This is a genomic window from Bacillus sp. 105MF, assembly GCF_000374885.1.
GTDB classification, from domain to species: Bacteria; Bacillota; Bacilli; order Bacillales; family Bacillaceae_G; genus Bacillus_A; species Bacillus_A pseudomycoides.
The window spans coordinates 1-57,671 of sequence record NZ_KB895574.1; the positions used below are offsets into that span (position 1 = coordinate 1).

General features: G+C 35.8%; 64 protein-coding genes, 1 tRNA gene, 3 pseudogenes and 2 riboswitches (1 of these 70 running past the window's edge). Of the genes and pseudogenes, 15 read left to right on the forward strand and 53 right to left on the reverse strand.

Annotated features, from left to right (window positions below; genetic code table 11):
- A partial coding sequence (locus C564_RS34765; RefSeq protein WP_155896283.1) for an IS3 family transposase occupies positions 1-217 on the forward strand: 217 nt, incomplete at its 5' end.
- Positions 218-278: 61 nt separating this feature from the next.
- Here C564_RS34765 and C564_RS0114355 read toward each other — a convergent pair.
- From C564_RS0114355 to gcvT, 10 genes and pseudogenes are all read right to left on the reverse strand, one after another.
- The gene (locus C564_RS0114355; protein ID WP_016132008.1) at positions 279-488 is read right to left on the reverse strand and encodes a hypothetical protein; all 210 of its coding nucleotides are present in this window, start codon (positions 486-488) and stop codon (positions 279-281) included.
- A gap of 264 nt (positions 489-752) precedes the next feature.
- Positions 753-1,346: pseudogene (locus C564_RS33510) on the reverse strand (ABC-2 transporter permease).
- Between the two features lie 73 nt (positions 1,347-1,419).
- Complete coding sequence (locus C564_RS33515) at positions 1,420-1,572, reverse strand: hypothetical protein (protein ID WP_018765805.1); 153 nt, start codon at positions 1,570-1,572, stop codon at positions 1,420-1,422.
- Positions 1,573-1,631: 59 nt separating this feature from the next.
- Positions 1,632-2,503, reverse strand: a pseudogene (locus tag C564_RS0114370) (ABC transporter ATP-binding protein).
- A 5-nt stretch (positions 2,504-2,508) separates the two neighbouring features.
- Positions 2,509-2,883, reverse strand: coding sequence for a GntR family transcriptional regulator (locus C564_RS0114375; protein WP_018765807.1), 375 nt, complete (start codon positions 2,881-2,883; stop codon positions 2,509-2,511).
- A gap of 87 nt (positions 2,884-2,970) precedes the next feature.
- Positions 2,971-3,162 carry a hypothetical protein gene (locus C564_RS0114380; protein WP_016116299.1) on the reverse strand — a complete coding sequence of 64 codons (192 nt, stop codon included), beginning with the start codon at positions 3,160-3,162 and terminating at the stop codon, positions 2,971-2,973.
- Positions 3,163-3,232: 70 nt separating this feature from the next.
- A complete protein-coding gene (locus C564_RS0114385) occupies positions 3,233-3,457 on the reverse strand; it encodes a DUF3929 family protein (protein ID WP_026008568.1) in 225 nt (74 codons plus the stop codon).
- A gap of 266 nt (positions 3,458-3,723) precedes the next feature.
- Positions 3,724-5,199: an aminomethyl-transferring glycine dehydrogenase subunit 2 gene (gene gcvPB / locus C564_RS0114390; protein WP_018765808.1), complete on the reverse strand. Its 1,476-nt coding sequence runs from the start codon at positions 5,197-5,199 to the stop codon at positions 3,724-3,726.
- A complete protein-coding gene (gene gcvPA, locus C564_RS0114395; RefSeq protein ID WP_003200275.1) occupies positions 5,196-6,539 on the reverse strand; it encodes an aminomethyl-transferring glycine dehydrogenase subunit 1 in 1,344 nt (447 codons plus the stop codon). The genes gcvPB and gcvPA overlap by 4 nt, the downstream gene beginning before the upstream one ends.
- Positions 6,540-6,559: 20 nt before the next feature.
- Positions 6,560-7,660 (reverse strand): glycine cleavage system aminomethyltransferase GcvT, encoded by a 1,101-nt coding sequence (gcvT, locus tag C564_RS0114400; protein WP_016132013.1) that lies wholly within the window; start codon positions 7,658-7,660, stop codon positions 6,560-6,562.
- A gap of 350 nt (positions 7,661-8,010) precedes the next feature.
- Here gcvT and C564_RS0114405 point away from each other — a divergent pair, with 350 nt between their 5' ends.
- Positions 8,011-9,693: a DEAD/DEAH box helicase gene (locus C564_RS0114405; protein WP_018765809.1), complete on the forward strand. Its 1,683-nt coding sequence runs from the start codon at positions 8,011-8,013 to the stop codon at positions 9,691-9,693.
- Positions 9,680-10,474 carry a YqhG family protein gene (locus tag C564_RS0114410; RefSeq protein ID WP_018765810.1) on the forward strand — a complete coding sequence of 265 codons (795 nt, stop codon included), beginning with the start codon at positions 9,680-9,682 and terminating at the stop codon, positions 10,472-10,474. The genes C564_RS0114405 and C564_RS0114410 overlap by 14 nt, the downstream gene beginning before the upstream one ends.
- A gap of 32 nt (positions 10,475-10,506) precedes the next feature.
- Here the strand turns inward: C564_RS0114410 and C564_RS36775 are convergent, their stop codons facing one another.
- The 4 genes from C564_RS36775 to C564_RS0114430 all read right to left on the reverse strand — a co-directional run bounded on the left by C564_RS36775 (position 10,507) and on the right by C564_RS0114430 (position 12,242).
- Positions 10,507-10,653 carry a hypothetical protein gene (locus tag C564_RS36775; RefSeq protein WP_016116306.1) on the reverse strand — a complete coding sequence of 49 codons (147 nt, stop codon included), beginning with the start codon at positions 10,651-10,653 and terminating at the stop codon, positions 10,507-10,509.
- Positions 10,654-10,745: 92 nt separating this feature from the next.
- Positions 10,746-10,973, reverse strand: coding sequence for a hypothetical protein (locus tag C564_RS0114420; protein ID WP_003200265.1), 228 nt, complete (start codon positions 10,971-10,973; stop codon positions 10,746-10,748).
- 245 nt (positions 10,974-11,218) lie between these two features.
- Positions 11,219-11,671 (reverse strand): TlpA disulfide reductase family protein, encoded by a 453-nt coding sequence (locus C564_RS0114425; protein WP_003200263.1) that lies wholly within the window; start codon positions 11,669-11,671, stop codon positions 11,219-11,221.
- A gap of 28 nt (positions 11,672-11,699) precedes the next feature.
- On the reverse strand, positions 11,700-12,242 hold the full coding sequence (locus C564_RS0114430) for a peroxiredoxin (protein WP_016116309.1): 543 nt from the start codon (positions 12,240-12,242) through the stop codon (positions 11,700-11,702).
- A 197-nt stretch (positions 12,243-12,439) separates the two neighbouring features.
- On the opposite strand from C564_RS0114430, the gene C564_RS0114435 reads away from it, so the two are divergent.
- Positions 12,440-13,072, forward strand: a complete 633-nt coding sequence (locus C564_RS0114435) for a VC0807 family protein (protein WP_003200259.1) — start codon at positions 12,440-12,442, stop codon at positions 13,070-13,072.
- A gap of 164 nt (positions 13,073-13,236) precedes the next feature.
- Here the strand turns inward: C564_RS0114435 and C564_RS0114440 are convergent, their stop codons facing one another.
- The 9 genes and pseudogenes from C564_RS0114440 to comGA all read right to left on the reverse strand — a co-directional run bounded on the left by C564_RS0114440 (position 13,237) and on the right by comGA (position 18,066).
- Positions 13,237-13,437, reverse strand: a complete 201-nt coding sequence (locus tag C564_RS0114440) for a YqzE family protein (protein WP_016116311.1) — start codon at positions 13,435-13,437, stop codon at positions 13,237-13,239.
- Between the two features lie 35 nt (positions 13,438-13,472).
- Complete coding sequence (locus C564_RS0114445; RefSeq protein WP_018765811.1) at positions 13,473-13,970, reverse strand: shikimate kinase; 498 nt, start codon at positions 13,968-13,970, stop codon at positions 13,473-13,475.
- Positions 13,971-14,123: 153 nt separating this feature from the next.
- Complete coding sequence (gene comGG / locus C564_RS0114450; RefSeq protein ID WP_018765812.1) at positions 14,124-14,498, reverse strand: competence type IV pilus minor pilin ComGG; 375 nt, start codon at positions 14,496-14,498, stop codon at positions 14,124-14,126.
- Positions 14,495-15,046, reverse strand: a complete 552-nt coding sequence (gene comGF / locus C564_RS0114455) for a competence type IV pilus minor pilin ComGF (RefSeq protein ID WP_018765813.1) — start codon at positions 15,044-15,046, stop codon at positions 14,495-14,497. The genes comGG and comGF overlap by 4 nt, the downstream gene beginning before the upstream one ends.
- Positions 14,943-15,260 (reverse strand): type II secretion system protein, encoded by a 318-nt coding sequence (locus C564_RS37450; protein ID WP_231382322.1) that lies wholly within the window; start codon positions 15,258-15,260, stop codon positions 14,943-14,945. The genes comGF and C564_RS37450 overlap by 104 nt, the downstream gene beginning before the upstream one ends.
- Positions 15,241-15,684, reverse strand: a pseudogene (gene comGD, locus C564_RS0114460) (competence type IV pilus minor pilin ComGD); the annotation flags it as partial. The gene C564_RS37450 and the pseudogene comGD, both read right to left, overlap by 20 nt.
- Complete coding sequence (comGC, locus tag C564_RS0114465; RefSeq protein WP_018765815.1) at positions 15,681-15,983, reverse strand: competence type IV pilus major pilin ComGC; 303 nt, start codon at positions 15,981-15,983, stop codon at positions 15,681-15,683. The pseudogene comGD and the gene comGC, both read right to left, overlap by 4 nt.
- Positions 15,984-15,995: 12 nt before the next feature.
- Positions 15,996-17,036 carry a competence type IV pilus assembly protein ComGB gene (gene comGB / locus C564_RS0114470; protein WP_026008570.1) on the reverse strand — a complete coding sequence of 347 codons (1,041 nt, stop codon included), beginning with the start codon at positions 17,034-17,036 and terminating at the stop codon, positions 15,996-15,998.
- On the reverse strand, positions 17,023-18,066 hold the full coding sequence (comGA, locus tag C564_RS0114475) for a competence type IV pilus ATPase ComGA (protein ID WP_003208497.1): 1,044 nt from the start codon (positions 18,064-18,066) through the stop codon (positions 17,023-17,025). The genes comGB and comGA overlap by 14 nt, the downstream gene beginning before the upstream one ends.
- Before the next feature lie 205 nt (positions 18,067-18,271).
- On the opposite strand from comGA, the gene C564_RS0114480 reads away from it, so the two are divergent.
- The 3 genes from C564_RS0114480 (at position 18,272) to C564_RS0114490 (ending at position 20,852) form a co-directional block, all read left to right on the forward strand.
- Positions 18,272-18,967, forward strand: a complete 696-nt coding sequence (locus C564_RS0114480) for a helix-turn-helix transcriptional regulator (RefSeq protein ID WP_018765817.1) — start codon at positions 18,272-18,274, stop codon at positions 18,965-18,967.
- Between the two features lie 139 nt (positions 18,968-19,106).
- On the forward strand, positions 19,107-19,349 hold the full coding sequence (locus C564_RS0114485) for a DUF2626 domain-containing protein (RefSeq protein WP_006096019.1): 243 nt from the start codon (positions 19,107-19,109) through the stop codon (positions 19,347-19,349).
- Positions 19,350-19,436: 87 nt separating this feature from the next.
- Entirely contained in the window at positions 19,437-20,852 is a 1,416-nt protein-coding gene (locus tag C564_RS0114490; protein WP_003200409.1) for an L-cystine transporter, read from the forward strand.
- A gap of 59 nt (positions 20,853-20,911) precedes the next feature.
- Here the strand turns inward: C564_RS0114490 and C564_RS0114495 are convergent, their stop codons facing one another.
- The 4 genes from C564_RS0114495 to C564_RS0114510 form a co-directional block, all read right to left on the reverse strand.
- Entirely contained in the window at positions 20,912-21,406 is a 495-nt protein-coding gene (locus C564_RS0114495) for a hypothetical protein (protein ID WP_018765819.1), read from the reverse strand.
- A 5-nt stretch (positions 21,407-21,411) separates the two neighbouring features.
- Positions 21,412-22,053 carry an HD domain-containing protein gene (locus C564_RS0114500; protein WP_018765820.1) on the reverse strand — a complete coding sequence of 214 codons (642 nt, stop codon included), beginning with the start codon at positions 22,051-22,053 and terminating at the stop codon, positions 21,412-21,414.
- 21 nt (positions 22,054-22,074) lie between these two features.
- The gene (locus C564_RS0114505; RefSeq protein WP_018765821.1) at positions 22,075-22,899 is read right to left on the reverse strand and encodes a DUF4037 domain-containing protein; all 825 of its coding nucleotides are present in this window, start codon (positions 22,897-22,899) and stop codon (positions 22,075-22,077) included.
- Positions 22,900-23,177: 278 nt separating this feature from the next.
- Positions 23,178-23,393 carry a DUF3912 family protein gene (locus C564_RS0114510; protein ID WP_026008571.1) on the reverse strand — a complete coding sequence of 72 codons (216 nt, stop codon included), beginning with the start codon at positions 23,391-23,393 and terminating at the stop codon, positions 23,178-23,180.
- A 251-nt stretch (positions 23,394-23,644) separates the two neighbouring features.
- On the opposite strand from C564_RS0114510, the gene C564_RS0114515 reads away from it, so the two are divergent.
- The gene (locus C564_RS0114515) at positions 23,645-23,956 is read left to right on the forward strand and encodes a hypothetical protein (RefSeq protein ID WP_018765822.1); all 312 of its coding nucleotides are present in this window, start codon (positions 23,645-23,647) and stop codon (positions 23,954-23,956) included.
- 39 nt (positions 23,957-23,995) lie between these two features.
- On the opposite strand, the gene C564_RS0114520 is transcribed toward C564_RS0114515, so the two are convergent.
- The 7 genes from C564_RS0114520 to C564_RS0114550 all read right to left on the reverse strand — a co-directional run bounded on the left by C564_RS0114520 (position 23,996) and on the right by C564_RS0114550 (position 32,624).
- Positions 23,996-24,487, reverse strand: a complete 492-nt coding sequence (locus C564_RS0114520; RefSeq protein WP_018765823.1) for a hypothetical protein — start codon at positions 24,485-24,487, stop codon at positions 23,996-23,998.
- Between the two features lie 13 nt (positions 24,488-24,500).
- Positions 24,501-25,478, reverse strand: coding sequence for an HD domain-containing protein (locus tag C564_RS0114525; RefSeq protein ID WP_018765824.1), 978 nt, complete (start codon positions 25,476-25,478; stop codon positions 24,501-24,503).
- 3 nt (positions 25,479-25,481) lie between these two features.
- A complete protein-coding gene (locus C564_RS0114530) occupies positions 25,482-25,859 on the reverse strand; it encodes a nucleoside 2-deoxyribosyltransferase (protein ID WP_003200399.1) in 378 nt (125 codons plus the stop codon).
- Positions 25,860-25,963: 104 nt separating this feature from the next.
- Positions 25,964-26,236 (reverse strand): DUF3966 domain-containing protein, encoded by a 273-nt coding sequence (locus C564_RS0114535; RefSeq protein ID WP_026008572.1) that lies wholly within the window; start codon positions 26,234-26,236, stop codon positions 25,964-25,966.
- Positions 26,237-26,316: 80 nt separating this feature from the next.
- A complete protein-coding gene (locus tag C564_RS0114540; RefSeq protein WP_006096013.1) occupies positions 26,317-27,375 on the reverse strand; it encodes an undecaprenyldiphospho-muramoylpentapeptide beta-N-acetylglucosaminyltransferase in 1,059 nt (352 codons plus the stop codon).
- An 18-nt stretch (positions 27,376-27,393) separates the two neighbouring features.
- Positions 27,394-30,792, reverse strand: a complete 3,399-nt coding sequence (gene metH, locus C564_RS0114545; RefSeq protein ID WP_018765826.1) for a methionine synthase — start codon at positions 30,790-30,792, stop codon at positions 27,394-27,396.
- Positions 30,792-32,624, reverse strand: coding sequence for a bifunctional homocysteine S-methyltransferase/methylenetetrahydrofolate reductase (locus C564_RS0114550; RefSeq protein WP_006096011.1), 1,833 nt, complete (start codon positions 32,622-32,624; stop codon positions 30,792-30,794). The genes metH and C564_RS0114550 overlap by 1 nt, the downstream gene beginning before the upstream one ends.
- A 70-nt stretch (positions 32,625-32,694) precedes the next feature.
- Positions 32,695-32,805, reverse strand: a riboswitch (SAM riboswitch).
- Between the two features lie 202 nt (positions 32,806-33,007).
- A riboswitch (SAM riboswitch) is annotated at positions 33,008-33,120 on the forward strand.
- A gap of 70 nt (positions 33,121-33,190) precedes the next feature.
- Here C564_RS0114550 and C564_RS0114555 point away from each other — a divergent pair.
- Both C564_RS0114555 and metC read left to right on the forward strand, forming a co-directional pair.
- Entirely contained in the window at positions 33,191-34,303 is a 1,113-nt protein-coding gene (locus tag C564_RS0114555) for a methionine biosynthesis PLP-dependent protein (RefSeq protein ID WP_018765827.1), read from the forward strand.
- Entirely contained in the window at positions 34,300-35,463 is a 1,164-nt protein-coding gene (gene metC, locus C564_RS0114560; RefSeq protein ID WP_018765828.1) for a cystathionine beta-lyase, read from the forward strand. The genes C564_RS0114555 and metC overlap by 4 nt, the downstream gene beginning before the upstream one ends.
- Before the next feature lie 150 nt (positions 35,464-35,613).
- On the opposite strand, the gene C564_RS0114565 is transcribed toward metC, so the two are convergent.
- The gene (locus C564_RS0114565) at positions 35,614-36,123 is read right to left on the reverse strand and encodes a GNAT family N-acetyltransferase (RefSeq protein ID WP_018765829.1); all 510 of its coding nucleotides are present in this window, start codon (positions 36,121-36,123) and stop codon (positions 35,614-35,616) included.
- A 408-nt stretch (positions 36,124-36,531) separates the two neighbouring features.
- Between C564_RS0114565 and C564_RS0114570 the strand changes: the two genes are divergently transcribed.
- Positions 36,532-36,822 (forward strand): ArsR/SmtB family transcription factor, encoded by a 291-nt coding sequence (locus tag C564_RS0114570; protein WP_000894376.1) that lies wholly within the window; start codon positions 36,532-36,534, stop codon positions 36,820-36,822.
- 148 nt (positions 36,823-36,970) lie between these two features.
- Here the strand turns inward: C564_RS0114570 and C564_RS0114575 are convergent, their stop codons facing one another.
- On the reverse strand, positions 36,971-38,086 hold the full coding sequence (locus C564_RS0114575; protein WP_026008573.1) for a class I SAM-dependent methyltransferase: 1,116 nt from the start codon (positions 38,084-38,086) through the stop codon (positions 36,971-36,973).
- A gap of 8 nt (positions 38,087-38,094) precedes the next feature.
- Entirely contained in the window at positions 38,095-38,724 is a 630-nt protein-coding gene (locus C564_RS0114580; protein WP_003200375.1) for an MBL fold metallo-hydrolase, read from the reverse strand.
- Positions 38,725-38,893: 169 nt separating this feature from the next.
- Between C564_RS0114580 and C564_RS34775 the strand changes: the two genes are divergently transcribed.
- Positions 38,894-39,067, forward strand: a complete 174-nt coding sequence (locus C564_RS34775) for a DUF2759 domain-containing protein (RefSeq protein WP_003200373.1) — start codon at positions 38,894-38,896, stop codon at positions 39,065-39,067.
- A 135-nt stretch (positions 39,068-39,202) separates the two neighbouring features.
- Here C564_RS34775 and glcK read toward each other — a convergent pair whose 3' ends face one another.
- From glcK to C564_RS0114655, 14 genes are all read right to left on the reverse strand, one after another.
- Complete coding sequence (glcK, locus tag C564_RS0114590; protein WP_018765831.1) at positions 39,203-40,183, reverse strand: glucokinase; 981 nt, start codon at positions 40,181-40,183, stop codon at positions 39,203-39,205.
- 20 nt (positions 40,184-40,203) lie between these two features.
- Positions 40,204-40,404, reverse strand: coding sequence for a YqgQ family protein (locus C564_RS0114595; RefSeq protein WP_016116335.1), 201 nt, complete (start codon positions 40,402-40,404; stop codon positions 40,204-40,206).
- A 101-nt stretch (positions 40,405-40,505) separates the two neighbouring features.
- Entirely contained in the window at positions 40,506-41,084 is a 579-nt protein-coding gene (locus C564_RS0114600) for a 5-formyltetrahydrofolate cyclo-ligase (protein ID WP_003200367.1), read from the reverse strand.
- 166 nt (positions 41,085-41,250) lie between these two features.
- Positions 41,251-41,400, reverse strand: coding sequence for a 50S ribosomal protein L33 (gene rpmG / locus C564_RS0114605; RefSeq protein ID WP_001265618.1), 150 nt, complete (start codon positions 41,398-41,400; stop codon positions 41,251-41,253).
- Between the two features lie 70 nt (positions 41,401-41,470).
- On the reverse strand, positions 41,471-43,825 hold the full coding sequence (locus tag C564_RS0114610) for a sugar phosphate nucleotidyltransferase (RefSeq protein WP_018765832.1): 2,355 nt from the start codon (positions 43,823-43,825) through the stop codon (positions 41,471-41,473).
- A gap of 326 nt (positions 43,826-44,151) precedes the next feature.
- A complete protein-coding gene (phoU, locus tag C564_RS0114615; RefSeq protein ID WP_016116338.1) occupies positions 44,152-44,808 on the reverse strand; it encodes a phosphate signaling complex protein PhoU in 657 nt (218 codons plus the stop codon).
- A gap of 341 nt (positions 44,809-45,149) precedes the next feature.
- Positions 45,150-45,965, reverse strand: a complete 816-nt coding sequence (gene pstB / locus C564_RS0114620) for a phosphate ABC transporter ATP-binding protein (RefSeq protein ID WP_016116339.1) — start codon at positions 45,963-45,965, stop codon at positions 45,150-45,152.
- A 21-nt stretch (positions 45,966-45,986) separates the two neighbouring features.
- Positions 45,987-46,853, reverse strand: a complete 867-nt coding sequence (gene pstA / locus C564_RS0114625; protein ID WP_003208513.1) for a phosphate ABC transporter permease PstA — start codon at positions 46,851-46,853, stop codon at positions 45,987-45,989.
- 1 nt (position 46,854) lies between these two features.
- Complete coding sequence (pstC, locus tag C564_RS0114630; RefSeq protein WP_018765833.1) at positions 46,855-47,805, reverse strand: phosphate ABC transporter permease subunit PstC; 951 nt, start codon at positions 47,803-47,805, stop codon at positions 46,855-46,857.
- Positions 47,806-47,832: 27 nt separating this feature from the next.
- Positions 47,833-48,750 (reverse strand): PstS family phosphate ABC transporter substrate-binding protein, encoded by a 918-nt coding sequence (locus tag C564_RS0114635; protein ID WP_018765834.1) that lies wholly within the window; start codon positions 48,748-48,750, stop codon positions 47,833-47,835.
- Between the two features lie 316 nt (positions 48,751-49,066).
- The gene (locus C564_RS0114640) at positions 49,067-51,169 is read right to left on the reverse strand and encodes a peptidoglycan D,D-transpeptidase FtsI family protein (protein ID WP_018765835.1); all 2,103 of its coding nucleotides are present in this window, start codon (positions 51,167-51,169) and stop codon (positions 49,067-49,069) included.
- Between the two features lie 109 nt (positions 51,170-51,278).
- Positions 51,279-52,556 (reverse strand): MFS transporter, encoded by a 1,278-nt coding sequence (locus C564_RS0114645; RefSeq protein ID WP_018765836.1) that lies wholly within the window; start codon positions 52,554-52,556, stop codon positions 51,279-51,281.
- Between the two features lie 136 nt (positions 52,557-52,692).
- Positions 52,693-53,304: a superoxide dismutase [Mn] gene (sodA, locus tag C564_RS0114650; protein WP_018765837.1), complete on the reverse strand. Its 612-nt coding sequence runs from the start codon at positions 53,302-53,304 to the stop codon at positions 52,693-52,695.
- 224 nt (positions 53,305-53,528) lie between these two features.
- Positions 53,529-53,602: transfer RNA gene (locus C564_RS0114655), tRNA-Ile, on the reverse strand.
- Positions 53,603-54,255: 653 nt separating this feature from the next.
- Here C564_RS0114655 and C564_RS0114660 point away from each other — a divergent pair.
- The 3 genes from C564_RS0114660 to ispG all read left to right on the forward strand — a co-directional run bounded on the left by C564_RS0114660 (position 54,256) and on the right by ispG (position 56,698).
- On the forward strand, positions 54,256-55,023 hold the full coding sequence (locus C564_RS0114660) for a DUF1189 domain-containing protein (protein ID WP_003200348.1): 768 nt from the start codon (positions 54,256-54,258) through the stop codon (positions 55,021-55,023).
- 64 nt (positions 55,024-55,087) lie between these two features.
- The gene (locus C564_RS0114665) at positions 55,088-55,435 is read left to right on the forward strand and encodes a hypothetical protein (protein ID WP_018765838.1); all 348 of its coding nucleotides are present in this window, start codon (positions 55,088-55,090) and stop codon (positions 55,433-55,435) included.
- A 165-nt stretch (positions 55,436-55,600) separates the two neighbouring features.
- Positions 55,601-56,698, forward strand: a complete 1,098-nt coding sequence (ispG, locus tag C564_RS0114670; protein WP_162617293.1) for a flavodoxin-dependent (E)-4-hydroxy-3-methylbut-2-enyl-diphosphate synthase — start codon at positions 55,601-55,603, stop codon at positions 56,696-56,698.
- Between the two features lie 81 nt (positions 56,699-56,779).
- Here ispG and C564_RS0114675 read toward each other — a convergent pair whose 3' ends face one another.
- Both C564_RS0114675 and C564_RS0114680 read right to left on the reverse strand, forming a co-directional pair.
- On the reverse strand, positions 56,780-57,193 hold the full coding sequence (locus C564_RS0114675) for a Fur family transcriptional regulator (RefSeq protein ID WP_003200343.1): 414 nt from the start codon (positions 57,191-57,193) through the stop codon (positions 56,780-56,782).
- A gap of 13 nt (positions 57,194-57,206) precedes the next feature.
- Positions 57,207-57,671 carry the 3' portion of a metal ABC transporter permease gene (locus C564_RS0114680; RefSeq protein WP_003200340.1) on the reverse strand. It continues 369 nt past the right edge of the window, so 465 of the gene's 834 nt are visible here — the last part of the coding sequence; its start codon lies off the right edge, out of view; its stop codon occupies positions 57,207-57,209.

A 57,671-nucleotide genomic window follows, 5' to 3' on the forward strand; every position in this document is an offset into this window, starting at 1 on the left:
CAGCCACTCCCGCAAAGGAAACTGCCATGACAATGCTTGCATTGAATCATTCTTCTCTCATTTTAAATCTGAAATGTTTTATCTTAATTATTATCAAACAAAGGAAGAACTAATTCAAGCTATTGAAACATACATCTATCATTACAACTACAAACGATTCCAAAAAAGGCTTAACCATCGAGCTCCGATTGAATATCGAATCTCGATGGCTGCATAGTCTTTTTTTACAGCTGTCCACTTGACGGGGGTAAGACCAGAAGTAACTGTCTTTTTTATACTTAATGATTCGCGTTGCTTGGCAACCTAAAGAAATTGGATGCAATAAGACATAGTATTCCAAGAATAAAAACGCCAGTCCCAATACCCTTATTCGAGTTTTTAAATAAGTTAATATCCGAGTAAAAATTAAGCATCATAAGACCTAAAGAGAACAAAATCAATCCAATTCCAATTAATATTCTTCCTATTGGCGTCCGTTTTCTCATCATTACATCTCCCCCTAATTTCTTTAAAATCTAATAATATTTCCAATCCAACCGGACATAATATCAACAAGGAGCTGATTATATGCAAAATTCCATACATAAACATATCCTATTGTTATTTTTCTTATTTCTTTTCTTTGTTATATGTTTCAGCCTTATATTACATGCACCAAAAGAGATGCCGAGCACCGTTTCTGTTTATAAGTTACTCCTGTGTTATTTTCCCTATTGAAAAAGGTGTCTTGTGATGAGGCACCTTTTTCCCTGCTATATGTCCATTCGCTCATATAATTTCACACAAGCCAACATTGAGAAAACCAACATGCAAGTTGCCCCCATGCATAAGAACCCACTATGTAAATTCAATTGCTCTATATTTACTTTAAAGAAAACTTCTAAAATAAATATAGGTGCGATTAATAGAAAACAAGCTATCATAAACGTTTTCTGATAACCTAGCAGAAAGTAAATTGGTAAAATTAAACTAAAAACAATAAAACCGAGGCTCATACTAGTTACAACCGTTGTTTCTACAAAATCCACTGTCTCATTTCTTAACTGAATACCTACTGTAAAGTAAGCAATGATAACACTGGTCATTAAAATAATCAGCGCAAACATATACTTTGCCAATATCATTTATTTTCTAGATATCGGTAAACTATTAAACATCTTTTCGCTTTGATTTTTTTCATCACTATAAAAAGTTCTCATCATCAATATAACAGGAATAATAACTGTCGTAAGTGTGAATGTACTATGGTTATCTCGCGTCGCCATATAGAATAAAAAAGGATAGATTATATACCAAATAAGCATTTTCCTTTGCACAATAAAATCTTTCATAATGAGTTGCTTCATATGTATCCCTCTTCCTGTTTTTTTATAAGTCACGCTCTTTGTATAAGCCAATAGCTAAAAACATAGAGGCAGCCTAAATAAGAAGCATTCCAATTAAAAAGGATACATTTACGAATAAACTAGAAGCCCATTGATTATCTACATTTCCCCATACATTCTTCACTATCATGCTACTTAAAAAGGCAAATATCGTCCCTACAAAAGGAGCGATATACCTTGCACCCATATCCCCCACCCCAAACCTCATAATAGCCTATACATATTTTATAAAAAAAGAGCAAATCCTTATATACGAGCTGACGCATAGGCACCTCTCCCCTTCGCTGTATACACAACAATATCATCTAAAGTTGGTTTTTCTAGTACAACTTCGTTCTCAAACCAATCTTCAATTGCTTGCTTATCTTTCGCTAGCCCTTCAAAACCAAATTTATTTTTACGTAATCCGATAAAGAGTTCTTTTCCTTCAAGATCTAATAAGTCATTACTTCCTTTTACAATCACATGATTTTCTAATATTTCGTCTTTTTCTCCCGTAAAGACAATTTCGCCTTCGTGAATAAATGTAATATAATCAACAATGCGCTCTAAGTCTGTTGTAATATGTGTCGAGAATAATACCGATACTTCTTCTTCCATCACAATTTCTTGCAAGATATCAAGTAGTTCACTACGGACAACCGGATCTAAACCTGATGTTGGTTCATCCATAATGATGCGTTCTGCATGATGCGATAACGCCATCGTAATCGCAAATTTCATTTTCATCCCTTTTGATAACTGCTTAATCTTTTTGTTTTTCGGAACTTGTAATCTCTCCATATACGATTGATATTGCGCTTCATCCCAGTTTTTATATAAAGGTGCAATAATCTTCTTCATTTGTTCACATGTTAACTCTTCGTAGTAATGATTTTCATCATACACAAATCCAATATATTGCTTAATGTCTTTTTCTGCTTTTGCATTATCCTTACCGAAGATCGTAATATCCCCACTATTTTTCTTTACTAAATTCATAATCATTTTAATGGTCGTACTTTTTCCTGCACCATTTGGCCCAACAAATCCCATAATATATCCACGCGGCAATGTAAAACTTATATTTTTCACTGAAAAATCTTTATAATTTTACAAACGTTTTTTAACTCTAACATGTCACTTATTCCCCCTTATATAGAAACGTAATCATCTGTTGCAACTCTTCCAGTGAAAGTTGCAAAAATTTACTTTCCTGGACAATCTCTTCTGCTTTACTTTCTAGTAAACGCAATCGTTGTTCCTTTATAAGCTCATTATTTTGTACCGATACATATGTTCCTTTCCCTGCAACCGTTTCAATGTACCCTTCCTTTTCAAGCTCCTCGTACGCACGTTTCGTCGTAATCACACTAATCTGCAGTTTTTTCGCTAAACTACGGATAGACGGCAATTGATCTCCCCCCTTAAGATCTCCATTTAAAATAAGCTGCCTCAATTGCTTACTAATTTGTTCATAAATAGGGTCTGGGGAAGAATTTGAAATAATAATATTCATGTTTCCCTCCACTGTGTATATACACAGCGCCCTATTTTTGGCAAGAAAAAAAGACCAACATTTTCCTGTTGGTCTCCCATATATGTATCACTTCTCAAAGCGATCTAACATTTCATCTCTCATCCCAAAACTAACAACCGCAATTCCTACATACATAAAAATAAGAAATGCTGGATGCACTGCGTTGTACCAGCTGCTATCAACAATTAAATATACCGTTAATGCTACAACAAGTACAAATGCCAAAATAAACATATAAAAGTGTCTTGTACTACCCATGATAAACTCCTCTCTTCTCACTTCACCATTCAACAGTATATTTTATCGAATAATTCGATATGACTCAAGGCTAACTTTCTTTTATGTAATCAAGTTCTACCTTTACAATGTCATCACAAGCTATTGAAATAATTGTTCCTTGTTTATCAATCGCTGTCACTTCTGCGTTATCCATTACACGATGTGCTACACGCTCTAACATTTTTCCATAATCTCGATAACAAAATTCCTTTATATCTTTAATTTTTTTACCGTTTTCTAAATGATACACCATCCTATAACACTTATAGCCCATTCCTTCACCCCAAATTGTTCGTTTTTTCACATATACGTAAAAATGAGTTATTCTCCTCATTACACCTTCTTAATTTCAATAAAATTCTAACAAAAATACACAATTTTATCAAACCGACTTTTTCAACAAAAAAGCTTAAAAAACAACTTTCTTCCACACTGTTACATAAAATACAAAAATTCTTTACATTATTTTCATAATTTCTGCACAATTTCTCCACAAAAAAAGAACCCGCATATAGCGAGTTCTTTTCATTTTACATTTACTCAAACTTGTACAGGAGCTGGCTTTTGATAACGTAAAATCGGTTTACGTGCAGCCATTGTTTCGTCTAGACGTTTAATTACCGTCGTATGTGGTGCTTCTTGTACAACTTCTGGATTTTCTTCTGCTTCTTTTGCGATTTGAATCATCTTATCGATGAAACCGTCTAATGTTTCTTTTGACTCTGTTTCTGTTGGTTCAATCATAATACATTCTTCCACATTTAATGGGAAGTAAATTGTTGGTGGATGGTAACCAAAATCAAGCAGACGTTTTGCGATGTCTAGTGTACGTACACCAAGTTTCTTTTGACGGCGACCTGATAATACAAATTCATGCTTACAATGTCTATCAAATGGAAGATCATAGAACGGCGCTAATCTTCTCATCATATAGTTTGCATTTAATACAGCATATTCTGTTACTGCACGTAGTCCATCTGGCCCCATAGAACGAATATACGTATAAGCACGAACGTTGATACCAAAGTTTCCATAGAATGGTTTCACGCGTCCAATTGCTTGTGGACGATCGTAGTTAAAGTGATAACCATTTTCTGTTTTCTCTAAAATTGGTTTTGGTAAAAATGGAATTAAATCAGCTTTTACACCTACTGGACCAGAACCTGGGCCACCGCCGCCATGCGGACCTGTAAATGTTTTATGAAGATTTAAATGCACAACGTCAAATCCCATATCTCCAGGACGTGCTTGACTTAATACCGCATTTAAGTTTGCACCATCATAATACAATTTACCGCCTGCATTATGAACGATTTCTGCCATCTCTAAAATATTCTCTTCAAATAAACCAAGTGTATTTGGATTTGTTAACATAAGTGCTGCTGTTTCTTCGTTCACAACACGTTTTAAATCTTCTAAGTCAACAAGACCGTGTTCATTTGATTTTACTGTAATTGTTTCAAAACCTGCTACTGTTGCAGATGCTGGGTTTGTTCCGTGCGCAGAGTCAGGAACGATAACTTTTGTACGGTTATAATCACCGTTTGCTTCATGATATGCACGGATTAACATTAATCCTGTCCATTCCCCATGTGCACCAGCTGCTGGTTGAAGTGTTACAGTATCCATACCTGTAATTTCGATTAAATGTTCTTGTAAGTCGTACATTAATTCCATTGCACCTTGCACTGTTTTTTCATCTTGAAGCGGATGAATGTGTGCAAAGCCTGGGAAACGAGCCACGTTTTCGTTGATTTTTGGATTGTACTTCATCGTACAAGATCCTAATGGATAAAATCCAGAATCAACGCCGTGGTTACGGTTTGAAAGTGCTGTGTAATGGCGCATAATATCAAGTTCAGATACTTCTGGAAGCTCTGCATCTTCAGTACGGATATAATCGCTCTCAAACACATCTTCTAATTTCACTTCTTCTACATCTAATTGGGGTAAGCTATATCCTACGCGTCCTTCTCTACTCATTTCAAAAATAAGTGCTTGATCTTGGTTCTTCATTGGATAGCCCCCATTTCGTTTACAAGTGTGTCAATTTCTTCTTTTGTACGAAGTTCTGTTACCGCTAGAAGCATATGATTTGTTAATTCTTTATAATCACGGCCTAAGTCGTAACCACCGATAATATTCTTTTGTACTAATGCATCATTTACTTCTTGTACTGGACGTTTGCAATCTACAACAAATTCATTGAAGAATGGTCCAGCAAATGTTACTGTAAATCCTTTTTCCTCAAATTGGCGTTTTGCATATTGCGCTTTAGAAATGTTTTGACGTGCCATTTCTTTCACACCTTGTCTTCCAAGTGCTGTCATTGCAACAGACGCTGCTAATGCATTTAACGCTTGGTTTGAACAAATGTTAGATGTCGCTTTGTCACGACGAATATGTTGTTCACGAGCTTGCAATGTTAATACGAAGCCACGTTTGCCGTCTGAATCCACAGTTTGTCCGACAAGACGTCCTGGGATTTTACGCATAAATGCTTTCGTTGTTGCAAAATAGCCGCAGTGTGGTCCACCAAACTGTGTTGGGATACCAAATGGTTGTGCATCACCAATTACAATATCAGCACCAAATTTACCTGGTGGTGTTAAAGCGCCTAATGATAATGGGTTTGAAGAAACGATAAATAATGACTTTTGCTGATGAACAATTTTCTCAATATCAGCTAATCTTTCCACCTGTCCAAAGAAGTTTGGATATTGAACGATTACGCAAGCGACTGTATCATCTACTTCACTTTGTAATACATCTAAATCTGTTACACCATCTTTATGATCAATTTCAACAACTTCAAGATGTTGACCTTTTGCATATGTTTCAAGTACTGCTCTTGATTCTGGATGAACTGCTTTAGAAACAAGAATTTTCTTTTTGCGCGTATGACCAGCTGCTAACATTGCCGCTTCTGCTAACGCTGTACCTCCGTCATACATAGAGGAGTTTGCTACATCCATTCCAGTTAATTCACAAATCATTGTTTGGAATTCAAAAATCGCTTGTAATTCCCCTTGTGAAATTTCTGGTTGGTATGGCGTATAAGCTGTATAAAATTCTGAACGAGAAATAACATGATCAACAATTACTGGAGCGTGATGATCGTATACACCTGCTCCTAAGAAAGAAGCGTATTCTTTTAAGTTAGCATTTTTACGAGCCATATCAGACAGTTCTTTTAAAAGCTCTGGTTCTGACTTTGCTTGTTTAATCTTTAAATCCCCTTTGAAACGAACACTTTCTGGAATATCAGAAAATAATTCATCGATCGTTTGAACGCCGATCGTTTGTAACATTTCTTTTTTGTCTTCTTCTGTCATTGGAAGATAACGATGCAACATGAAATCTACCCCTCTCCCCGTTACTTTGAACGTTTGTAAAATGGTGTTGGAACGACTACTGCTTTAACGCGTTTATTACGAATCTCAATTTCTACTTCTGTATCAACTGCTGCGTATTTTACATCAACTAATGCTAAACCAATGCTTTTCTTTAACGTTGGAGATTGTGTACCACTTGTAACTTCCCCGATTTTTTCTTCGCCTACATATACAGGATAATGCGTACGAGGAATACCGCGTTCAATTACTTCGATGCCGACTAATTTACGAGGTGCACCGTTTTCTTTGTATTCTTTTAATGTTTCTTTTCCAAAGAAATCTGCCTCTTTATTTGTTTTTACTGCAAAACCAATTCCAGCTTCAATTGGTGTAATATCTTTTGATAGTTCTTGACCATAAAGTGGAAGTGTCGCTTCAAAACGAAGTGTGTCACGTGCTCCCAAACCACATGGTTTTAAGCCGTCTTCTGCTCCAACTTCAAGAAGTTTCTCCCAAAGTTTTGGAGCATCTTCACTCTTGCAGTAAATTTCAAATCCGTCTTCACCTGTGTAACCTGTACGAGATACAAGTGCAGGAGTTCCATCTACAAGAACATCATTTTTAAATTTAAAGAACTTAATTTCTTTTAAATCTTCTGACACAACTTTTTGTAAAATGCCTTCTGCTTTTGGACCTTGAATTGCAAGTTGTGCAATTTCACTAGAAACATTGACTACTTTCGTATTGCCAATGACATGACTTGCTAACCACTCGTAATCTTTTTCGATATTCGATGCGTTGATTACTAATAAGTAGTCTTCTTCACCACGTTTGTAGATTAATAAATCATCTACTGTACCACCATTTTCGTAACACATTGCTGTATATTGTGCGCCTCCTACCTTTAAGGTAGAAACGTCATTTGTAACAACACGTTGTAAAAATGCCAAACTATCTGTACCTGTTACTTCTACTTCCCCCATGTGAGACACATCAAACAGGCCTGCAGCTGTACGAACAGCTTCATGTTCTTCTTTAATGCTTGAAAATTGAACTGGTAATTCCCAACCACCAAAGTCGATTGTTTTTCCACCATACTTCGCGTATACATCAAATAGCGGTGTACGTTGTAATGTAATCATGTTCTTTCCCCCTTATGCTGTCTATGACAAATCAATAAAAGTTGGCTTCCCGTATCTAAACATTTTTCATTCAGAAAAGATGGGATATACGGAATCTCAATGTATTTTTTTATGAAAGCGTAAATAAAAAAGTACTTTCTTGGATAAAATACGAAAGATTCCACACATTTCACACCATTATCCTAACATTTTTCGATCTATTTCATCAATATTCTAGCATAAAAAATAATTTAGAATTTTTTATTCTTATACTTACAAAAACAACTTCACCTTAAAATGTTAGAAATTAGGATTTTTGGTGAGGGATGTAACAATAAGCGTTTTAGTTTACAGAAGGTGGGAGAGTTTCAATGAATGTCGATATTTCCGTAGATCGGACATGGCAAAATAATTTCTTAAAACGAATTGATGAAGATGGCCCTTGGACAAATTGGGAACTATATGATTTAGCCTATAAAACAGAAGAATCATTGCTTGTCCCTACATTTGATGGTTTGCAAGCCCCTAAACATTTATCCCATTTCACACCGCTTCCTCATCAATTAGAAGTAGCACAAACTGTTATTGAACAAATGAATGGAAAAGCGATACTGGCAGATGAAGTTGGACTTGGAAAAACCATTGAAGCAGGTCTTATTTTAAAAGAGTACATGGTGCGCGGTCTTGTAAAAAAAGTACTTATACTCGTTCCAGCCTCCCTCGTTTCACAGTGGGCATATGAACTGAACACAAAGTTTTTTATTCCTGCTGTTGCCCAGAGAAAAAGCTATTCGTGGGAACAAGCTGACGTTATCGTTTCATCCATTGATACAGCGAAGCGTTCACCGCATCGTGACATCGTTTTAAACTTGGAATACGATCTCATCATTATTGATGAGGCACACAAACTTAAAAATAATAAAACAAAAAACTATGAGTTTGCACAACGTCTTAAAAAGAAGTTTTGTTTATTACTAACTGCAACACCTGTCCAAAACAAAATTGATGAAATCTTTAATCTCGTTTCCTTATTAAAACCAGGACATTTAGGCAATCAGTCTAACTTCGAAGAATATTATGCATCGAAAAATCGCTCAGCAGAGTCAGATGAAGATTTAAAAGCACTCATTAATAAAGTAATGGTAAGAAATCGGCGAAATGGTACAGGTATCGAATGGCCGAAAAGGCACGTTCGGACAATATTTGTTGATTTTAATGAGGAAGAGCAGGCTCTATACAATGCGATTGAAAATTGGAAAGGACAAGACGCTTTTACCTCTGCCTTTTCATCATTAACTTTGAAACGAGAAGTATGTAGCAGCCGTGAAGCAGTTTATTATTCACTCAAAAAGCATGTAGAAAAAAGACAAAAAGAAAATGAGAATTATATACCAGACCCATATATCGATGTTTTAATGAATAAAATCAATCATATTCCTTTTAATACAAAAGCAAAGCAAGCACTGGAGCTTATAAAAGAAATTGATGATAAAGTCGTCATTTTTACAGAATATAGAGCCACGCAAATGTATTTACAATGGTTTTTAAAACAGCACGGTATTTCATCAGTCCCTTTTCGTGGTGGGTTTAAACGAGGGAAAAAAGATTGGATGAAAGAGCTCTTCCAAAATCATGCGCAAGTGTTAATTGCAACCGAAGCTGGCGGTGAAGGGATTAACTTACAATTTTGTAGCCATATGATTAACTATGATTTACCATGGAATCCAATGCGGCTTGAACAGCGAATTGGACGTATCCATAGGCTTGGCCAAAAAAATGATGTTCATATTTATAACTTAGCAACGAAACATACAGTTGAAGAACATATTTTGAAACTTCTATATGAAAAAATCAATTTATTTGAGCGAGTCATCGGTGAACTTGATGAGATTTTAACAAGAATTAATATGAAAAATATCGATGCACATATTCAAGAGATTTTCGCAGGATCAAAGAGCGAAGGAGAGATTCGAATTAAGATGGAAAATTTAACATCTATCATCGACTTTGCGAAGAGAAATGAAGCTGAGGTGCAAGGCTATGCAGCAACATGAAATTCATAATTACTTATGGAATTTTTTCCAAGCAAATGACTGTGAAATTTTGGGGCGTTCCCCGCATCTACTAGATGTACAATTAACAATTGAAATGGATAAACTATTGATGAATCGCCCTTTTTATTGGCACTACCTTGAGAAAACGGGTGGCATCCCAAATCCGATGCAACTTACTCTCATTACGGATCCAGAGAATGATGAAGAAGAAGGTGAGCTTATTCACTATGGCTCTCCTCGTCTGCATCAAATCTTCCAAACAACAAAAGAACTGGGATCCTACATACGTTTATTCGAAGAAGTAAATTCAAGTGGTACAACTCATATACCACTTCATCCATGGCTTGGCGTCAATGTAAAAGTATGTTATCAATGTGATCGAAAGAAAGATATGCTTCATTCCATCGGGATTCATCTTATTTCTGGAACAATGATTACAAATTTTCATGAAACACTAGCGAAAATTCGGCTCACGCCAAAAATACCAGATTTCAGTTTTACACTTACTCCCATTATTAAGCCGCAAAGTGGATTACAGCGGATAGAAGATGCATTAAAAAATCTCATTGCAGCAGATGATCATACATGGGCTGAAGAAGCACGTGTACGCTGGAATCATGATTTAGCGCTTCTAAATCGATTTTACGAAGAAAGCGAAGAACTTCCCGAAAGCTACGACATAGAAAAACAAGCATTACAAGAGCAATATGAACCGCGTATTACAATGCAAATTATAAATGGTGGGCTCTTTTATGTAACCGCTAACCATTTTTTTTCATAAGAAAAGCCCCTTCATATGAGAAGGAGCTTTTCTTATATTTTTCCATTATACTTTCGACCATCGTTATGTTCTTGTTGTTTCTTTTCTGTCATCCGCTTTTGATATTCTCTATCTTTTGCACTCACATGGTTTGCATCTGTTGGAAGATTTTTCTTCGAACGCCCTACACCATTACTCATCTTTTTCACTCCTTGCTCTTTTAAATTCCTCCTTATTTTCAGCTATAGAAGCATTCCTTATTCATTAAAATAAGAGAAGCTTTTCGCTCCTCTTATTCCTTCACATATTTCTGAAACATATCGTGTAAGCCTTGATTTACGAGATGAGAGATCTGTTCGTCAGATTTATGTGGATAACGATCACGCAACCTGATAGATGCTTTCACCATTAAATTTTCTAATACAGAACGGCCACCTGCTCCATAAATAATTTCAGCATATTCTACAAGCCTTCCGTCCTCTAATGTTGCTGGATTATGATTGAAGAAAAATTTACTCATTGTCTCCACCTCTCTTTTTTGATAACGTTTACATTTATATAGATTATTTATGTTATTTATTTCACAATATTGTATGCATGTATAGATGATTAGTTTCATTATAAAACAACATGACGATAGGAATAATGTATTTTTTCGTCAATTTTGTGAACAAATTTTTAAAAAATGAAAGCGTTTTAATTATTATATAATAAAAAAGATTACCACGCTAGGGGCAATCTTTTTTATTTCTACTAAACTATAACTTACGCTTCGTTTGCTTCGTTTAGTACACGCTCAAGACGTTTGCGAAGCATTGGCATACCACTGCCGCCTGCTTGGAAATGACGAAGTTTTCCTTCTTTATCAAATACGTAGTAAGCAGGAACATATTTATTTTCAAATGCATCTGTGATCGCATGTTTACTATCAACTAAAATTGGTTGAATGATATCGTGGCTTTCTGCCATTTTTTCAATTACTGCTAAGTCTAAATCTTCTTCTGAGCGAGGCATATGAACTGCTACAACGTTTAAGCGATCATCATACTCATCACGTAATTCATTTACTTCTGGCATTGCTTCTTTACATAAGTAACAGCTTACAGACCAAAAGTGAATTAATGTTGGCTTATCTCCAATTAAATCTTCACGCGTTACTGCGTCGTTTAAAATTTCTGTTGCACCTTCTAATGATGGCATTTGTTCACGTAATTTCATTCTATCTATTCCTCCTACGACTTATAAATTATAGAGTTTCTTGTCCTGGTTTCCAATTTGCTGGGCAAAGGCCGCCTGTTTGCAATGCTTGTAATACACGTAATACTTCGTCTACTTCACGTCCAATATTGTTATGGTGTACAACTTGGTACATTAATTCGCCTTCTGGACTAATGATGAATAATCCACGTAGTGCGATTCCTTCATCTTCTAATAACACGCCGTATTCGCTTGATACAACATGGTTTGTATCAGCTGCTAATGGGTAACGTAAGTCGCCTAAACCATTCTTTGTACGATCTGTGTTAATCCATGCTAAATGTGTGTGTACTGTATCTGTAGAAACACCGATTACTTCCGCATCTAAATCTTCGAACTCATCGTAGCGATCAGATAGTGCAATGATTTCTGTTGGACAAACGAAGGTGAAGTCCATTGGATAGAAATATAATACTGTCCATTTATCATTTTTCATGTTTTCTTCTAAACTAACATTTTTAAATTCTTTATTTGGCATTACTGCACTCATTTCGAAACGTGGTGCTTGTTTCCCTACTAAACGTTTTGTCATATCTATATTCATCCTCCTGAAGCTAATTGAGATTAATTTCTAATTTGTAATGATTACAATTTGTATTATATACAAGTTATCAAATTAAAGTCAACACTAAATTAAAATAATTTTAATTTGATTACAATTATCAATTAATCTTGTACAATATTCAGAAATTGTATTGTAAAATATATCTATAACTAAGGAGGCACAAAATGAATCAAAATAAGAAAGCTATATTCGATATTGTATTTTATCTCGTCTTCCCTTTTCTCATTTGGAAATTTGCAAAAACGCATATTGATCCTTATTATGCAATGCTTATTTCCTCAGTACCGGGAATTCTTTATACACTGTACTGCTTTAAGAAAGAAAAGCAGTTCAACGTTACAGGGTTCTTTATTCTTATTACCCTTATTGCTAACACGACAGTAGACTTACTATCTGGTTCTGCTGAGAGAATGCTATGGAATGACGCATATTATCATATCGTACTCGGATGCATTGTCATCTGTACAATCTTTATTAAAAAACCACTCATGTTATATTTCGCAGCTGATATCGCAGCCTTGCAAGGACATGACCGAGATAAGAGCCGCACTCTTTACCGTGACAAACGCATATATCCAGCCTTGCAATATTTAACACTATTTTTTGGTCTCCAATTCATTTTAAAAAGCTTTTTAAAAATCTATTTCATTTCTGTTTTTGGTGTAGAAGGATATGGTGAAATGAGAGCAATCATGACCGCTGTTGGCTGGGGAATTTCCATATGTATTGGGATAGGATTTGTATGGGTTAATAATAAAATACACTCAGTAACTGAACAGAAAGAATCTACACAATAAGTTAAAAACTATCATAAGAAATAATAAAAATCCCCCTGTACAATATATGTACAGGGGGATTTTTATAGGTTTATCTGTCGAATCGATGACAAGTATACACTCATCGCAAAAATTGTACTATACCGCCCAGCATCATTACTAGCGGTAAATCATTCCAATTTTTATTAACTTGATTTTTTTCGTTTCTTCTTAACGTTTTGATAAAACAAAGCAGCGCTAAGCGGCATCATACCGAACCATCTATTTAAAAACGGCGCTTTTTCAGCACGGCGCTGCTCTTTCTTTTGCTTTCGATCCTCTTTTGGAGCATCCATATACGATACAAATTGTTGCGTCATAAAACGCACATAATCATTAGTAGACATATCATCACCTCTACTTGATTAGTATGTCCACTTTTTTACGCATTAATCTTACGCAGTAGCTCCCCCATAATCTCTTCCACACTTTTATTTGTCGTATCAATATATATATCCGCTTCTTCATAATATGCCCGGCGGTTCTCAAACTTCTCCACAAACGCCTCAATATTTTCTTTTTGAAATAATGGACGTGTCGTATCTTCACGAAGGCGCTCTGCAATAACATATGGATCACAATATAAATACACGACGGTTCCATTCTCTTTCATCCACTGACGATTCTCTGCGCGTTCCACGATGCCACCACCCGTTGTAATAATTACATTACTCGTTAATAACGAACGCAGCATTTCACTTTCATATTGACGAAATGCATTTTCCCCTTCTTTTGCAAAAATATCACGAATTTCCTTCCTTTGCTTCTCTTCAATTTTTTGATCTGTATCTACAACTGGAATATGGAGTTGCTCACTTAGCATCCTCCCAATTGTTGTTTTTCCGGCTCCCATAAAGCCTGTTATGTAAATGGATTTCATTTTGTTACCTCTTTTCTGTCTGTTTAATTATTTGTATTATAACGAAAGATAAGCTAACGTGGTTTATTTTATATACTTGCACAAATTAATAAAAAATGTTTTGTCCTTAATTTGTTATCAAGAACAAAACGTAATGGTCATGTAACTTCTTCCTCATCTCTCTTCCACCCAATTCATAACTCTTTTATTTATTTTATCGTACTGAAAGTTCACTTTATAAGAGCGATTTTGTTTCGTCATACACTGCAATGCGACAAATATAATTTCATTTTCAAATACATAATTCCCGCTCGCTTCACCATTTTCGTATCGAAACGAAAATACAGCATTTTGTTCTTTTTCCTGCAAATCATCCTTTATAGAGGAGACTGCTTGATCAGCAATCTCTTCTAACAAAAATTTTTGCTGCGCCTCCTTATAAAATCTTTGATCAGATTTCAACATATTTATTTCATATATAAAGAATGAAAATAGTAAGAAGAGAAGAATTAACGTTCCCGGCATCGCAAAACCATCTTGTTTTCTCATGTCTTCAACTCAATGGGTGTGTAGCGCGTTGCTACACCGTGATACATTTTACCGCTTATATCTTGCACATGTATAATTAACATATAAGGTGTTAAGTCATAAGAAACCGAATTTACCTTTTGTAATAGAATTTCCATTCCTAACGTATTTACTTTTCTCACGATATTATTTCCTAACATTTCATATGTTACATTCGCACCGTTACTCATTTGAAAAAGTATTAGAGCTTCTTTATTCTCTAACTCGACACCTTTCCCGGTTTTACTCTCTCGAAACTCTAATTGTACTTGTTCCAGGAACACATTCCATTCCCAACTGTTTATTTGCTTTGAATATGGTTTCTCGATAAATAAACTATGGAGGCGTGGCACAAGAAGAAAGAAAATAGATAAAAACAATAAACATAACATCATTTCTAATAACGTAAATCCTGCTTCTACCTCTTTACTTTTTGACATGACGACATTGTTCCATCCTTCTTTGTTTGGTATCTTTCCAAATTGTACAAACTTCTTCTTCCCGCCAATGTATCCAGTACACAACGCCATCTATCGCCTCCTCTTTTTGCTGCTTTAGCTGATTTTGATACATATATAGTGCTCCTTCCCTCTTCAACAATGAATGTGCTTTATACCGAAATTGAATATTTTTTCTTTCTTGCATGATGAGGAGTGTTTGCGGAAGTAATAGCGACACAGCCATCATTAATAAACTTAACGATACAAGCATTTCCAGCATAACCGACCCTTTTTGACACTTCACGATACGTAAATCTTCCTCTCCCAAGTTGAAATACAATTTCATAGGTGCGTGAGCGATAAGAAAGTAGAATTGTACCAGCTTTGTTTATATTTCCATTTGCATTATAGGTCATTGGATTTGGAAAAGTATTCAAATCAATTTTTATATCTCGTTCATATTCCCGGATAAAAAGGGAACGCTCATCCCCAGATTCCCAAATACTGTACATATGTTTCTCAGGACTCCATCGCAGCATATGAAGATTCCGGCGGTTTATAGCTAACTGCTGCATATACAAAATATCTTGTGAAAATTGCTTCAAAAGCTGCTCTACCTTTTGCTTTTCATATAACGGAGCAACATTAAAGTAAGTGACGACGCTTAATATAGAAATGATGAATAAGACAAGAAGCATCTCTAAAAATGTAAATCCTTTTTGTTTCACGATTTACCAACAGATACTGTGCCGTCCTCACTTGAAATACTAATCGGTTCCCCTTTTGGACACGTTGTAGAAGTAATATACTTTTCTTTCACTAATTCATCTACTGTTGGTATCTTATTCTTTTCTAATTGATAAGCTTGCACTTGCGCTTCGATAGACTTCACGTATGCATCGCAACCTTTTCCTTGTACGGAAGAGCGCTGTTTAATTACATTTGGAATAATTAATAAAAGTAATACTGAAATAACGACCATCACTAATAACATTTCTAAAAGAGTAAATCCTTTTTCATTTTTCATTTAAACTACCTCCTAAATAGAATTCATCATTTGAAACATCGGCATAATCATCGCTAAATACATAAGAACAACAATTATGCCAATACATGTAAACAAAAGTGGTTGAATAATGACTAAAATACGTTGAATCTTTCCTTCCATTTTTTCAATCGTTAATTCGCTATAGTCTCCTAATTCTGTCGCTAAGTTTCCGTTTGCTTGTCCATGCGCAATCACGTAAGACAGTTCCCTCTCGTAATAACCGCTCTTCATAATAATAGAATCCAACTGTTCTCCTGCGATTAATAATTCTTCAATTCGAGTGGCTTCACATTGAAAAAACGGGTGATGTTTTTGTTCAACCATTAACGTTAAGGCCTCTAGTACCGATAGTCCTCCTTGTAATAAGCCGCTTAATTGAACAGAGAAATAATGAGAATTTGTTAAAATAAGAAATGTTTTTATAAGAGGAATACGAATCATAATATTCATTCTTTGAACTGGGGGAAGTTTTTGTATATAAAATACATATATACATGTTCCTAAAACGAGGCAGAGAAAAAATCCTCCAATCATGTACGGAAGCATTCGAATAAGGAGCATAATATGATCGGTAAATGAAACAGAAGAAGCTCGCAAGGAACTATATAATGTTTCAAATTGTGGAAGCAAAACGAAATTGAATACAGCAAGTATCCCTAATAGAAAAAAAGATAAAAATATCGGGTAACGAAGCACTTTCATCATATCTTTTTGATGTTTATCTTTTCTATGCAGCAGTACACTTCCTTGTTGCAACGCAAAAGAAATATCCCCATGCCGCTGTGCATAGAATAAATAACTTAATATGTCTGGATGAAACATAAGTTGGTGAAAAGCATCATGAATGCTTCGACCATTTTTTAATTCTTCTGCAATATGTTGCAATTGAATTTGTTTTTGAGAAGATAACTGAAATTGCAGAAACTCTAATGCTTGCAAAAGTGAATAGCCCTTTTCTAACAATTCCCCAAGTCTTCTTAATAACAAGACTTGCTCATGTAATCGCCACCCTTTTCGTTCAAACATAAACATCCTCTTCTAAAAAGCCTAAGGCATATCCTTTTCTTATACATGATTGCAACGTTTCATAATGATAGGTTACACGCTCTCCATTCGCTTCACGAATAGCTTTTTTCAATTCATGGCCATATAACAACTCATAAACGCTTGCTTGCCGCACTTGCCTCATTGCTTTACATAACGGCGAACATTTCCCTTTGCAAAATGGACACTTCAATTCAACAAGACGCTGTGCTGCCACAGCAAGCAATGATTGCTCAATTTCTTGCCGCGTAATCCCATAGTCCATCAAACGTAACACAGCTCCTTTTGCATCGTTTGTATGCAGTGTTGTCATTACTAAATGGCCTGTTAAACTCGCACGCACAGCTACTTTTGCTGTTTCTTCATCACGAATTTCACCAACTAAAATAATATCAGGATCATGGCGCAAAATCGCTTTTAAACCAGTTGTGTACGTGATACCTGCTTTTTCATTAATCTGAATTTGTAACAAGCCATCCTTTCTCTTTTCGATCGGATCCTCAAGTGTAACAATACGACGTGTTTGTCCCTTTTTGGCTACCTCTAACAAAGCATACATTGTCGTTGTTTTCCCAGATCCTGTCGGCCCAGTAAACACGAGTAATCCATGAGAATGATGTACAAAAGAGAGAAGTGTTTTTGCCGAGCTTGGAAATAAAGAAAGATGGGAAAGTGGTTGAACCGACGCTTGCAAGTGTAAACGAATGACGAGGCTTTCTAAATACACAGTTGGTAGTGTAGAAAGACGCAAGTGCACTTCTTGCCCCTCAATTTGTAAATACAATGATCCATTTTGTGGCTTACGTCTCTCCCCTATATCCATAGATGCTAAAAATTTAAAATGCGAAACAAGTCTTTCTCCAAATTCCTTTCCAATACAATGCTTCGTTACTAAATCTTTTCCAATGCGCAATTGTATGACTGCATCTGCTTGTCGCGGCACGATATGTAAATCGGATGCCTGTAATGCACATGCTTCCTTCATAATTGTATTGGCAAAATGTTCAACACCATTCATAATGATCTCCTCCTCACTATGTATATATCATGCGGAAATATAAAAGAAAAATAGCGACTTTCGTATTTTCAACAGAGAAAAGAGGGAAAATATGTTTGTGAAATTATGAACAATTTCTGAATTATTGACTAAAATTACCTATAAGCAACTTTATCTGTATTATAATGTTATTATCTTGGATAAAGTGATAAAGGTGGAGATCCTCATGGAACAAGCTTTAAAAATTACAGGTGTACTATCTGATCCAACTCGTTATTATATTTATAAATATATTTCTCAAAAACATAGTTACGTAACTGTACAAGAAATCGCAGATGAATTTAATATCCATCCAAACGTAGCACGTCTACATTTATCAAAATTAGAAGATGTCAATATGTTGCGATCTGAAACAAAGAAAACGGGAAAAGGCGGCAGACCAAGCAGATTATATGTATTGTCTGAAGACTTAATTCAGCTACAATTCCCATTTCGCGATTATCAATTATTAGCAAAAATCGCTTTTAATTCATTGCTTAGCCTCGGTGCAGCCGGTGAAAAAGCACTATATGAAACAGGCAAACAATTTGGTAAAGAATTAATGGAACAACATATGCAGCATTTAAACATTAATGAAGATTCATTAACATTAGAACACAAAGTTCAAATTGCAAAAGAAGCATTATCAACTGCTGGCCTATCCCCTTCATTTGAATTAAGCACAGATGGTACACAAATTTTCTATGACGTGTACAATTGCCCATTCAAAGAAGTTGCTGTCCATCATCCTGAAGAAGTTTGCCATATGCATAGCGATATGATGAAGGGAATTTTTGAAACCCTATTTCCGAGCATGGAATTAACACGACATGATAATTTATTAGACGGATGTAAATCTTGTAACTACAAAGTTCAGCTATAACTTGTTTTTATATGAAATTGTGTCAAAAAGAAGTCAATTTGATTTGGCTTCTTTTCTTTTTTCGCAAATATTTACAATAGTAAGAAAAATAAACTATAATGAAGAGAGGTTTACTTTTTTAGAAAAGGAGGGAGATTGCATGGAGCGCATGTTTCGCGTTCTCGGCTTTTGGACTGGAATTTTCTCGGTTATGTTTTACTTAGGGGATATGCACGCAACTGCACTATTATTTTTAGGACAAACAGGATTCTTCGTACTTTTAAGCTATTTAAAATTAACAGAGCGTATGTATATATACGTATTCGGGGCATATTTAACTGTTTTCTTCATTGGGTTTACATACTATACAACATTTCTACTTGTCCCTGGCGCTGGGCATTAAAAAGATGGCAAATTGCCATCTTTTTTTATTTTCTCTAATTACCTAGTTGACTTATAGGTTTTATTGAAATATATTCTATATAACAGATTGGAATTAGGGGGAATTATCATGAATACACTACTAGTCGGTATTAACATAGCGGTCATGCTCGTATTAGTTGGCATATTGTATTATATGCAGCGCAAGCATGTATCATTTAATAAACGCGTATTTACTGCTTTAGGGGTCGGAATTGTATTTGGCCTTATCTTACAATTTATCTATGAACCTACTTCTAAAATTATCGTGGATTCGAATAACTGGTTTAGCTTAATTGGTAGTGGGTATGTGAAATTACTACAAATGATCGTTATGCCACTTATTCTAGTTTCTATTATCTCGGCATTTACAAAATTAAAATTAACAAGTAACCTTGGTAAAATTAGCGGACTTATTATTGGAATTTTAATTCTTACAACTGGAATCGCTGCAGCTGTTGGTATCGCAGCAAGCGCAGGGTTTGACGTTCAAGCAACTGGCTTACAACAAGGTGATGCAGAAACGGCTCGCTTAAAATTAGTGGAAGAAAAATTCAGTTCAATTGAACAAACACCAATTCCACAAAAATTATTGGAGTTATTACCTACAAATCCATTTCTTGATTTAACTGGAGCACGTCCAACTTCGACAATTTCTGTTGTAATCTTTGCAGCGTTCATTGGAATCGCCTTTATCGGTGTGAAAAGAAAATATCCAGAACAAGCAGAGTTATTTAAGAAAATGCTTGATGCTGTCTATGCAATTGTAATGCGTATGGTAACATTAATTTTACGCCTTACTCCATATGGCGTATTAGCTCTTATGACAAAAACAGTCGCTGGTAGTGATGTAAGTGCCATTTTAAAACTCGGTAACTTTGTTTTAGCATCTTACGTAGCACTTATCGTTATGTTTGTTATTCACTTATTATTAATTGCTCTTTCTGGTTTAAATCCAATTCAATATTTGAAAAAGGTATTCCCAGTATTAACATTCGCCTTCACTTCTCGTTCTAGTGCAGGTACAATGCCACTAAATATTGAAGCACAAAAAGAAAAACTTGGTGTTTCAGAAGGAATTGCAAACTTTGCTGCTTCCTTCGGGGTATCTATCGGTCAAAATGGTTGCGCAGGTATTTATCCAGCTATGCTGGCGATGATGGTCGCTCCAACTGTAGGAATTGATCCATTACAACCACAATTTATTTTAACTTTAATCGCAGTTGTCGCTATTAGCTCATTCGGTGTTGCTGGTGTAGGCGGCGGAGCAACATTCGCAGCATTAATCGTACTTTCAACAATGAACTTACCAATCGGGATTGTTGCTCTTCTTATCTCTGTTGAGCCATTAATCGATATGGGTCGTACAGCTCTTAACGTAAGCGGATCAATGACAGCAGGTCTTATTTCTAGTAAATGGCTTGGTGAATTAGATCACGATACGTATAATCAAGATGATGTGAAAAGCGAAGAAGTTGCTTCATAAGAAAGAGAAACTTTCATAAAAAGGAATGCTAATTGATATAGCATTCCTTTTTTTATTCCTTATACCTGTTTTAAAAAATTTAATACTATTTTGGGAACATCCCCATTTATTTGAATTCCTTGAACAGAACCTTTATCTACATCTTTTGCGATTATAATGTTATTTTTATCATCTACCCAGACTAACAAACTTTCCTTAGAATCATCCTTAAAAATAACTTCCATATTAGCATGTACAGCATCCCTTGCTTTTTTATCTAAAGATATTTTTTTAGATGTACCAGCTTTGATTGCTGTAACAATTTGATTTACTAGATCTTCATTATCCGTTCCTGCTTTAGAAATATTATCTTGATCTATCCTCACTAAATTCATTTCTTTTATTTGTTTTTTCTCAAATACTATTGATGTTTCTTTTTCCTCTTTTTGTTCAGTTGATGAAGAAATTTTTGAAGAACTTGTAATATTGGAACATCCAATTAAGTTCAAAAACACTATAACTAAAATAAACAAATACATATTTTTTCTAATTTCCTTCACCCCTTTATGAAACATAATATTTAACACCCGATATCCGTATAAATAGATTCTTCCACGTCCGGAAGAAGTCTGTATACACTCATTCCAATCAAAGATTCTATTTCTTTTTTTATTTTATAAAATCCTTTCCAATGAGAAAAAATGTGAGCATTGGTGCCGTGTCTCAATCCAACTGAGATCAATCTTTTTTCAAGTGTAGTAAATCCTTTATCATCGGCTAAAGCATCACAAAGAGTAATAACTTTATCGTATAAATCATAGTTGCTGTTTTCATTTAATATCTCTATAAGCTTCACTTTCATGTTTAGAGGAACAAGCTCCCAAGCATCTGCAACTTCTATGTCTTTATTTCCACAAGGAAATGAATGTGTTACACATTTAATCGCATTCCCTCTAAATCCTAATTGTTCTAAGTACATGTATCCATCATAAGAATGTATAACAGATTTTGTAAAACCTTTATACCTACCAATGTCATGAAGCAACCCTGCATTATAAGCCAAATTATCATTCACATCATATCCTTGTTTCATAAATTCCAAGATTATGTTTTCAGTAGCTTGGACAACATTTATCGAATGTTTATACCAAGGTCCAGGATTTTGTTTATATGCACGTTCAAGTAACTCACGTGCATATGCTCTATCCATGATATATTCCATAACACCACCACTCTATCATCATTACTTCACATAACAAATCTGTTTCTTTTGCTCCCAAAGATCCAATTCTGGAATTTGTTTCTCCGCCAAAATCAATACTTCTTCGATTAATAATTCCAAATCCTTCACACTGTTTTCCGGATTTCCCATCAAGATATTCGTCATTCGCTCATAAAGGTTTTCCGGTTTTATTGTCATTCGTTTGATATTAAAAGGCATCCATTTAAATGCAGGGTGATGCACATACATTTTATTAAGGCCGAACAAAACACCAAATACATTCTTCTGTACATCACAAATTACATCGTATAGCATAAGCCAATCTTTTCGTTTTAAAAGTGCTTCACGGTTATGCCAGCGATTACTTAGCAAAAGATTCTCTACAATCATTTGTCTAGAAAGTTCCAATGGATAATCTGCGACTCTATCTTTTAGCCCCCTAATTTTGTCTTCACCATACAAACTCACACCATCATGAATTGAGGCTACAATACATTGTTTCTCATAATCAGTTTCATACTTTTCCACCACATCAGAAATAAAACGTTCAACCGTTACGGATAAAAAGTTACTTATTTCTAATTTAATCCCATCTTTCGTTACATAAGATTCAGACCACTCTTCCTCTTCATACGGATGATACGATAAAACTGTCCCATCAATACGTTTAATAGGCCCTTCACGATCTTCATCTTCTGGCGGTGCTGACCATAAAATGTGTAACTCTATATCTGAATTTTCATCTTGCCAGTTTCTTGATACGGATCCTGCTAAAAGAATCGCTTCTACTTTTTGGTTTTGTTTATATATTTTTGCCATGTCTATTGCTTTTTGCATTAAGTTCATTTGATTTCCCCCACGTTTGATTATCCATTTGAACATTTTATTGCAGCGTTACTACACTGTTTCTATTTATAGCTTAATGGAAATTTATTACTATATCAAATAATTTTCTTTTATTTCTGAATATTACAGATAAAAACTTTCTTCGTTACCAAGTGTATAAACAGAAAAAGGATATATGCTCCTATATTGAGCATAATATCCCCATCATCATTATCTATTGATATAACCTTTTCAAGCCCATAATAAAAATAAAAGTTCCTCTTCACAGCCCGTCCCTTTTACAAATAGCCATTGTGTTCGCACCATTCATGAAACTGTCGCACATCTACCCCTACTAAAACGATATCTTTTAGTTCCACATCAACGACTTGATCGTCAATAACAAGGAAAAAACTTGATCCTTCCTGCTTTTCTTTTTGCTTTACAATTCCAATGCGATTCCGATACGGTCCATCTTTTACATACGCTTTTTGTCCTGTAATATCAAAATTCAAAATTCTCACCCCTTTTACTGCGCTCAGCTTTGGCATACTACCTTATCCTCGGAAAGTTTCCTTTCATCACACTATTTCTGTATATATATGATGAAACAGCAAAAGAGTCCTTCCTTTATTACAATTATTTTTTCTTTGTGTCATTTTTATAAATTATACGTGAAAATTAGGAAAAACCGCACTTGGAAACGCTTTCTTAAATTTATTTCATGTTATAATGGAAAAGCAGAACTTCGTAAAGAGGGAGAAAAATGGATATAACAATTATTACAAAAGTAATCGAAGCATTAAAATCATATGGATTTCAAGATGTAACATACTGTGAGGAAACAAAACAATTCTTATTTCATAACCAAACCGATATTATGAGTGGCTATGCAGAAATAACATACAGCAGCCAATTTGAAAAGTTTAACGTGCAAATTCATCCGATTGAAACCCATCATCAAGCAGAGTTACAAGAAGTTGAAAAACACATTCAATCTTGTATACGAAAAGTCGAGTATTTAAATGCACTTCTTACAGGACAAAAAAAATTAACTAACAAAATTATTATTATGTAAAAAAAGAACGTGATTATCTCACGTTCTTTTTCATTTTCATTATTGTATATTCATCTTCTCTTTCAATTGTAAACTCGTCACAATCTCTAATGCATCCATCGCTTCTCCAATTGTCATATCAAAAATTGTCTTATCTTCTATATACGGAAACTGTCTAAAACGTTTTTCTAACATTTTTACTGCATCCGATGAAAATACTGCACTATCTATACCGAATTCTGTTTCAAGTAGAACAATCCAATCTAAAATATGAAATCCTAACCCATTTACAAATGAAATAAGTTTTTCTTCAGGTTGTGAAGATAGAAATACATAACGTTCCATTTCACTAAAGAGTTCTTCACCTAAAATTTCTGCGAGTTCTTCATCATGTTCACGATTTACAATTTCATCATATCCATAATCGTCTGCAAGTTCTTCTACTTCTTCTCCGTCTGCACAAAGTAGCTGACTACGCAGTGCACCTTTTTTGAATTCACTTTTTTGTATAACTTCTAAAAAGCTTGTTTCCCATCCTTGTTCTAATTTCATATTTATAACTCCTTTATGCTTTCTTTATTTTTAAATATATATTTTGATTGAAGTTCTCTTTCGCATTTTGATTGCATAACCTTACATGTTCAGATAAACGAGACGCTTTATATATTTTACCATTCATATAGACATGTGGATCAATTAAGCGTTCCTTCCCACCCGAGTAACAAATATCATACTCTTGATTATTCTCTTCTACTATTACATTTGGATGTAAAGTAGCCAATACACTCGTTATCTCTTCATCACGACAACATTTCAATTTTTGAAGCACTACCTCATCATCGCACAAGAAATCTTCAGTATGTATCACATGCTTTTCTAACGCTAATTGCAAAACTTTTGTTAATACATGATAACTATATGAGCCTAATGGATGTAGAAAGAAATCAATTGTTTCTTTGTAATAGACTGTTGTAAACCACTCTGCCGCCTCTAGCGTACTAAGACAGATTTGTTTTTCATGGACAATTAATTGATTTAAAAATGTAAGAACTTCTTGTTTTGAAATCATTCCATATGTATATAAATCGCGAAGTGTATAATCTATACGATCTGCGCATAGAGCTGGTAGTGGTTGTTCCAACAGCATCCATTGTTCCCAGTTTTGAAGCATTTTAGAATCATATCCATACTTTTTCAAAATGAGCGGGATATCCGAGTTTTCAATGACTGTATCAAAAATATGTTCATGATAGTCTTCATCTTTTTTATGTAATACACGATCTACAACGTGTGAAAAAGCAGTATGTGATACATCGTGAAGCAATGCTGCAATTTGTTCCGCTTCACCCCCGCCCAGCAATTTCACAAGAAGCATAACTCCAATTGAATGCTCATAACGAGTTATATTCCACTCTGGTTTTACAAGAAAGCTCGCTCCAACTTGATGAATTTTCTTCAGCCTTTGCATAGCTTCTGTTTGTAATAGTTCTTCTAATACACCGTCTATTTCAAAATTACCGTATATCGTATCATAAACCTGCATGATCTATGCGTCTCCTTTATTCATGACGTATGAAACAAACTCCTCCACTTCCCCTTGAAAAATATCCACTTCTGGTAAATGGTAAAACGTTGTTTGAAGCGGATTGTTTTTATGATACATATAGATTTTCTTCTCTAGCGCAATAGCCATACCAAGCTCCGTGTGACTCCCATTTCCGCCATCTAATAAAAGTAGAAAAACATCAGCGTTTTGTATCGCCTGCTTTTCTGCTTGACCAATCTTCTGTAATTGTTCTCTATTTGTCGCTCTTTCATTTTGAGTCCAATTATATGTATGATGCCATCCCGCTTCTTTCAATTGACTCGCTACAAATTGAACAAGATGTTTGTTTTGAAAACTTGATGCAATATAGAAATTCATATGAATTAGCTCCTTATTTATAAAACCAAAGGGAAACTCCTTTTTTAGCGTTAATGATAATAATAGAGAAGGATTTCCCCAAAAGAAATCCCCACCTTCAAAACTTATTTTGCGTTTAAATGGTGGGGCGCCTCATGCTTTTCTCTTATTTTTTGCTTTTTATCACTTTCATCGGCTAACATCTCTAACTCAGCTGTTATTTCCGATTTTTCTAAGTTTCGTTCTTGTGAAAATTTTCTTGAAATGTAAATAATAACACTACCAACGTATAGCACAAAACATATAATCAGAGCAGTATTTTCATAGAGACTCAGCTCCAACACAGTCACTCCTAATCCATTCGTATTTTCACGCTCAAAGAACTGGAATTCCCCTATTAAATCTCTGTTATTGTAACATAAATAAAGTAATTCTTCGAACCTTTCATTCTACTAAAAAAGACATGATTTTTTAGAAATCACGCCTCCGTAATATATTTCATAATGGTCTGTACTGCTTCTTTTCCACTATACTTTTTTAATTCTTTTTTATACTTCTCACAATTATGATTTAACTCTTCTATATGCTTCATAAGGGATGTCACTGTTACAGTTTCTTCATATAAAACCGCTGCATACCCTTGTCTTTCAAACGATTGTGCATTTAAAATTTGATCTCCGCGGCTTGAAGCTTTCGGTAATGGAATTAAAAGCATCGGTTTTTGCAATGTTAAAAATTCAAAAATCGCATTCGATCCAGCTCGTGAGATGACAAAATCAGTTGCCCCTAACACATCTGGCAATTCTCCGTGCACATATTCAAATTGCCTATACCCTTCTATACCTTGTAACGTCTCGTCTAGATTTCCTTTTCCGCATAGGTGAACAACTTGATAATTTTTAAGGAGCTGTGGCAATGCTTCTCGTACTGTTTCATTGATTTTCTTTGCCCCTAGACTTCCTCCCATAACCGTGATAACTGGTTTTCTAGTATGGAACCGAAGAAAGTGTAATCCTTTTTCACGATTTCCACGTAGCACTTCTTCCCTCACAGGCGAACCTGTATAAACCACCTTTTCTGTTGGCAAATGTTGTGCAGCTTCTTCAAACGTAACAAATATTTTTGAAGCAAAACGGAGTGCAATTTTATTCGCTAGTCCTGGTGTCATATCCGATTCATGTAACAAGACTGGAACACGATTTAACCATCCGCCAATTACTACTGGTACAGATACAAAACCACCCTTTGAAAAAATAACATCAGGTTTTAATTTTCTTATTCGTACATAAGCATCCATAACACCCTTCATAACGAGAAAAGGATCTTTTATATTTTTCAAATCAAAATAACGGCGTAACTTTCCGCTCGCTATACCATAGTATGGAATTCCTTCGTTCTCTATAATCGTTTTTTCAATCCCTTGATGAGAACCTATATAAGAAATATCCCAGCCCTTTTTTTGCAAATGTGGAATAATTGCTAAATTAGGTGTCACATGTCCAGCCGAACCACCGCCTGTAAAGACTATTCTTTTCATACCTCTCCCCCTTCTACACTATAGTACACTAAAATATCGTGCTTCGGGGTGAGCAAATACCATTGCCGTTACAGATGCTTCCGGCTCCATCATAAATCCTTCTGTTAGTGAGATTCCAATCTCCTCTGGCTGAATTAAGCGAAATAGTTTTTCTTGATCAGCAAGTTCTGGGCAAGCTGGATAACCAAAAGAAACACGAATTCCCTGATATTTTGTACGGAATCGCTCTTCCATCGTCATCTCCGGTGAATCCGGAATTCCAAAACGATCACGAATCAACATATGTGTTTTTTCAGCGAGTCCCTCTGCTAGCTCTAGCGCTAACGATTGAATCGCATGGCTACGTAAATAATCCCCTTTCTCTTTCCATTCTTCCGCAATATCACGCACACCTTGCCCCACTGTAACAGATAAAAAGGCGACATAATCCATTTCATCACCGATAGGACGTAAGTAATCCCCTAATGTACGGTACGGAGCTTTCCCTTGTCTTGGGAATGAAAAACGCTCTAGCACACGTGTACGATCTTCTGGATCATAAATAATAATAGTTTGTCCATCACTTTGGGCAGGAAAAAATTGATAAACAGCTTTTGGACATAGCCAAGATTGTCCTCCTTGTAATAATTCATCAATTAAATTGTTTAACTCATGCGCTCTCTTATCACCTTCTTTTAATAATTTTTTCACATTTCCTTTTAAACCAAGGTGATGACCAATTAGCATTTGCCTGTTTAAAAATGATGCAAGATGTGAAACTGGAATATCACGAAGTACAACCCGTTTTGTTGAGTCCGGCACCATAACTTTTGCTTTCGGCAACGGTTCAATGACGGCTGGTATCTCCACTTTTTTCTCCTCTTGTTTCACGACATGAATGTGGCGATTTTTTTTATCCTGCTTCATTTTTTCTCGTTCTTCTTCTTTTTGCAATCGATTGATAAGATCGAGTCCTGTCATCGCATCACTTGCATATAATACGAGTCCATTATAGGAAGGTGAAATACGGTTATCTGTAAACTTTCTTGTCAATGCCGCACCACCTACAACAATGGGAATATCAATATTTGCCGCTTGTAAATCTTCGGCAGTTGCTACCATTTGCTGCGCCGATTTTACTAATAATCCAGAAAGTCCGATAATGTCTGGTTTCTTTTCTTTTACCTCTTGCACAATGCGATCAGAGCGCACATTAATTCCTAAATTAACAATATCATAGCCGTTATTTGATAAAATAATCTCTACAAGGTTTTTGCCAATATCATGTACATCACCTTTTACAGTTGCTAATAATACCTTTCCTTTTTTCGCACTATCGCTAGATTCCATATAAGGCTCCAAATACGCAACAGCAGCTTTCATACTTTCTGCACTTTGCAATACTTCAGCAACGATAAGCTCATTGTTATTAAACAAACGACCTACTTCGTCCATCCCCATCATAAGCGGACCGTTAATAATATCAAGGGGCTTTCTTCCTTCTGTTAGTGCGAAACTTAAATCTTCATGTAAACCTTGCTTCGTTCCTTCTACAATATAATTTGCTAACCTTTCATCAAGTGTTAATGTTTCTTGTATGACCGCTTCTTTTTTCTTAGCAACCCGGTAAAAGTTCGTAAATTCTTCTAGTGTTTCTTTCGTTGTTTCGAATAATAGTGCATCTGCGAGTTCCTTTTCCTCTTCTGGAATGGATGCATAGCGCTCTAGCTTTTCAGTATTCACAATTGCGTAGTCAAGCCCAGCCTTTGTTGCATGATATAAAAAGACCGAGTTTAGCACTTCGCGACCAGCTGGCGGTAAACCAAACGATATATTACTTACTCCTAAAATTGTTAAACATTCTGGCAGTGATTCTTTAATAAGACGAATCCCTTCTATCGTCGCTGCTGCCGAACCAATATATTCTTCATCACCAGTTCCTACCGGGAAAACGAGTGCATCAAAAATAATATCGGATGGACGTATACCATATTTCTTCGTTAATAACTCGTAACTTCTCTTTGCAATTTCTAACTTTCTTTCTGCACTAACTGCCATGCCCTCTTCATCAATCGTTCCTACTACAATTGCCGCACCATATTTATGAAGAAGAGGTGTTACTTTCTCAAAACGCTCTTCTCCATTTTCTAAATTAATAGAGTTAATAACCCCTTTTCCTTGTATATACGTGAGAGCTTTTGCCATAACATTATCATCCGTTGAATCTATCATAATCGGAACTTTTAATACTTTCGTTACTTCTGCCAAAAAGTTCTCCATATCTTCTACTTCATCACGATCTGGATCCGCCATACAAATATCAATAATATGGGCATTTTTCTTCACTTGCGCCCTCGCAATTTCAGCAGCTTCTTCAAAATTCCCTTCAGCTACTAATCGCTTAAATTTTCTTGATCCAATAACATTTGTTCTCTCTCCCACAAATAATGGCCTCATAGAATCATCATATTGCAACGCTTCTAAACCACTAATACCGTGGCCTTCTCGTTCATGATTCTCACGTGGTTCAAGGGACTCAAGCGAAACTTTTATCGCTCGTATATGATCAGGCGTTGTACCGCAACAACCACCGATAATATTGATCCACCCTTCTTTAGCAAATTGTTTCACCTTTTCTGCAAGTGAAGTCGGTGACTCATGATAATGTCCATCCTCGTCTGGAAGACCAGCATTTGGATAACAAGAAATATAACACTCTGATAAGTCAGAAAGAGAACGAATGTGTTCACGCATAAATTCTGGTCCTGTAGCACAGTTTAATCCGACAGATAATGGTTTCATATGCTCAATTGATAAATAAAATGCCTCGATTGTTTGCCCCGCTAACGTTGTTCCCATCGGTTCAATGGTTCCTGAAATCATAAGCGGAACCGTATGATTTGCTTCCGTAAACGCTTCCTGAATCCCTAAATACGCCGCTTTCACGTTACGCATATCTTGGCTTGTCTCTACAAGCAATACGTCAACGCCACCTCGTAATAAGCCCCGAGCTTGTCTCGTATAAGCTTCAATTAGTTCTTCAAACGTTACACCGCCTGTTACACTAATTGCTTTTGTTGTTGGCCCCATCGCACCTGCTACATATACTTCTTTACCACTCTCCTTTACCGCTTGCTTTGCTAAAAACGCCGCTCTTTCATTTAACTCTTCATCTAAATGAGATAGCTCATAATCATGCAATACGATATTCGTAGCACCAAACGTATTTGTTTCGATAATATCCGCACCCGCTTCAATGTAAGCTTTATGGATACCTAAAATAACATCTGGCCTTGTTTTTACTAAGTATTCATTACAACCTTCGTATTCTTCACCTCCAAAATCTTCTGCAGTTAAATCTGCCTGCTGAATCATCGTTCCCATCGCGCCATCTAATATTAAAATATCATGTTGTAATCTCTCTTCTATCGGTCTCATCAGTTGATTCCCTCTTTCACGTCTTGCTTTTCTTTCACATACTTAACGAGATTTTCTGTAATTTCATATTTCAAAAATGGCGTAATGAGATAAATACCGTTAAAGTATTTCATTGCGGCATTAATTAATTCCTGAGAAATACGAATTCCTTCTTCAATTGCAGACTCCTGCGTTTCATGCCCATCCATTCTCTGTCTTACTTCCTCAGGCAATGTAATGCCTGGCACCTCAAAATGAAGAAAATCAGCATTACGTTTACTTACTAAAGGCATAATTCCAATAAAAATTGGTTTTTCTAAATGTTTTGTCGCCTCGTATATTTCTTCAATTAAGGCTACATCGTAAATTGGCTGTGTTAAGAAATACTCTGCACCAGCTGCAATTTTCCTCTCCATTCGCTTCACCGCTGCTTTTAAATGTCTCACGTGCGGATTAAAAGCTCCTCCAACAGAAAACCTTGTCGCTGGACCAATGGATTTTCCTAAAATAGATCGACCATCATTCATTTCTTTAATCATTTTAATTAATTCAATAGAAGACAAATCATATACAGAAGTCGCTCCAGGAAAATCCCCCACTCGCGCTGGATCACCTGTTAAAGCTAACACTTCTTCCATTCCTAAAGCCGATAAACCTAGTAAATGAGATTGCAAACCAATGACATTATGATCACGGCACGTTAAATGCGTCAGTACTGGAATATCATGCTTCGTTAATAATGCCCCCATTGCCATGTTTGAAATGCGCGGGGATGCTAACGAATTATCTGCTAACGTAATGGCATCTGCTCCCGCTCTTTTCAATGCCCTTGCCCCTTCAAAAAAACGCTGCGTATCTAATGTTTTTGGGGGATCTAGTTCAACAACCACCGTTGTTTGCTTCTTCGCTTTTTCTGCAAGGGTAACATGAGTGCTAGCACGTTTTGTTTGGATATGAACTACTTGTTGTCTTTGAACAATTTGTTTTTCTGTAACAGGCGTTACATTCGCAATTACACGCTTCATCCCTTCAATATGTGCTGGCGTTGTACCACAACAGCCCCCTAACAAACGAATACCTTGTTCAATAAATTTCGGTGTCATCTCTTCAAAATAAGCAGGGCTTCCTTCATATACGTAACGTCCTTCTACATAGTTTGGAAGGCCTGCATTTGGATAAGCCGACAAATAACCATTTTTAGGAATCGATATCATTTTAAAAGCTTCCGTCATATGAAGCGGTCCTAACTGACAGTTTAAACCGACTACATTTGCACCGTAATCTAAAAGCTGCGTTAATATTCCATTTACATCATTTCCATTTTGCGTTGCGCCCGCTTCATGAAGCGCTAGCTGTGCAATAATTGGAATATCTGTTTGTTTTCGCAATACTTTCACTGCATGTAACAATTCGAACTCATCATAAAATGTTTCTAATAATAATCCGTCAACCTTTTCTTCTAATAATGCTCCCGCTTGCTCAAGTAGCATAAACTCTCGTTCCATATCAGTCGTTGTAACGGCCCCGATATGCTTCATCCCACCGATGGTCCCTAAAATGGCGTTCTTATCTGTTACGGCTGCTTTTGCAAGTTTAACCGCTGCTTTATTAATTTGGGTGACCTGATTTTCCAAACCATACATGCGTAATTTCGCTTCATTTGCACCATATGTATTTGTTTGAATAATATCTGCCCCAGCAGCTACATATTGTTTATGAATAGATATAATAAGATCTGGATCAGATAAGTTTAATTCTTCAAAACTACTTTGCAAACCATGAGAATGTAATAACGTACCAATTGCGCCATCACCGATAACAATTCCTTTTGATACTAAATCTAGAATTTTCACTTGTCTCCCTCTTTTCTATCAATATAAAAACCCCCTCTTCATCTTGAAGAGGGGGACATCATCAATCCTCCTCTTATCATGCAAAACAAATTGTTTTGCAGGTATTAGCACCGTTTCAAACATTTCGTTTGAAGGTTGCCGGGTTTCACAGGGCCTTTCCCTCCACCGCTCTCAATAAGAGTTTGTCTTTATTATTCATCTATGTTTTAAAAGGAAATACGTGTACTCTTTAACAATCTTTGTTAATTTTCTCATAAATTTAGCATGGGATAGACTAAAAGTCAATTGAATTAGCAGAAAAATGAAAATTGTTTAAAATAAAGTTGCAATTCAATTATCTTTTGTTGTAAAGTTAAAACCATAATAAAATTTCATACAAAATATTCTTATCTAGAGAGGTAGAGGGACTGGCCCTATGACACCTCAGCAACCATTAACACGTTCGTTAATAAGGTGCTAATTCCAGCAAATTGCGAAAAGATTTGACAGATAAGAAGAAGACTATATTCGCATGAAAGCCTTCTTCTTAGAAGGCTTTTTTTATTTTTATAAAGGAGGAATTTCACATGTCAACAATCGAAACAAAACTAGCACAAATCGGAAATCGAAGCGAAACTACAACAGGAACAGTTAATCCCCCTGTTTACTTTTCAACAGCTTATCGTCATGAAGGAATTGGAAAGTCAACAGGCTTTGATTATTCACGAACAGGAAATCCAACACGTGGTCTTTTAGAACGCGCAATTGCTGATTTAGAAGAAGGTGAACAAGGCTATGCCTGTAGTTCTGGAATGGCAGCTGTTCTTCTTATTCTTTCCTTATTCCGTTCTGGAGATGAACTTATCGTATCAGAAGATTTATACGGAGGGACCTACCGCTTATTTTCGGAACATGAGGAAAAGTGGAATATTCGATGTAGATACGTAGATACACAATCTATTAAACAAATAGAACAAGCTGTCACTTCTCAAACAAAGGCTATTTTTATCGAAACACCGACCAATCCATTAATGCAAGTCACTGATATTGCAGCTGTCGCAACTGTCGCAAAACGGCACAACCTACTTCTAATTGTCGATAATACTTTCTACACTCCTTATATACAACAACCATTAACAGAAGGCGCAGATATTGTCCTTCACAGCGCAACAAAGTATTTAGGTGGACATAACGATGTACTAAGCGGCCTTGTCGTTACAAAAGGTCAGACACTTTGCGAAGCACTTGCCCACTATCATAACGCTTCTGGTGCTGTATTAAGTCCATTTGATTCGTGGTTATTAATTCGTGGTATGAAAACATTGGCTCTTCGTATGAAACAACATGAAGAAAACGCAAAAAAAATCGTTTCTTATTTAAATGGGGAGAATGGTGTAACCGATGTTTTTTATCCAGGAAGGGGCGGTATGATTTCATTTCGTCTTCGCGATGAAAAATGGATAAATCCTTTCTTACAATCTTTATCGTTAATTACATTTGCAGAAAGTCTTGGCGGGGTTGAAAGTTTAATGACATATCCAGCAACACAAACACATGCAGATATCCCAGAAGCAGTGCGTATAGCACGCGGGGTATGTAATCGTCTTCTCCGTTTTTCCGTTGGCATTGAAAACGGGGATGATTTAATTCAAGACTTAAAGCAAGCTATTAAACATGTAAAAGAAGGTGTAAGAATATGAGTTATTCGTTAGATACACTCTTACTTCATAACCAATATAAACATGATTCACAAACAGGAGCTGTTAACGTTCCCATTTATAATACATCGACATTTCATCAATTTGATGTAGATACCTTTGGAAAATACGACTACAGTCGCTCTGGGAATCCAACACGTGAAGCACTTGAAGACATAATCGCTTTATTAGAAGGGGGAACAAAAGGATTTGCCTTCGCATCTGGAATTGCAGCGATTTCTACTGCCTTCCTCCTTCTCTCGCAAGGCGATCATGTTCTCATTTCAGAAGATGTATACGGGGGAACATATCGCATTGTAACAGAGGTTCTGTCTCGTTACGGTGTTTCACATACATTTGTTGATATGACAAATGTAGAGGCAGTAAAACAAAACATTAGACCAAATACAAAAGTCTTTTACATTGAAACACCATCCAATCCATTATTAAAAGTAACCGACATCCGTACTGTTTGCGAATTAGCGAAATCTACCGGAGCTCTTACTTTTGTTGATAACACATTTTTAACACCACTATTCCAAAAACCACTCGAACTTGGAGCAGATGTGGTTCTCCATAGTGCGACAAAGTTTATTGCCGGTCATAGTGATGTTACAGCTGGATTAGCAGTTGTAAAAGATGATGAACTCGCTAAAAAACTCGGCTTCCTGCAAAATGCATTTGGCGCTATATTAGGCCCACAAGATTGCTCTCTCGTTCTTCGCGGTCTGAAAACATTACACGTACGTCTCGAACACTCAGCAACAAACGCGAATAAAATTGCTCTTTATTTACAAAAACACTCGAAAATTCAGAATGTTTATTACCCTGGATTAGAATCACACCTTGGCTATGACATACAGCACTCACAAGCACAATCTGCCGGTGCTGTTTTATCTTTCACGTTACAATCTGAAGATGCTTTGCGAAAATTTTTATCACAAGTCAAACTTCCTGTATTTGCAGTAAGTTTAGGAGCTGTGGAATCCATCCTCTCCTATCCTGCAAAAATGTCACATGCAGCATTATCACAAAAAGCACGCGATGAAAGAGGTATTTCTAATTCATTGCTCCGTTTATCAGTTGGCCTTGAAAATGTAGATGATTTAATTACCGATTTTGAAAATGCACTTTCTTTTGTAGAGGAACCTGTGAATGCATGAGAAAATTCCCATCTGATATAGAAATAAAATGTTTCACATTATAAAAAAGGATAGACCAAGCAAATTACATTCGCTTGGTCTATCCTTTTTTATTACGGTACTCAGGGTTTACCACCATAAACTCATCATATGCACTTAGGTAAAGTCCCTCTATTGAAGATAATAAGCCATTAATGTATCCTCTCCATAAGAACCATCTTCATATTTAATTTGCTTCCGTTGTCTACCTTCTTCTATAAAACCAGTACGTTTGTATACTTTAATAGCCCTATCATTAACAGAAACGATCCCTAAGCAAATTTTTTCTAAACCTTTCTGCTTTTTAGCCCAATTAACAAGAAATTTTATTAATTCGGTACCGATACCTTGATTGCAACATTCCTCTCTGATACCCATTCCCATTGTTCCTACATGTTTTAAGCGTTCTTGTTTGTAACGATTGAAAATCAAAAAGCCAACTACTGCACCTTCCATCTCACTTACTATATAAAGATTTCCATCCTCAACACTTTTCAATATTTTTTCTCTTTCTTTATTCACATTATCAGGTATTTTATTTGGAGAAGATATAAAAAACTTTGTCGTAGCTGCTGATAAAATGATTTCCTTTCTAATAGCAATAAATGATTCAGCATCAGATTCTTTTGCTAATCGTATCACATCATCACCACTTATCTTTTTTCAGTAAACCTTCAGGAAAGCGAAAGTGAAAGTGAAAGTGTTTTAGGAAATGTATGTTATGATATGCCTTCTTTTCATCCAAAATTATATTCTATAGAAACATATAAAATCTCTTTTTCTTATTATTTTAAAAATTTTGTATATTAATTGAAAGAATAACAAAATCGTGATAAAATTGTGTTACAAATGTATCTGTATATTCACGATTTTTAACAAAAAATACTGTGTTACAAAACGTACAAATTTTGCAAAGTTATTTACATCATGTTCTCTTTTCTTACAATTTCTTTACTTTAGAACATTTTTTCTGCAACAACTATTTTCTTTTCTTTAGATTTTTGGTATGTATAGTATGGGTATAACAGCTCGCATGGAGGTGGAAAAAACATGTTAGAAACCTTTCAAAAGGAATTAGAACTATACGAAAATAATGCAGAATTACTGAAAGTTCTTGCTCACCCTGTTCGTTTATGTATTGTAAAAGGATTGATCGAACGCGGTCCAAGCAATGTTTCGACAATGTACACAGGATTAAATATGCCACAATCCACAATTTCACAACATTTAGCGAAATTAAAAAGCGCTAAAATCGTTTCTAGTGAAAGAAAAGGATTGGAAATTTACTACAAAGTAGAAAATGAAACAATTATCCAACTTGTTCGTGTATTACTAGGTTAGGGGTAACCAAACAAAAAGGACGTATTCTATATTTTCTATCTCATATCTTTAATATAAATATATATCATGAGAGAAAATATACAATACTACATATCCTAAAGTCGTATCAAAAAACAAGACGCAGAATCATTCTGTGTCTTGTTTTTTTCTATATATGTAAATAATGCTTTAAATCAAAATGTGGCATTCCTTTTTTTTGCATAACAACATCAAAAGCATCGCTTATTCCCCCATGTAAAATCATAGAACGAACCGCTCGATTTTGTTTCTGTTTCTCAGAAAAAGGATCGGAATCTTGATGACTAACAAGTTGTTCTAATATACCTGCCGCAAGTAAAAACCCCCTTTGTTTTGTATGCCACACTGTATGAAGACTGCTTTCTTCTCCTATTTTCTTCAATTCATCCCAATGAATATGCGCTGTAATATCCATTTCACCAGGATAATTCAGAGGGTTCTGAATGAGCCTATGGTCATAATATCCCCTTAGACTCCCTTCATGATGCGCAGGATGCATCCACTCCGCCTTTGTATATCCATAATCAACCGTGATGAATAAGCCTTCCTTGAGCCATCCTATAATCTCTTGTAAATAGGTTTCCATTGCTATTGGTACTTCAAAGCGCTGTCCTTCATAAAGCTCAATCTTATGTCTTCGTAAATAGCATCGTATTACTTCTTGTTCTAACGGCCGCAATACTTCTGTAAGTTCCCGCTGCTCCGTATACGTAATACGAACTTCATACAAAATACCAGCTCGCTTCTCTATCACTTCAACAGGAAACGCATCAAACAATTCGTTTGAAAAAACGATTCCTGTAAAAGACTCCCCTAATTCCTTATAGGACTTGTACTGCGAAATATTTTGAAATGAACCAAGTTGACGTTTTTGCAACCTTCTATGAAAAGGACTCACTTCAATAATAGAATATCGTAACTTTGTATAGGTTACTGGAGATAACTGTTTCCATTCCTGTAAAACATCATAAGCAAATCTCCCTGTTCCCCCTCCAATTTCACAAACATTCGGGGGGATCTCTCCATTTTGGACAAGTCGAATAAAAAAACGAGCGAACGTCCTTGCAAATACCGAAGAAATATTACTACTCGTAAAAAAGTCACCATTTCTTCCGATTTTCTCACGTTCTTTCATATAATATCCGTACTCCTCATCATACAGTGCAAGGTTCATATATGTACTATATGAAATCGAATAATCCTTTTCTTTTTCCATCCATTTTCTTAAAACGAGCTCCATCCCCATATAGCTCCTTATTGTAAAAACGGATTATTTTCTTTTTCGAAACCAATATTTGTTTCTGGACCATGTCCACATAATACTGCTGTGTCATCTGGCAGTACAAATAATTTTTCTTCAATGCTTCCAATTAATTCTGCAAAACTTCCACCTGGTAAGTCTGTTCGACCAATACTCATTTGGAATAATACATCTCCTGAAAATACAGCATTTGCCTCTTTGCAATAATATGAAATACTGCCTGGAGAATGCCCTGGCGTCTCAAACATTTCAAATGTAAAAGATCCAATCGTTAACATTCCTTCGCCTTCAATAATTTGATCAGCTGGTTTCGCTGTAATACTTCGATTCATCATAAAAATTTGCGAACCATTTACAGTCGCATCTCCTAACCAATCCACTTCTTCTTTATGTACATATACTGGGATATGAAAAGCATCTCTCACAGCATCAACTGCACCAATATGATCGAAATGAGCATGTGTTAATAAAACAGCCAGCGGCTTTAATTGTTCTTCTTGTAAATACGTTACAAGCTTTTCTCCTTCACTACCTGGATCAAAAATAATACATTCTTTTTGATCATTACTTAAAATATATGCATTTGTTTGTAATGGCCCTAATGGCATTTGTATCCATTTCATTTTTAAATCTCCTCCAGTTATTGAACTTACTTTTATGATACAACATTTCTTCTCCTTAGGAAAAGAAACGATGCTATCTCGACAATCATTTCTAAAACATGTACAATAAAAAAGAAGAAATATTGCAAAAACTCAAACGAAAGAATGAGAGAGCAGAGGGGGATCATATATGGGTCTTGTTATCATTTTTGCGCTAGTCACTCTGTTAGCTGTATTCGCAACCCTTAGAACGTTACGTGAAAAAAATTTACTAGCAGGCGGTTTTGCTGTTGCAACTGTACTTGTTTTTGGTTGGTTTACAGTCATGACTGTCCTTTATAGCGGGTACCCACCAGCTCATTAATTCACTTACAGTTCTATTTCCCATCAAGATTTTGCATAAAAAAAGAGGAAGGGATCTCCCTTCCTCTTCTCATTATTTTGCAAATACCAGTAGTCTCACCTTAATTCCGATTCGCCCTGACTGATTCTATTCTTTTTACTTCATAACTTCATATTTATGCTTCTTCACAAGCCAAGCTCCACCAATTACACCAGCATCATTCCCAAGCGTTGCAATTGCTAGCTTCGTGCTCTTAACAGCACGAGAAAATGCATATTGTGCAAAATAGCGCTGAATTGGTTGTAACAATGCATCACCAGCTTTAGATACACCACCGCCAATTACAATCTTTTCTGGATTTAACGTACTAGAAAGATTTGCTACAGCTAACCCTAAATAAGAAGCTACTTTTTCTACAACTTGTTCCGCTAAAGCGTCACCTTGTTCAAGCGCTTCAAATACATCTTTAGATGTAATACGTCCCTCTTCTTCTAACATAGAGTGAAGTATGCTTGGTTCATCTGTACCTTGTAATTTTTGCATAGCAACACGTACAATACCTGTTGCTGAAGCTACTGTTTCTAGACAGCCAGATTTCCCGCAGTTACAAGGAAATCCATTTTCTGTTACGACTGTAATATGTCCGATTTCACCAGCAGCACCACTTACACCGTGCACGATCTCACCATTTGCAATTACACCGCCGCCAACACCAGTTCCAAGAGTCATACAAACTAGATCTTTCGCTCCTTCACCAGCACCTTTCCACATTTCACCAAGCGCTGCTAAGTTTGCATCATTATCAACCACAACAGGTAAGCCTGTTTCTACTTCTAATAAATCTTTTAATGGATAGTTTTTCCACCCTAAATTAACAGCTTCATAAATCATACCAGAAGCGACATGCACAGGTCCAGGAGCGCCCATACCAATACCAATTAGCTTGCTCTTTAATTCTCCTAGTTTTTCTAACTTTTTATCAATTGCTTTCGCTACATCTAATGTAATATGTTTGCCTTGCTCACTTGTATTCGTTGGGATTTCCCACTTATGTAAAATTTCACCATACACATTAATAAATGCTAATTTAATCGTTGTCCCGCCAAGGTCAACACCAACTAACCACTTTTCTTCCATTTTTGCTAACCTACCTTTATCTAATTCTTGCTCATCTCTTTTTGAATCTCTTGTTTCAATAAAAATAAAGCTGTTTGATAGTCTTTTGGCTCAATCAACTGTGATTGGTTTAATTCACGTAATTCATCTTGCATTAATTGTAAATCAGCGATTCGATCACCTGTATAAATGATTGTTCCAAATTTTTTTAGCAATTGCTGAATATCATAAATTGATATCATTTCATCACCCTCTATGTCCACTTATTATGGAAATATAATAAGAAAACGTTCACATATTTTATTATAATCAACAAGAAAAAGTCTCGTCAATTTTTATTTGTCTATACAAGTCCATTTTGAAGAATTGTTTCTTTTTCTGTAATAATTTTTTGTACATTTTGATCAAACGACTCTGTTGGAATATAACTTACAATTTGAAAATCAAAAGCTAATGATAACGTTTTCCCTTCATACTGCAGCAGATAACGATCATAATAACCACCGCCGTACCCAATACGTTCCCCTCGTCTTGTATACGCAACTCCGGGTACAAACAGAAGATCAATTTCATTTGCTTCTGTTTCTACTGTTAGCGCAGGAATTGGTTCACGCAAGCTCATATATACTGTTTCTAATTGATCAAAATTTGTAATTTGACGAAAGATCATTGTTCTTGTCTCTCTATTACACTTTGGTACAACAACTTTTTTTCCTTCTCGCCATGCTTGCTCAATAATTACATATGTATTCACTTCATGTTCCATCGAAAGAGTAATTCCGATTGTTTCCGCTTCTCTCCACTCTTTTTGTTCATATAAAGAAAATACAATTTGTTCTGATAAAGTTTTGTGCTGTTCTTTCGATAAAAAATTCATTTGCTCCACTATTTTCTTACGTAAACGTACCTTCTCCTCTTTCACACGCTTTTCCCCCTATAAAGTGATCCTTTACTTACTTTATAATTATTAATCGCAAAAATGAATTATGTTCTTGTAAACAGTCTATCATTTTTTTCATGTATCATCACTTTTCAATAAGGGTTATAACCATAGTAAAAAAAAGAAACAGTAGGAAATTTCCTACTGCTTACTTTGTTTCACGGTGTAACGTAGACTTCTTGTCACGCTTGCAATACTTTTTAAGCTCAAGGCGCTCCGTGTTGTTACGTTTATTTTTCTTTGAGATATAGTTACGATCTCCGCATTCTGTACATGCTAGAGTAATATTCACACGCATTCTTATTTCCCTCCAGTCACTAATAACTTAAATCAGACTATACTATAATACCACTTTTAAAATAAAAATTCTACACCTTTTGATATTGTCTAATTTTTTCTATAAGAGTTTTCATATTTTCCTTTGCTATTACTGGGTTTCTCGCGTGTGAATATACAAGAAATTTAGGATGTTTTGCATCAGAAACAATATAAGACCACTCTTTTTCTGTATATTTAAATTGGATTCCCTCTAATACTTCGACTTCTCTTTTTTCCATATCTTGCAATAACATTCCCATTACTTTCCCTTTCTCTTTCCACGAGCAAACAACTTCATCACATAATAAGTAAAGGGGTGGTGATTGCTCTAACATCGTCGACAAAGTATTTCCTTGCCTAGCAATTAGTTCGAATAATTTTCCAATCCGATATAAAATATCTTGCTGCCATCTCATCTGAAACTCACTTTGTTCACCATACATATAAAAAAGAAGATAGCACTCTCCTAATTTTAATGATAATGGATAAACACTTTCTGTCGTCTCAAGTAATAAATCAGGCACATCGATTTCTTCACAATTCGCACTTTGGTAAATCCCACCATGATTATCATATAATTCAAACTTATTTCCTTGTTCATAAAACATAAGAGCCATATGAGCTCTACTTGATTTCATTAACAATTTAACATGTTCTTTTTGCTCACTAGCATAAACCCATGTAATTGTGCAACCTAGTTTTCGCAAGAAGGATATGAGTAGGGACTGAAACATTTCATCTCTTTTATTAATAAGAAGGTGAAATGTTTGCTTTTGTATCGTTTCGATATCCAAATACACTAATACAGATTCAACATATTTCTCTAAACAAACATGTACCGTTTCATTTCGTCCTATGTCTTTATCATATACATAATGAAATGCTTCTGACATATACAAGTGTTCCATTTCTTTTTGCTGTTTATACGATAACCTTATGCCTTCCTTACCATACAGTTGAATGACAATTCCTTCTTCTTGTTCAAAGCGAATAAAAATGCCCCCTGCACATTCGAGTTCATTGATCGCATACCGAAAGGCTGAATCGTTCATTTCTTGACATTCCATCGTATACAAGCCAACACTATGAATTGCATGTAGAAATAACTTTTTAAAAATATCAACTTTTACATCATCATATCCCCCTATCAATATACGCTCCCCTTTTGAAAAAAGAGAGCCATATGCCATTGCTATTTTTACAACAACTTGAGGTGTCATTTCTATATTACCTCTACCTACTACCCGGCTTTTTTGCAGCCAACCTGAGTTTTTTTCATTTTCAGTAATTCCTGACGAGGCAATAATAGAATGACTATCAACAACTTTATTAGGCCATATTTTCCCATTGTGTTGTATCACTGTATTTTTTCCAATCTGACAACGGTCTGCTACCACACTTTTCTCAAATAAAGTTACATCATCTTTAATCATCGCATTTTCTCCAACGGTCGCTTCTAATAGCTCACAGCGTTTTCCTACATACGTATGGGCAAGAACAATACTTTTTTGAACATGCGTATGATCTAATATTGTGCTGCACTTACCGATAATTGAATATGGCTCAATTATTACCCCCGCTCCGATGGACGCTCCTTCTCCGATAAAAGATGGACCGTGAATTTTTGTTCCCTTTTCAATAGTTACCCCTTCTCCCATCCAAACCATCGGTAGTACTTCCGTATAAGAAATGGGTACCTGTACTTTCTTTGTAAGTAAGTCAAAATGAGCCTGCCGATATTGATCTAATGTGCCAATATCTAACCAGTAGCCTTGCGCTACATATCCAAAGAGTGCTTTTTTATTTTCCAGCAAAGGAAAGACATGGTGACTAAAATCAAAAAACTGCGCTGATGAAATATAAGAAAAAATTTCGGGGTCCATAATATAAATGCCTGTATTTACAATATTTGAAATCACTTCGTTCCAACTCGGTTTTTCCATGTAACGTATAATTTCATGCTCTCTATTCATAACGACTGAACCAAATGATAGTGGGTTTTCCACTTCCTTTACAAACATTGTGACCAGTCTATTCCTGCATTGATGGAATTCAATTCCTTTCGATAAATTAAAATCCGTCAATGCATCTCCACTAATTACAACAAATGGCTCATCTAAAAACGCTTCTGCTTGTTTAATGCTTCCTGCCGTACCAAGCGGTGGCGAATCTTCGAAATATTGCAACTTCACCCCCCATTTACTTCCATCACCAAAATACCGCCTAATTGCCGTACTCATATATTGAACTGTAATTGCAATCTCATGAATACCATGCTGCCTTAGTAACTCAATATTGTATTCTATAACTGGTTTTTCAAGTAATGGTAACATTGGCTTTGGAAGATTACATGTTAACGGTCTAAGACGCCTTCCTTTTCCTCCAGCTAAAATAACCCCCTTCATATACATTCATCCTCCACGTTTATAATGTTGAACGACCTTGTATATCATATGTATGTCACTTATGTAGAAATTAACCTTTTCACTTCACTGAATCACATTAGTAAGCGCTTACTTTATAGCTTAATACTGTAAAATTTTAATCAGTGGCGTTTTTCCTTGTCCTTCACCAATCAAGTTTTTTACAGGATAAACAATCACTTCCTATATTATTCCATATCATATTATGATACATCTTATCATCATAGAGAGGACAAGACAACGAGCTTTTTTTGTCATGTTTTGACTAAAAAAGCAAGTGATATTCCATCACTTGCTAACATTTTTTCCTATTCATTTAATAAATAATGTTTTCCTTTCACCAAGTAAAAAACATTCTCGGCAATATTCGTAATGTGATCTGCTACACGCTCAATGTAACGTGCAATAAAAGATAATTGTGTAATTTGCGTAATCGCTTCAGGATGTTCAGGGATAGAGGAAATAAATTCACGAATCGCTCTCCCGTATATTTCGTCAACAGAATCATCCATTTCCGCAATTTGTTTTGCAGAAGTTAAATTTTCTTCTTGATATGCTTCTAACGATAAATTTAACATATCCATGGCAATCGTAAACATTTGTTCTAGACTATGCAAGCTAACAGATACATCTTTTTCTCCGAGCCGAATTGTTGATTTAGCAATATTTACGGCATGATCTGCAATACGTTCTAAATCTGTTGCTGTCTTAATCGAAACAAAAATTCTTCGCAGATCGCTTGCAACAGGTTGCTGTTTTGTAATTAGCATAAGTGCAAGGTCATTAATTTCTTCTTCTAAATTATCCATACGGTAATCACCATCAATGACTTCTAGCGCTTTTTCTACATCTTTCTTCTGAAGCCCTTCCATAGAACAAGAAAGGGCTTCTCTTGCCAATTCTCCAAGTTCAATTACCTTTTGCTGCAATGTGTGTAAATCATAATGAAATTGCTCCCTTACCATGTTGTTTCCCCCTTTAGCTGTTACATATATGAAAACTCCCGCCACTTAGCTCCTTTGGATCTTGAAGTGGGGGTTTCTCGTGTGTCTCCTCTAACAGATGCGTAACACGAGTGGAGCTGACACAGTTACCTGATAGCACAACCCCTCTATTTCATTGGCAAACGCCTTTGGAACCACTTTTTTAATATATTGTACAAAGCGTACAAGAATGCGGTTACTAGCAATTCAGCTCCCCGCTCAAGGACTGTGCTGAGCATAGTCCTTGAGCGGGGAGTTTTCTTACTTGATTTTTGATAAAATGATAAAAGCCCCTTATAAAGGGGCTTTTACTCCCAAAAACATTAACCAAATCGTCCCGTGATATAATCTTCTGTTCGTTTATCTGTAGGAGTAGTGAATAACTTGTTTGTATCTGTATATTCAACAACTTCACCGCTTAGGAAGAACGCTGTTTTATCAGAGATACGTGCCGCTTGTTGCATATTATGCGTCACAATTACAATACTAAAATCTTTCTTTAGCTCTTGAATCAATTCTTCAACTTTCAATGTAGAAATCGGATCCAATGCTGATGTCGGTTCATCCATTAAGATTACATCCGGTTCAATCGCTAAACAACGCGCGATACATAAACGCTGTTGTTGTCCACCAGATAAACCATATGCATTATCGTGTAATCGATCTTTTAATTCATCCCAAATCGCTGCACCACGTAAACTTTTTTCAACAATTGCATCAAGTGTCTTCTTATCACGAATACCATGAATCTTTGGACCATAGGCAACATTCTCATAGATAGATTTCGGAAATGGATTTGGCTTTTGGAACACCATTCCAACATGCGTACGTAATTCTTCAACAGGATATGACTTATCAAAAATATTTCGATCTCGATATTCAATTACTCCCGTTGTGCGAACGATAGGTACTAGCTCTACCATACGGTTTAACGTTTTTAAATATGTCGATTTTCCGCAACCACTCGGTCCAATAATTGCTGTTACTTCATTCTCATGAATACTTAAATTAACATCTTTTAATGCATGATCTTCTCCATACCATAAATTTAAATTTTTTGTGTCGAATACAACCTTCTTCGTTGCTGACTCAATTTTCTCTTCATTTTTCACCTGTACATTTACTACTGTTGCTACCATTTTGAATTCCCCTTTCATCCACTACTTACGATTTCTCAACCATAAGACAACCACATTTATAATGAGCAACAATCCTAATAAAACGATCATACCGGCTGCTGCTACATGCTGAAACTCCTCTTGCGGTCTACTCATCCAATTAAAAATTTGAATCGGTAAAACTGTAAATCTATCAAACATGTTAAGCGGAATATAATTAGCAAAAGCAAGCGCCCCAATGATTAATAATGGTGCCGCTTCTCCGATTGCCCTCGATAAAGCCAAAACACATCCCGTTAAAATTCCTGGCAAGGCAGTTGGCACTACAATTTGATACATTGTTTGCCATTTTGTAGCACCGACACCATATGAGGCTTCTAACAAAGAGCTTGGCACCATACGAATTGCTTCTTGACTCGACACAACAACAGTTGGTAACACAAGAAGACTCATCGTAAACGCTGCTGTTACTATACTCTCACCTAACTGAAGACCATATACAAAAATTGTTAAACCAAGCAATCCAAACACAACAGATGGCACCCCCGCTAATGTTTGAATATTTAATTCTACGATTCTTGTGAATACAGATTGTCTTGCATAATGCTCTAAATAAAGAGCTGTACCTACTCCAAATATAAAGGAAACTGGTACTACTATACTCATAAATACAATTGTTCCTGACAATGCAGCGGCAATACCAGCTTGCTTTGGATTACGCGAAGCAAAGTTCATAAAAAAATCTATCGAAAGATAACTTATACCTTTTTCAAAGATTTGATAAAGTAATAAAATTAGTATGCAAATAGAAAATAGCATTGTCATATAAGAAATTGACTTATATATTTGATCCTTCCAAAAACGCGTTGCCATATTTTCTTTTATTCTCTTATGATTCAGCATTCGCATCTTATATCGCCTTTCTAAAACGGTGCATAATCTGCTGCGAAATCATATTCATCATGAATGTAAACATAAGTAACGTCGCGCCTACAGCGTACATACTATAGTATGCGATCGTTCCATGGGGGGCATCACCTAAGCTTACTTGCACAATATAAGCCGTTAACGTTTGAATGGAGTGCGTCGGATCTATAGATACATTGGGCGTTGAACCTCCAGCAATGACAACAATCATCGTTTCACCAATCGCACGTGAAGCCGCTAATAGGATTGCAGCCATAATACCGGTAAATGCAGCTGGAAACACAACCTTTCGTACAGTTTCAAAACGCGTTGCACCTAGCCCAAGTGAAGCCTCTTTTATTCCTTTAGATACAGCTCCCATTGCATCTTCAGAAAGAGAAGCGATTGTTGGAACCATCATAATTCCTATAACAATGCCTGGACTAATTGCATTAAAGAACTGTAAATCCGGAATGACACGCTGCAAGGCCGGTGTGACAATCGTTAAAGCAAAAAATCCATATACAATTGTAGGAATACCTGCTAGTAGTTCTAGAATGGGCTTTAACACTTTTCTAACAAAGTGTGAAGCATATTCATTTAAAAATACGGCACATCCTAGTCCAATTGGAATAGCTACTATCATAGCGATTGTTGTTACAATTAAGGTCCCACATATAAGAGGAAGTATCCCAAACTTAGGCTCTTCAAAAAATGGTAACCATTCTTTCTCAGTAAAAAAAGAATACATTGATATTTCACGAAAAAACATAATTGTTTCATTCGCTAGCGTAATAACAATACCGATTGTTGTTATAATAGATACGCTAGCAATTGCCTTTAATAGTAACGGAACCATTCGATTGATTCGCTGCGTTTTTTTTCTTTTGATTGTATTTCTTTCAATCAAATGTTGCACAGAAAATGCAAATTGACTTTTGTCATTTCGAGCCAAAGATGAAAACCCCTTCCCATCCTGACATTATCTTTTTATTTCTGTTAACATTCGCAGCTGTTCACTATATTTCTTTTGTGGTAATTTAACATATCCGACTTCTTCAGCAAGTCCGCCCGCATGTTGCATCATAAACACCACATACTCTGCCACACTGCTTTTATTTCGAATCGAAGCATGGTTTACATAAGCAAATAGCGGCCTAGACAATGGCTTATAAACACCAGATTGAATGTTTGCTTTCGTTGGTGGTACACCATTTACTTTTACGGATTTTACCTTATCTCGATTCGCCATATAGTACGCATATCCCACAAATGCAATTGCATTTTTATCATTCATTACCCCTTGCATAATGACTTGATCATCTTCAGATAAAGCAACTGTTTTTGCAAGACGATTGTTTCGCAAGACAACACTTTGAAAATAATCATACGTACCGGAATCAACACCTGGCGCATAAAATTGCACCTTTTCGTGCGGCCATTTCGGATGAATATGTGACCATCGTTTCGTTCTCCCATCTTCGCTCCATAATAGACGTAATTCTTCTATTGTCATATTATCAGCCCATGTATTTTGACGATTCACAATGATTGTGAGGCCATCATAAGCAATTTCAAATGGTGTAAACTGGATGGAATTTTCCTTCATAAAATTTTCTTCTACTTGTTTTACCTGGCGCGATGCATTATTTATATCTACTTCGCCTTTGCCAAAACGATGAAACCCTCCTCCTGTCCCAGATATACTAATAGAAATTTTCACACGTGGTTCTTTTTTTGTGTACTCTTCCGCTATAGCTTCCATAATTGGAAAAACGGTTGAGGATCCATCAACTCTCACTTCCCTCACATCATTAGCAGCGGATGGAGTAGACACATATAAAAAAATGAAACATGTCGATATTGCTAAAATCTTGATAGATTTTTTTGTCCATTTCACGTGTAGCTCCTCCTAGAAGTATCCTGGAGTAACAGGATTACAGATATAAGAATAATGCCCAACTATTAATTCGGTTTTAATAATTTGTAAAAGTTTTGTAAAGTTCAACATAATGTGGAGGAATACGATACTTCTTTCTCATTTTCACTTCTTTTCTCAAAAGTAAATATATGACCGGTCATACTATGAGAGAGTTCACTTTTTAACCCCCTATTTCGCGTATAGGATATGCTCGTCCACAATTACTAAAACCTATGCATAAAATACAAAAAAAAGCACACTATCTTTTAAGATAGTGTGCCAAATTCACATATTTTTATTCTTTTTTACCTTTTTCATCTTTTGGTGCTTCACCTGTTACTTCTTGTTTTTTCAAGTCAAAGTAAGCATCCATAATTTCACGACCGATATTTCCGTTAATTCCAGACTTATCATCGTGTACCCATGGAACAACAACGGAGAATGCAACTTCAGGATTATCAAGCGGCGCATAACCTACTAATGTTAGGTTATAAGTTGATACAGGCTCGCCTTTTGCATTTCTTCCGATATCTTTGTTACCACCATAAAACGTTTGTGCTGTTCCTGTTTTTCCAGCAGCTGTATATTTTGCACCTGTAAAGTATTTTGTACCTGTACCACCTGAATCATTAAATACTTGTCTAAATCCTTCTTGCACACGCTGGATTTGATCTTCAGGCATATCAATACGATTTAATACTTTTGGTTCCATTGATTGAATCACTTTTCCGACTTCATCTGGTTTAGATGATGGTTGACGAATTTCTTTTACGACTTGCGGTTGCATACGATAGCCACCATTGGCAATTGTAGAAACATATTGTACAAGTTGAAGCGGTGTATACGTATCATACTGCCCGATTGCTAAGTCTAATAAGAAACCTGGTTGGAATCCAGAACCTCTCTGACCAGCTATTTCATTTGGTAAATCAATTCCTGTTTTCACACCAAGCCCAAATTGTCCAAAATAATAACGCATATCATCGAATGCCTTTTTCTTAATATCTAATGTACCGCCCCTTTGATATTGCACCCCAGCAAGATTCATGGCTGTTTTAAACATGTATACGTTAGAAGACATTTTTAAAGCGGTAAGGTCGTTAATACTGCCCATCGTTTTCCAAGAAGCTTTTTGCGGTGTACCTTTTAATTTAATCGGTTCATCCACTAGAACTGTTCCAGGCGTAATTGCTCCTGTTTGATATCCCGTTAGCACCGTAGCACCTTTCACAGTTGAGCCCATCGGATACGCACTTGTCATTGTTCCTAATGCGTAATCTTTTATCTCTTTCGTTCCATTTTCGTCTACGATTTGTTTCCCAGCCATAGATAAAACTTCACCATTTTTCGGATTCATCATCACAACAAATGCACGGTCTAAAAGTGGTTCTGCACCTGCATATTGCTTTAAATACTTCGTAAGGGTTTCTTCTACACGCTTTTGCAGTTCCATATCAATTGTTAAATTCAGGTCATTGCCTCGTTGACCTTTAGAAACGTTTATTGTTTCTAAAATATTTCCGTCTTTGTCTGTAACATTTCTCACTTCTGCTTTTGTACCATGAAGCGTATCCTCATATTGCTGTTCAATATAACTTTTACCAACGCGGTCGTTACGGTTATAATCTCGAACAAGAAAATAATCTAGTCGTTCTCTTGGCAACCCTTCATCTGAGCTTGTTACACCACCAAGTACACTACGGAACATATCATCATAAGTGTATTTACGATCCCAATCAACTGTCGTATCTACACCTGGCAACAATGCTAAATTTTCACTAATGATTGCATATTCTTCTGTTGTTACATCTTTTTTTATGATTTGCGGTGTCATTGCATATCCGCCATCCATTTTACTCTTAATTGCAAGTATTTCTAAATCTTCGGGTGTTAATTGATTTATTTCTGCCTCTGTCACGCGATTACGCTGACGCTCTGCCATTTCTTTATCATCAATTTTCTTTGCTTTAAATTCAGCTTGGTCTTTCTTTGTAATCTTTTCCTTTGCCTCTTTTTCATGTAAAGAAAGCCAATAATCTTTCTTATCACGTTCTGTTAATTTATCTGGTGATACTTCAATTAGCTTCGCCAGTTTTTTCGCTGTTTCTAAACGTTCTTCCGAAGTTGAACCCTTCAGTCTTGTAAACGTAATGGTACGAACTGGGTTATTATCCACAACCGCACGACCATATCTATCGAAGATCTTTCCGCGTGGAACTGGATTACTTACTGTTGAGTTTTCCTTTTTTTCAACTTCATTTTTATAGTCCTCACCATGTACAATTTGTACCATTCCAAGCTTTACAATGATCGCTGAAAACATTAAAAACACACAAAAAAACAACACGTTAAGCCGAAACGGAACGTGGGTTTTCTTTTTTTTCTTCTTTTTACTCATACGAACCCCCTCTACCAACAGCTATGTAATAGGAAAGGGACACCTTATTATAGGTGTCCTCACTGCTGTTTTACATGTCTTTTTATTCTAGCATAAAATCCAGAAGAAGTTAACCTTCTCGTTCAGTATGATTTTGTGTTGTTTCAGGTGCTGGAATCCTTGGTTTATTTGGATTCCCTTCCCCGTATTTGACATTTCTAACAGCAAAATAAATAAGTAAATGTCCAGCTCCAAGAATACATAATAGAACAGGTAAGCTTTTTTCTGGCTGGAAAAATGATACTGCACATAAAAAACTTAAAATCGAACAAATTCTTCCGCTGTTTAACCATAATTCTCGAACAACAATATACTCGACCCGCCATTCTTTCGCCTGCTTTGCTCTTCCGATTACATCGTATGTCATCGATCCGTACGGAACAAGTAAAATCGGATAAGCTATTGCAATACATGCTGCATAAATGAGTAATTTTATATATGTAACATGAAAAATAACTAAAAATACAACGACATACAAAATAATTCCACCAAGTAAAATCGCCTTTTTTCTCCACTCCTTTTTTAACATACGCGCAACCAAGTAATAGCATACAAATGAAACAGCGGAATTGACTAAACTATACTTTCCTAATGCAAATTCGCTCCCTGATGCCAAATAGACATATACAGAAATAACAAAAATAAACGTCCCTTCCCTTAATCCTTGAAAAAAGTGTGCGCGTGTAATCCTTCCCCAGTTTTTATCAACCTTACGTTCTTTCAAAACTTGAACAATTTCATAGCGCCCCTCACATTCTCTTTTCGATAAAAAGAAGCTTATGACAACAGCAATTGCAAATAAAGTTAATGAAAGAAAAAAGATAACTGTATAACCGCTCCATTTCTCCATACGTGAAATCGTATATCCTGCTGTTATTGGCCCAATCATTCCAGAAAAGGATGTTAAAAGACCAAGAAAACCGTTAAAAAAATCACGTGTTTCCGGTTCCGTAATCTCAAATGTCAACAGATTAAATGCAAGCCAATAAAAACCGTATCCAATTCCAAGAAGACCGCCAAGTAATAAAATGTAATGTGAAGCATACGTTCCTGTGAGTAAAACAACAATAAAAAAAGCAGCTAATGTTCCCACACCGATTCGCAGTAAAATAGCACGATCTATCCGTTTTGCCAATTTTCCTGCAAAAAGAAATGTTAGTGGCTGCAATACAACGCTTGCTAAATTATACAAACCAAGGTTCACATAGTTTTGTGTTTGTTTCCATAAATAAATGTTAACAAACGTGTTGGATAAAGAAATTGCGAGCGTGTATAATCCCCCCATAACAAGTAACAATATTAAATCACGATTCACCTCGACATCGCCAATTACATGTTTCCACTTCATACATAACTCTCCTTTACTTCATGTTCTAGTCTTCCAAAGACGAGCACAATTATGTAAAAGAAAGCATACAAAAAAGCTAGGAGAATATTCCCCTAGCTTCTTCAATATCGCCTTACCTAAAACGGAACAAGCGATATTATTTAGCTTCTTGGTAACGTTTTTCAGCTGCGTTCCAGTCTACAACGTTCCAGAATGCACCGATGTAGTCAGGACGACGGTTTTGGTAATGTAAGTAGTAAGCATGCTCCCAAACATCTAAACCGATAACTGGAGTTTTACCTTCTGTTAAAGGTGAATCTTGGTTTGGAGTGCTTGTTACTTCTAGCTCACCATTGTTTACTACTAACCAAGCCCAACCAGAACCGAAGCGAGTTGCACCAGCTTTTGCGAATTCTGTTTTGAATGCATCAAAGCTACCGAATTTCGCTTCAATTGCAGCTGCAAGTTCACCTACTGGTTGTCCACCACCATTTGAAGATAGAATTGTCCAGAAGAAAGTATGGTTCGCATGTCCGCCACCGTTATTGCGTACTGCAGTACGAATTGCTTCTGGTACTTCATTTAAGTTTGCAACTAATTCTTCAACACTTTTTTCAGCTAGTTCTGCATGACCTTCTAGCGCAGCGTTTAAATTTGTTACGTAAGTGTTGTGGTGTTTTGTATGATGGATGTTCATTGTTTCTTTATCAAAGTGAGGTTCTAAAGCATCATACGCATAAGGTAAATTTGGTAATTCATGTTTTGCCATTGTTACATTCCTCCCAGTTTATGTATTGCCAAAATGACTTGGCATACAACTTCATTTTACCCTAATTGCCATAGGGTGAAAACAAATTAAATCACATTGTCTTGCTATCATTAACGTAGCAAAATTCCCATTTCTTTTCAAATAAAATGCTCATATATTTCGTAAAAAAAGCTTCCTTCTACAAGGAAGCTTCTCGTCTACATGATGAACATTTGAAATGGATATGGACCCTGTAGGACTCGAACCTACGACCGGACGGTTATGAGCCGTCTGCTCTAACCAGCTGAGCTAAGGGTCCAGAATTATGTATATATCGGTGGCTGAAATTTAAATCACACCACCAAGTCTCCACAGAACTTTCATACAAGATAAAAACTGTATGATTGCATGGTTGAGTCACTGCGAGATATATCGGTTAAGAAATGTAAGATAAATTTACCATATAAAAAAGAAAAGTGTCAATTGTATTTTTACTTTTCTTAAAGTCAAACTTCCATCAGTAAACTTTTCCTCATTTCTCAATGATGGTGAGCTCTCGTCTATTTTACATTTACTGAAGTCTATCTTTTTTATTTTCAAATCTTAAAAAAACACCTTACTGCAAGCGAATAATTATATAAATCCATTTTGTTTTTTCGATATATAATAATCCCCCACTACGCAAAACAAAAAGTGACCTGCACTTGTTTTCTCTCTTTGTTTTACCGTCGGACGGGGTAGGAAAAAGGATCTGACTGCTTCTATGCATAGCCAGTTTCCCTCTCCTACCTAAAAGAAAGGTTTTATGTCAGGGTTTCAATTTATATTGATATAGCAAAAAGTCCTTTATAGCTCTCACTTACTGGGGTATCAATCTTACTTCACACGATATAACTTGTGGTCCTCTAGATTCGTACGTTACAATGATTTTATGCATCAATCTATCCTACATATAGCAAAGGAAGTGAATATATGTCCGTATTTACGCAGCTAGTAAAAAGTTTATATTCGCCAAAAGACATGGCACTTTTTCGTTTTCAAAAAATCGGAAAAACGATTCTGTATATCATGTTATTGTGTTTAATTGCAACAATCCCAAAAACCTTTACATTTGGGAATTTCACCCAAGATGTCGTTTCTACTGTACATCAATCAATTGAAAAAGATCTCCCAGATTTTAAAATTGAGAACGGCGAACTTCATGCCGACGTTAAAGAACCCATTATAAAAGAAGATGGGAACTTTGTTTTCGTATTTGACCCTAATGCAACGGATACGACTGCATATGCAAATAAACAAGGTGTATTCGTTTTAAAGGATAAAGTTGTATCTATTAATAACAATCAAACACAAAGTCAGTCTTATAGCGATTTTGGGAATGGTACATTTGAGAAAAAAGATATTAAAGATATCATATCAGCCATTGATAGCATTTATCCTATTCTCATGCTTGTTGTAGGAATAGTCATTTATTTGTTCCAATTATTCATTTCATTCCTAGGGGTAACAATTTTAGCCTTTATTGGTTCTGCAATGGGCGGTCAGCGGAAGTTATCTTACAAACAAGTTTGGACATTAACGGCTTACAGCTATACAATTCCAACAATTTTCTTTATGATTATGGATTTATTAAAAATAAATGTACCCTGGTCATTCCTTCTGTACACTGCAATCATTTTAATTGTTCTGTACTTAACCATTAAAGAAATACCAAAACCTAAAGAAAAACACGAACTATAAAAAATGCCATTTTGGCATTTTTTTTTTGGACAAGCATATATTTCCTAACAAAGGAGTGAGGAATATGAAAAGACTTGGTACACTCTTACTTGTGCTTGTTCTCGGTTACGTGTTTTATTACGATATAAAAATTGGTACTTTACCAATGTTAAGTTCATACAAAAAACCAACAGCTGCCCAAACTGTAAAAAAAGAAAATGTTGATACAAAATCCAAAAAAGAAACGGATGCACAATATAAAGCGATTGAAGTAAAAACAGGAGATACTGTTTTATCCATTACAGAAGCGATTAACAAGAAAAAAGTTCCTTCTATTGAAAAAGTAATCGATGATTTTAAACAATTAAATAAAAATACATCTTCTACAAAAATTAAAATTGGAAAATCTTACAAATTTCCATTATATCAATGAACCATCACTTAATCCTTGTCAATTACATAAAGGCGCTGATACAATAGTAAAAGTGAAACCGAGCATATAGGTTTCTATCGCTCCATATCACATATACTATATTTGATATGAGGCAACAAAATAAGAAACTTCTTTTATAAGGAGAGCGATCTATTCGTGAATGAAATGACTCATCGTACAAAAACACGTCCTGTTAAAGTCGGTAATTTAACAATTGGCGGTAATAATGAATTAATTATACAAAGTATGACAACAACAAAAACGCATGATGTAGAAGCTACAGTTGCTGAAATTAAACGTTTAGAAGAAGCGGGTTGTCAAATTGTCCGCGTTGCTGTTCCAGACGAACGCGCAGCAAATGCTATTGCTGATATTAAAAAACAAATTAACATCCCACTTGTTGCTGATATTCACTTTGATTATCGTCTTGCTTTAAAAGCAATTGAAGGCGGCATTGATAAAGTACGTATCAATCCAGGAAACATTGGGCGTCGCCATAAAGTAGAAGCTGTTGTAAATGCTGCAAAAGAACGCGGTATTCCAATTCGTATTGGTGTAAATGCTGGTTCATTAGAGCGCCATATTTTAGAAAAGTACGGCTATCCTACTGCAGATGGTATGGTTGAAAGCGCACTGCATCATATTAAAATTTTAGAGGACTTAGATTTCCACGATATCATCGTATCCATGAAAGCCTCTGATGTTAACTTAGCAATCGAAGCTTATGAGAAAGCAGCTCGTGCCTTTGATTATCCATTACATTTAGGCATTACAGAATCTGGAACACTATTTGCTGGAACGGTAAAAAGTGCTGCTGGTCTTGGAGCAATCTTAAGTAAAGGTCTCGGAAATACACTTCGTATTTCATTAAGTGCTGATCCTGTTGAAGAAGTAAAAGTTGCTCGTGAACTTTTAAAATCATTCGGTCTTGCATCGAATGCTGCAACACTTATTTCTTGTCCAACTTGCGGTCGTATTGAAATTGACCTTATCAGTATTGCAAATGAAGTAGAAGAATATATCTCTACGCTGAAAGTACCAATCAAAGTTGCTGTACTTGGATGTGCTGTAAACGGACCTGGTGAAGCTCGTGAAGCTGATATCGGTATTGCCGGTGCACGTGGAGAAGGTTTATTATTCCGTAAAGGAAAAGTCGTTCGCAAAGTACCGGAAGAAACAATGGTAGAAGAACTCAAAAAAGAAATTGATGTAATTGCTGCTGAAATGGCTGCAAATCAAGAAAAAGAAAAACAAGAGCAATAATAAAAACGGCTGCCTGGATGTCACCAGCAGCCGTTTTATAACTACAAATAAAAGCTTGTCAGTCTTTACGCTGACAAGCTTTTACTTTGCACACTTCGGGCAACGCCCGTATATTTCAAACTTATGCCCTGTTACTTCGTATCCTTTAAAATCTTTATTCATAAAATCCATTGGACAGGAAGTAATTTCTTTCGTACCACCACAATCCAAGCAAATGAAGTGATGATGATGTTCCATAATTGAACATGTAAAACGAAAATGCTTTTCTCCATTTAATTCTGTTTGCTCTAAAACACCAATTTCAGCAAATACCGTTAAATTACGATAGATTGTATCAAAACTTAGTCCTGGATAATCATTCTTCATATGCTCTAAAACATCTTTTGCGGTTAAATAACGATTATGAACCGCAAATAAACGTAACATTTCTTCCCTTTTTCCAGTGTGTTTATAGCCTTTTTCTTTCATAAGACGTAAAGCTTCAGTCAGATTCATAACTATCCCTACTTTATGCAGTTTTTTTCTTCTTCCATAAGATTGCACCGATTAAAATAAGAACCGCTAGCATAACAATTGTACCACCTGGAGCTAAATCAAGCTGATAAGAAGCAAACAGCCCACCTATCACGGAAATTTCACCAAATAAAATGGAAAAGAAAATTGTTTGTTTAAATCCTTTTGCGATGCGGATACTTGCGGCAACTGGTAACGTCATTAGGGATGATACGAGAAGAACCCCAACAACACGCATTGATACTGCAATGACAAGCGCAACTAAAATAATAAAAATAAAATGAATCCATTTAGCACGAAGACCTGTTGATACAGCATATTCCTCGTCAAATGATAATAAAAATAACTCTTTATATAATAAAATAATTGTTGCAATAACTACGATTGCTACAATACCAATAAGAATTAAATCCGTGCTTGTTACAGCACTCACGCTACCAAATAAGTAACTAAATAAATC

What these genes read in the sequence shown, in the direction of transcription:
- C564_RS0114355 (WP_016132008.1), bottom strand. Translation starts at nt 488, where the DNA reads ATGATGAGAAAACGGACGCCAATAGGAAGAATATTAATTGGAATTGGA.
- C564_RS33515 (WP_018765805.1), bottom strand. Translation starts at nt 1,572, where the DNA reads ATGGGTGCAAGGTATATCGCTCCTTTTGTAGGGACGATATTTGCCTTT.
- C564_RS0114375 (WP_018765807.1), bottom strand. Translation starts at nt 2,883, where the DNA reads ATGAATATTATTATTTCAAATTCTTCCCCAGACCCTATTTATGAACAA.
- C564_RS0114380 (WP_016116299.1), bottom strand. Translation starts at nt 3,162, where the DNA reads ATGGGTAGTACAAGACACTTTTATATGTTTATTTTGGCATTTGTACTT.
- C564_RS0114385 (WP_026008568.1), bottom strand. Translation starts at nt 3,457, where the DNA reads ATGGGCTATAAGTGTTATAGGATGGTGTATCATTTAGAAAACGGTAAA.
- gcvPB (WP_018765808.1), bottom strand. Translation starts at nt 5,199, where the DNA reads ATGAAGAACCAAGATCAAGCACTTATTTTTGAAATGAGTAGAGAAGGA.
- gcvPA (WP_003200275.1), bottom strand. Translation starts at nt 6,539, where the DNA reads ATGTTGCATCGTTATCTTCCAATGACAGAAGAAGACAAAAAAGAAATG.
- gcvT (WP_016132013.1), bottom strand. Translation starts at nt 7,660, where the DNA reads ATGATTACATTACAACGTACACCGCTATTTGATGTATACGCGAAGTAT.
- C564_RS0114405 (WP_018765809.1), top strand. Translation starts at nt 8,011, where the DNA reads ATGAATGTCGATATTTCCGTAGATCGGACATGGCAAAATAATTTCTTA.
- C564_RS0114410 (WP_018765810.1), top strand. Translation starts at nt 9,680, where the DNA reads ATGCAGCAACATGAAATTCATAATTACTTATGGAATTTTTTCCAAGCA.
- C564_RS36775 (WP_016116306.1), bottom strand. Translation starts at nt 10,653, where the DNA reads ATGAGTAATGGTGTAGGGCGTTCGAAGAAAAATCTTCCAACAGATGCA.
- C564_RS0114420 (WP_003200265.1), bottom strand. Translation starts at nt 10,973, where the DNA reads ATGAGTAAATTTTTCTTCAATCATAATCCAGCAACATTAGAGGACGGA.
- C564_RS0114425 (WP_003200263.1), bottom strand. Translation starts at nt 11,671, where the DNA reads ATGAAATTACGTGAACAAATGCCATCATTAGAAGGTGCAACAGAAATT.
- C564_RS0114430 (WP_016116309.1), bottom strand. Translation starts at nt 12,242, where the DNA reads ATGACAAAACGTTTAGTAGGGAAACAAGCACCACGTTTCGAAATGAGT.
- C564_RS0114435 (WP_003200259.1), top strand. Translation starts at nt 12,440, where the DNA reads ATGAATCAAAATAAGAAAGCTATATTCGATATTGTATTTTATCTCGTC.
- C564_RS0114440 (WP_016116311.1), bottom strand. Translation starts at nt 13,437, where the DNA reads ATGTCTACTAATGATTATGTGCGTTTTATGACGCAACAATTTGTATCG.
- C564_RS0114445 (WP_018765811.1), bottom strand. Translation starts at nt 13,970, where the DNA reads ATGAAATCCATTTACATAACAGGCTTTATGGGAGCCGGAAAAACAACA.
- comGG (WP_018765812.1), bottom strand. Translation starts at nt 14,498, where the DNA reads ATGAGAAAACAAGATGGTTTTGCGATGCCGGGAACGTTAATTCTTCTC.
- comGF (WP_018765813.1), bottom strand. Translation starts at nt 15,046, where the DNA reads ATGGCGTTGTGTACTGGATACATTGGCGGGAAGAAGAAGTTTGTACAA.
- comGC (WP_018765815.1), bottom strand. Translation starts at nt 15,983, where the DNA reads ATGAAAAATGAAAAAGGATTTACTCTTTTAGAAATGTTATTAGTGATG.
- comGB (WP_026008570.1), bottom strand. Translation starts at nt 17,036, where the DNA reads ATGTTTATGTTTGAACGAAAAGGGTGGCGATTACATGAGCAAGTCTTG.
- comGA (WP_003208497.1), bottom strand. Translation starts at nt 18,066, where the DNA reads ATGAATGGTGTTGAACATTTTGCCAATACAATTATGAAGGAAGCATGT.
- C564_RS0114480 (WP_018765817.1), top strand. Translation starts at nt 18,272, where the DNA reads ATGGAACAAGCTTTAAAAATTACAGGTGTACTATCTGATCCAACTCGT.
- C564_RS0114485 (WP_006096019.1), top strand. Translation starts at nt 19,107, where the DNA reads ATGGAGCGCATGTTTCGCGTTCTCGGCTTTTGGACTGGAATTTTCTCG.
- C564_RS0114495 (WP_018765819.1), bottom strand. Translation starts at nt 21,406, where the DNA reads ATGTTTCATAAAGGGGTGAAGGAAATTAGAAAAAATATGTATTTGTTT.
- C564_RS0114500 (WP_018765820.1), bottom strand. Translation starts at nt 22,053, where the DNA reads ATGGAATATATCATGGATAGAGCATATGCACGTGAGTTACTTGAACGT.
- C564_RS0114505 (WP_018765821.1), bottom strand. Translation starts at nt 22,899, where the DNA reads ATGAACTTAATGCAAAAAGCAATAGACATGGCAAAAATATATAAACAA.
- C564_RS0114515 (WP_018765822.1), top strand. Translation starts at nt 23,645, where the DNA reads ATGGATATAACAATTATTACAAAAGTAATCGAAGCATTAAAATCATAT.
- C564_RS0114520 (WP_018765823.1), bottom strand. Translation starts at nt 24,487, where the DNA reads ATGAAATTAGAACAAGGATGGGAAACAAGCTTTTTAGAAGTTATACAA.
- C564_RS0114525 (WP_018765824.1), bottom strand. Translation starts at nt 25,478, where the DNA reads ATGCAGGTTTATGATACGATATACGGTAATTTTGAAATAGACGGTGTA.
- C564_RS0114530 (WP_003200399.1), bottom strand. Translation starts at nt 25,859, where the DNA reads ATGAATTTCTATATTGCATCAAGTTTTCAAAACAAACATCTTGTTCAA.
- C564_RS0114540 (WP_006096013.1), bottom strand. Translation starts at nt 27,375, where the DNA reads ATGAAAAGAATAGTCTTTACAGGCGGTGGTTCGGCTGGACATGTGACA.
- metH (WP_018765826.1), bottom strand. Translation starts at nt 30,792, where the DNA reads ATGAGACCGATAGAAGAGAGATTACAACATGATATTTTAATATTAGAT.
- C564_RS0114555 (WP_018765827.1), top strand. Translation starts at nt 33,191, where the DNA reads ATGTCAACAATCGAAACAAAACTAGCACAAATCGGAAATCGAAGCGAA.
- metC (WP_018765828.1), top strand. Translation starts at nt 34,300, where the DNA reads ATGAGTTATTCGTTAGATACACTCTTACTTCATAACCAATATAAACAT.
- C564_RS0114570 (WP_000894376.1), top strand. Translation starts at nt 36,532, where the DNA reads ATGTTAGAAACCTTTCAAAAGGAATTAGAACTATACGAAAATAATGCA.
- C564_RS0114575 (WP_026008573.1), bottom strand. Translation starts at nt 38,086, where the DNA reads ATGGGGATGGAGCTCGTTTTAAGAAAATGGATGGAAAAAGAAAAGGAT.
- C564_RS0114580 (WP_003200375.1), bottom strand. Translation starts at nt 38,724, where the DNA reads ATGAAATGGATACAAATGCCATTAGGGCCATTACAAACAAATGCATAT.
- C564_RS34775 (WP_003200373.1), top strand. Translation starts at nt 38,894, where the DNA reads ATGGGTCTTGTTATCATTTTTGCGCTAGTCACTCTGTTAGCTGTATTC.
- glcK (WP_018765831.1), bottom strand. Translation starts at nt 40,183, where the DNA reads ATGGAAGAAAAGTGGTTAGTTGGTGTTGACCTTGGCGGGACAACGATT.
- C564_RS0114595 (WP_016116335.1), bottom strand. Translation starts at nt 40,404, where the DNA reads ATGATATCAATTTATGATATTCAGCAATTGCTAAAAAAATTTGGAACA.
- rpmG (WP_001265618.1), bottom strand. Translation starts at nt 41,400, where the DNA reads ATGCGTGTGAATATTACTCTAGCATGTACAGAATGCGGAGATCGTAAC.
- C564_RS0114610 (WP_018765832.1), bottom strand. Translation starts at nt 43,825, where the DNA reads ATGAAGGGGGTTATTTTAGCTGGAGGAAAAGGAAGGCGTCTTAGACCG.
- phoU (WP_016116338.1), bottom strand. Translation starts at nt 44,808, where the DNA reads ATGGTAAGGGAGCAATTTCATTATGATTTACACACATTGCAGCAAAAG.
- pstB (WP_016116339.1), bottom strand. Translation starts at nt 45,965, where the DNA reads ATGGTAGCAACAGTAGTAAATGTACAGGTGAAAAATGAAGAGAAAATT.
- pstA (WP_003208513.1), bottom strand. Translation starts at nt 46,853, where the DNA reads ATGCGAATGCTGAATCATAAGAGAATAAAAGAAAATATGGCAACGCGT.
- C564_RS0114640 (WP_018765835.1), bottom strand. Translation starts at nt 51,169, where the DNA reads ATGAGTAAAAAGAAGAAAAAAAAGAAAACCCACGTTCCGTTTCGGCTT.
- C564_RS0114645 (WP_018765836.1), bottom strand. Translation starts at nt 52,556, where the DNA reads ATGAAGTGGAAACATGTAATTGGCGATGTCGAGGTGAATCGTGATTTA.
- sodA (WP_018765837.1), bottom strand. Translation starts at nt 53,304, where the DNA reads ATGGCAAAACATGAATTACCAAATTTACCTTATGCGTATGATGCTTTA.
- C564_RS0114660 (WP_003200348.1), top strand. Translation starts at nt 54,256, where the DNA reads ATGTCCGTATTTACGCAGCTAGTAAAAAGTTTATATTCGCCAAAAGAC.
- C564_RS0114665 (WP_018765838.1), top strand. Translation starts at nt 55,088, where the DNA reads ATGAAAAGACTTGGTACACTCTTACTTGTGCTTGTTCTCGGTTACGTG.
- ispG (WP_162617293.1), top strand. Translation starts at nt 55,601, where the DNA reads ATGACTCATCGTACAAAAACACGTCCTGTTAAAGTCGGTAATTTAACA.
- C564_RS0114675 (WP_003200343.1), bottom strand. Translation starts at nt 57,193, where the DNA reads ATGAATCTGACTGAAGCTTTACGTCTTATGAAAGAAAAAGGCTATAAA.